Source organism: Alloalcanivorax xenomutans (assembly GCF_900217905.1).
Taxonomy (GTDB): Bacteria; Pseudomonadota; Gammaproteobacteria; order Pseudomonadales; family Alcanivoracaceae; genus Alloalcanivorax; species Alloalcanivorax xenomutans.
On sequence record NZ_OBMO01000001.1, the window covers coordinates 1 to 57,449 of the forward strand.

Below are 57,449 nucleotides of genomic sequence, written 5' to 3' on the forward strand. Positions count from 1 at the left end.
CCACAGTCTGTACCCTAGGGTCAGAAGCTTGCCTGGTCCCTCCACCCCGACAAGTCTCTTCTTTCTAAGACTTGCCGGGTAACCATACAAGCTTGCCTGCAAGCGAATGGGGCTCGCTCGGGCGGTTTGTAATATTCGCTTGCAGGCAAGCTCCCACAGCGGGTCTGTACGGAGGCCTTCCGGACCCCGGTTGTCCCGCGATGAATCAAAAAAAGCCCGCCATTGAGGCGGGCTTTTTCGGGGTTACAGCGAGTCCGAAATCAGAACGCGAAGTGCTCGGCGTCCAGATCCATCATGCTGTCCACGCCGCCTTCGATGGCGCCTTTGTGACCGGCGGTGCGCGGCAGGATGCGCTTGAAGTAGAAACGCGCGGTCTTGATCTTGGCGTTGTAGAACGCCTCGTCACCAGCACCGGCGGCCAGCTGTTCCTGGGCCTTGGCGGCCATCAGCGCCCACAGGTAGGCCAGGGTCACATAGCCGGAGTACATCAGGTAGTCGACAGCGGCGCCGCCGGCGTATTCCGGGTTCTGCATGGCCTGCAGGCCAATCGCCTGGGTCAGCTCGCCCCACTCTCGGTTATAACCGGCCAGCGGTTCGATGAACTCCTTCAGATCAGCGTTATCGGCGTTGGCTTCACAGAACTTGTGCACGATCTTGGTGAAGTTACGCAGCGCCTTGCCCTGGGTCATCAGCACTTTACGGCCCAGCAGGTCGAGCGCCTGGATACCGGTGGTGCCTTCGTACAGGGTGGAGATGCGCGCGTCACGCACGTTCTGCTCCATGCCCCATTCGCGGATGAAACCGTGACCACCGTAGATCTGCACGCCGTGGTTGGCCGCTTCCAGACCCGCTTCGGTAACGAACGCCTTGGCGATCGGGGTGAGCAGCGCCATCAGTTCGTGGGCTTCCTCCCGCTCTTCCTCGGTTTTGCCCAGTTTCACGCTGTCGCCCAATTGCGCGCACAGGTACACCAGGGCACGGCCGCCTTCGGCGAACGCCTTGCTGGTCAGCAGCATACGGCGCACGTCCGGATGCACGATGATCGGGTCCGCCGGACCGTCCGGGTTTTTCGGCCCGCTCAGGCTGCGCATGGCGAGGCGGTCCTTGGCGTAGGTCAGACCGCCCTGGAAGCCCAGCTCGGCGTGGGCCACGCCCTGAATGGCGGTACCCAGACGGGCGAAGTTCATAAAGGTGAACATGCAGTTCAGGCCTTTGTTCTCCGGACCGATCAGATAGCCGGTGGCGCCGTCGAAGTTCATCACACAGGTGGCGGACGCCTTGATGCCCATCTTGTGCTCGATGGAGCCGCAGGCCACCGCGTTACGCTCGCCCACACCGCCATTACCGTCGGTAAGGAACTTCGGCACGATGAACAGGGAAATGCCCTTGGTGCCTTTCGGCGCGTCCGGCAGGCGGGCCAGCACGATGTGGACGATGTTCTCGGCCATGTCGTGTTCGCCGGCGGAGATGAAGATCTTGGTGCCGGTGATTTTGTAGGAGCCATCGGCCTGGGGCTCGGCCTTGCTTTTCAGGATACCCAGGTCGGAACCGCAGTGCGGCTCGGTCAGACACATGGTGCCGGTCCATTCACCGCTGGTCAGCTTCGGCAGATAGGCCTGCTTCTGCTCGTCGGTGCCATGGGCCTCGATGGTGGCCACGGCGCCGTGGGACAGGCCCGGGTACATGCTCCAGGACCAGTTGGCGGTGCCGGTCATTTCAGAGATGGCGATACTGGCGGAACCGGGCAGGCCCTGACCACCGAATTCCGGATCACCGCCCATGGCCGGCCAGCCGCCTTCCACGTACTTGGCGTAGGCTTCCTTGAAGCCTTGCGGGGTGGTGACCACGCCGTCCTCGAAGTGGCAGCCTTCCTCGTCACCGGAACGGTTCAGCGGTGCCAGTTCGTTTTCCGCGAACTTGGCCCCTTCCTCCAGGAAGGCGTTGAGCAGTTCGCTATTCACTTCTTCCAGGCCCAGCTTGGCGTAGTGGGCATCCAGGTCCAGCACCTCGTTGAGAACGAAGCGCATGTCGCGCAAAGGGACTTTATACTCAGGCATGTCAGGTCTCCCTGAAAACGGTCTGTCTGGGGTTCCGAGCGGGCACGCCCAAGGGCGCCGCCGTCATTGAAGGGCCACAATCTTAGGTGAGGGTGTCATCAGTGCCCACCTCTATTTGTGACCCATAAGTCAAACGACTGTTTGAATTCGCGCACGGGACCCCGAGGGCTGGTATAGTCGGCCCCGGACCATCATGACGATGAGGTATCAAGGCGATGATCGATCCCAATCTGCTCGACATTCTGGTGTGCCCGGTCAGCAAGGCTCCGCTGATCCTGGATGAGAAGGCCGGCGAGCTGAAATGCAAGGCCAGCGGTCTGGCCTACCCGATACGGGATGGCATCCCGGTGATGCTGGAAGAAGAAGCCCGCACCATGAGCAACGAGGAATTGAAAGGTCTTTGAGTTTGGCCATCACCACCAACGAGGATGGGGTATGAAGCGCATTTTGCTGGCTTGTCTGCTGTGTGGCCCGCTGATGGCCCAGGCGCAGGAAAGCACGGAAGCCACCGAGGCCGCCGCCCGGGCCGAGGCGAAGCGTAATGAGTGTTTGTTGCGCGGTGTTCAGCAAGGCGACCGCGCCGTCACCCTGGAAGAGCTGCGCCGCTGGTGCGATCCGGAGCAGCAGCAACGTAGTGCCCATGAGGACGCGCTGCGCGGCCGGCTGGCGCTGGAGCGTTCTTCCCTGAACAATCCCTTCGCCATCACGCCGCATCGCCGTAACTACCTGATGCCCTACTCCTATTGGTCAAATCCCCAGTGGAACGATCCGGACCGGGAAGACGACGACCTGGACTCCGAGGAAATCAAATTCCAGCTGTCCCTGAAGGCACCGCTGTACGACGACTTCTGGAACGGCAGCACGCTGTACATGGCCTTCACCGGCACCTTTTTCTGGCAGGCCTACAACAGCAATCAATCCAGTCCGTTCCGGGAAATCAACTACGCGCCGGAGATTTTTCTGGCCAAACCCATGGACTGGAAACTGGGGCCGGTTCGTACCGAGCTGATGGCCTTTGGCTTCATTCATGAATCCAACGGCCGCGACGTGCCCGCTTCCCGCAGTTGGAACCGCGTTTACCTGCGGCACATTTCCCAGATTGGCTCCTATTACGTCTCGGTGATGCCCTGGTACCGGATTCCCGAAGACAAGAAAAAGGATCCGCTGCAAACCAGTGGCGACGACAATCCGGACATCGAAAAATACATGGGGCATTTCCAGTTGGAAGTGGCGCGCCCGTTCGGCAACCACGTGCTGGAACTGATGGTCCGCAACAACCTGCGCTCCGACAATAAAGGCGCCGGCGAAATCTCTTATTCCTTCCCGATCAACAAGCGCTTCAAAGGGCTGGTGCAGGTGTTTTCCGGCTACGGCGATTCGCTGATCAACTATGACGACTACGAGAACCGTTTCAGCCTCGGCATTTTGCTGACCGATACGCTGTGACGCGGCCGCGCGAACGCACGGTGGGCGGATCGCAATCCGCCCAGCGCCGTTTCACTCCGCCAGCCGCGCCAGAGTATCCCGGCGCAGGGTTTCCAGAGACTCGCTAAAACGTACCGGATAAGGGGCGTGCGGTGTCAAACCGCGCAGCGCCGTCGGCAGGGATTGTCGCTCCCGGCTCAATCGTTCTCGGGCCTGATCCGGATCCGGCGACGGCAACACCGGCCGGCCATCACGGATCACTTCCCGCAACAACGGCTCGCCATCGCGTGCCTCATCGATACCGGTGATCTCGTCACCGGCCAGCATGCCGCTCGCATCGTGATGGCGCCATACCTGTTTGGCGCCGGGATAGACCGGCTTGCCCGGTGCGTTCTTGAGCCGGGGCTCGCCGCCGTACTCGGTGAGCTTGTAGGCGAAATCCAGAGAGGGCGCGTCGGCCACCGAACCCATTTCCGTGCCCACCCCGAAGCCGTCCATGGGGGCGCCATCAGCCACCAGCTTCGCCACTTTCCATTCGTCCAGGCCACCGCTGACGACAATACGTATGCCGCTCAGTCCGGCGTCATCCAGCCGCCGGCGCGCCGCTTTCGCCAAGGCACCCAGGTCTCCGGAATCGATTCGAATGGCGCCGACCTCGATGCCTTCCTCCCGTACCAGGCCGATCACCTTGTCCACCGCGGCCAGAGTGTCGTAGGTGTCCACCAGCAGCGTGGTTCCCGGATACAGCCGCGCGTATTCGAGAAAGGCCTGCCGTTCGTCCCCCACCGCCTGAATGTAAGAATGCGCCATGGTGCCCTGGGCCGGCAGATCAAAGTCCCGCGACGCCAGCACATTGCTGGTGCCACTGATGCCCGCTACACGGTAGGCGCGCACACCGCGCCAGGCCGCTTCCAGGCCATGCATGCGACGCATGCCGAAATCCATCACCGGCCGTCCGCCGGCGGCATCCACTACCCGGGAAGCCTTGGAGGCCAGCAGTGTCTCCAGGTTGATGTAATTCATCAGCAGGCTTTCCAGCAGCTGCCCCTGGATCACTGGCGCCCGCACCTCCAGTACCGGTTCGTGGGGAAAGACGAGGGTGCCCTCCGGCACCGTGCGGATCTCCCCGGTAAAGCGAAAACCGGCCAACCAGTCCAGAAATTCCGGTTGGAATTGCTTCAATTCCGCCAGGCGGGCCACTTGCTCCGCGGGAAAGCGCAGTTCACTGACCAGGTGGGCGGCGTACTCCTGACCACAGGCCACGGCATACTGGCGTTGCTCGGGCAGTACACGGAAAAACAGGCTGAAAATGGCTTCGTCGTTGCGCTGCTGACGCCAGTAAGCCTGCGCCATGGTCAGTTCATAGAGATCCGTGAGCAGACACAACGCGTCTCGGTCCGGCCAAATGGCGGTCATCAGACTTCCTCATGCAGTATGCAGTGCTGTAGCCAGGCAGATTGGTCACTGTCCGGCGATTAGTATCACCCCGGCTTCCCGCAATGCCCGGTGGCACTCCTGCTGCCGATCGGCGAATACCGGCCGGGTGGCGGCCAGTAGCAAATGAGTGACCAAACCGTGGCGGCGGGCATCCAGAGCGGTATGGTAAACACAAACGTCTTCCGCCAGACCACCCAGCCACAAGCGGCGCACCCGGCGGCGGCGCAACCAGTGGGCCAGGCCGGTACCGTCAAAGGCGGAATAGGCATCCCGTTCGAAATGGCTCCCTTTGCTTACCCGCACCGCCTTATCCGGAATCCGCAGTTCCGGGTGAAAGGCGGCGCCCCAGCTGTCCTGCACGCAGTGTACCGGCCACGGCCCACCACGAGTATGAAACGAAACATGGTCCACCGGATGCCAGTCCCGCGACAGAATCACCGGCAGATTGGCGTCGGTGGCCGTGCCGATCCAGTGATTAAGGACCGGCACCACCGCGTGGCCGTCATCCACCGGCAGAGCGCCGCCGGGGCAGAAGTCGTTCTGCACATCCACCACCAGCAGGGCGTCTCCGGCGCGCATTGATGTGCCTGTCATGACTTACCTCCTTTTCCGGCTAACACGGACGCCAGGATCAGCCGGCCTCCAGCTCATCCAGCACCCGCCGATGCACTTCGCCCGCGGACGGATCAAACAATACGAAACGCACCAGTTGCAGCGATGATCGCTGCCCGGTCACCGCCCGTACCGTTCGCAGCGCCACCCGGGCGGCCTCTTCCATCGGATAGCCGAAGACCCCGGTGGAGATGGCCGGGAACGCCACCGAGGCCAGCTCACGGGACGCCGCCAGTTCCAGGGCATTACGGTAGCAGTCGGCCAGTAATCGGGCGGACGGCTGGTCCAGTTGGTAAACCGGTCCCAGGCAATGGATCACATACCGATTGGGAAGGTCAAACCCTCCGGTAATCACCGCCTCTCCGGGGCGGATCGGGGCCAGAGGCGCGCAGGCCCGGGCCAGTTCCGGCCCGGCGGCGCGGTGAATGGCACCGGCCACACCTCCACCGGGTTTCAACTCCCGATTGGCGGCGTTGACGATAGCGTCCATGTCCGCTTGTCGGGTAATGTCTCCCACGGTAATTTCCAAGGAAGTCATGGTGACGTCCTCCCGATCGGTGTTTGATGTCCTCATGCTGCTGCTCATCAGGGAGCCTGTAAATGCGTTTTGCCGTTGTTATTTTCGCCCTGCTGCTGTCCGCCTGCCAGACCCTGAGCGGTCTGGAAAAACCGGAAGTGTCGTTGTCCTCGGTACAACTGGAACAAGTCAGTGTGTTCGAGCAGCAATGGCATCTGGTGTTGCGAGTACGCAATCCCAATGACCGGGAACTGACCCTCAACAGCCTCGACTATGAAGTGTTTTTCAACGGCGAGCGCTTCGCTCGCGGCCTGACGGGAGAACGCGTCACCTTGCCGGCCATGGGCGATGCCCTGGTCAGCACCCGCATCACCACCACCCTGCTGGGGACGTTACAGCAACTGCAAGGCCTGCAGCGGCTGGACGAGCCGCTGGACTATGAGATCAAGGGCAAAGCCCGGGTGGCCGGTGTCGGCTTCCCGTTGCATTTCGACCGCAAAGGCCAGTTCACCCTGCCCGATACCTTGCCACGGGCACGCTGATCATGGCCGGCACGTTGTTTCACCGCAGTCCGCCAGGAGGCCGGGATGGGATTACGACGTGAACTGCTGGGTGGCCAGGCCACGCCCTTTCAGGCGGCGTTGGCCATGGCTCTGCGGGGGCTGTTGCGCTTCGGAGTACGCCCCGCTTTTCGCCCTGGCATGCGCCTGGGAGTGCAGCGTTTCTGGCTGAACACCGCCAGCCGCGCCAGTCTGGTCGCCGGTGGCGTACCACGCCACCGGGCCCGCTTCGGCTCGGTGCCGGCGGAGATATTGGGCCGCCCCCAGGGGCCGGTCTTGTTGTATCTGCACGGCGGCGGCTACGTCTCCGGCTCGCCCGCCACGCGCCGGTCGCTGACGTCCCATTTGGCGCGCCGTCTCAACGCCACCGTGGTGGTGCCGGCTTATCGACTGGCGCCGGAGCACCCCTGCCCGGCGGCGCTGGACGACGCCCTGATGGTGTATCAACGCTTGCTGGACAAAGGCCATGACGCCAGCCACATCGCGGTGGGGGGCGATGCCGCCGGTGGCGGGCTGACGTTGGCGCTGCTGCAACGGATCCGGGATTCGGCGCTGCCGGCGCCGGCGGCGGGCGTGCTGTTGTCACCGTGGCTGGATCTGACGGTGAATCAGGAGCAGCGCTCGGACATTGGTGAAACCCTGCTGAACGTGCCGTGGCTGGCCCAGGCGGCACGGCTCTACGCCGGCGACGACCTCGCCCGGCCGCAGGCGTCACCGCTGTATGGCGATCTCAATGGTCTGCCGCCACTGCTGATTCAGAGCGGCGGTGATGAGTTGCTGCGCGTGGACAGCGAACGGCTGGCGGATCGGCTGCGCGCCACCGACACGCCGAGCCGCTATCAGTTGTTTCCACGCCGCTGGCACGTCTTCCAGACCCACGCCGGCCTCCTCGCCGACGCCGACCTGGCCGTGGCGGAGATCGGGGATTTTCTGCACCAGAAATGGGAAAAAGCAGTGAATAATGAACAGTTAACAGGGAATAGTGAATAGTGAAGGAAAGTGGGGAGGTTGCGGATGCGCAAGTGTTCTGTGCTAATTCGCAATATCTGGTTGCGTCTTTTTTCAACTGTTCACTGTTAACTGTTCATTATTCACTGCTTTTTCTGGCGTCGATAACGCGCCGGCGTCTGTCCGGTCCAGCGTTTGAAGGCGTGAATGAAGTTGGAGACTTCGGAGAAGCCGAGGCGCGCGCTGATTTCCTCCTGCCTCAGCCCGCCACCCAAAAGCCATTGTTCCGCCAGCAGCCGACGCACCTCGTCCAGCAATTCCCGATATCGGGTGTCTTCGGCCAGCAGCCGCCGGCGCAGGGTGCGGCTGGTGACGCCAATCTCGTCGGCCAGTTGCTCCATGGTCGGGAAATGGCCGGGCCTGGCCAGCAGTAGCTCACGAACCCGTGCCGCCATGCCCACCCGCCGCCGGCGCTGCGCCAGCAATTGCTGGCACTGTTGCTCGCACAAGCGGGCGGTGACCGGGTTGGCCTGCGGCAAGGGCCGCTCCAGCAAGCCGGCGGCGAAGCCGATCCGGTTCACTGGCTGGTCGAATTCCGGCGCCAGCCCGAACACCGCCTCGAAAGGGGCCGTGGCACGGGCCGGCAGACGCAATTGCAGACGCGATAGCGGCATCCGGCTGGCAAACAACTCCTGCTGGATCATCATGATGGCGCTGGCATCGCGGGCCAGCAGATAATCGCGCACCCCTTCCGGCAGGTCACCGTCATCAATAACAAGCGCGGCCTGTCCGCTCTGTTCTTCCAGCGTCACCCGATTAAAGGCGAACGTCAGATCCAGGTAACGCTGCCCCAGCGCCACCGCTTCGCGGAAAGTGCCACTGCTGAGCAGAGCGAATCCCCAAACACCATAACTGCTCAGGTGATAACGCTGGCCCATGGCCAGCCCCAACTCGGCGCTGTCACCCAGTTCGGCGCACAGATTAGCAACCACCGCCAGCTCCTGCTCCGCTTCGATCTGCACGTCATTGCGCGTCAACCACCGCGGCTCGATGCCCGACCCGGGCAGCAGACTCGCCACGGGCACACCGTGCTCCGCGGCGAACTCCACCTGCATGCGTACGCTGGTCAAACTCCGGCTGGATGCGCTCATGGCTGTCCGTTTTCCACAACTTTTTGTCCTAGCATGCCATAAACAGCCTGCCCCCGCCCCGCTACAGTGGATCGATATCAATAAACAAAGTGGATACCACCATGGATGCGACTCACCAGGTCATCATTATCGGCGCCGGTTTCGGCGGCCTGGGCATGGCGATTCAACTCAAGACCCAGGGCCAGCACGATCTGTTGCTGATCGAGAAAGGCGATGATGTGGGCGGCTGCTGGCGTGACAATACCTATCCCGGCGCCGCCTGCGACGTGCCCTCGCATTTGTATTCGTTCTCCTTCGAGCGCCATTACCCCTGGAGCCGCCGTTTCGCGCCCCAGGCGGAGATCCTGGACTACCTGCGCCATTGCACGGACAAATACGGTATCCGGGAGCATATTCGCTTCGGCACCGAAGTCACCGAGGCCCGTTACCTGGACGCCCACGGTCTCTGGCAGCTAACGCTGAGCGATGGGGGGACCGTTACCACACGAGCTCTAATTACCGCCACCGGACAGCTCAATCAACCGGCCTACCCGCCGCTGTCCGGCATCGAGGACTTCCAGGGTCCGCATTTTCACAGCGCCCGCTGGGACCACGACGTGGATCTGACCGGCAAAACCGTGGCGGTGGTGGGCACCGGTGCCAGCGCCATCCAGTTCGTGCCGGAAGTGGCCCGCAAGGCGGGCAGATTGCTGCTGTTCCAACGCTCGGCGGCCTATGTGCTGGGCAAGCCGGATCGCCGTTACCGCCGCTGGGAACACCGCCTGCTGAAAACACTGCCGATAACCCAGACACTGGATCGTCTGCGTATCTACGCCGCCAATGAGTCCCGGGTACTGGGTTTTACTTCGTTGCAAAAAGCCATGACGGTGTATCAGAGGCTGTTCCGGCGGCACCTGGAAAAACACATCGCCGACCCGTCGTTGCGGGCAAAGCTGATCCCGGATTACCCGATGGGCTGCAAACGTATCCTGATGTCGAACCACTACTATCCGGCACTGGCCCGGGACAACGTGGAAGTGATCAACCACGGCATTCAGTCGGTGGATCACAGCGGCCTCACCGACAGCACCGGCGCCCATCATCGGGCCGACGCGATCATTTACGGCACCGGCTTCAGAGCCACCGATTTCCTCACCCCCATGACCATCATCGGGCGCCATGGCCTGACGCTCAATCAGGTCTGGCGGGACGGGGCCGAAGCGTATCTGGGCATCACCGTGCACGGTTTCCCGAACCTGTTCATGCTCTACGGCCCCAACACCAATCTCGGCCACAACTCCATCATCTACATGCTGGAAAGCCAGATTCACTATATCCAGCAGGCGCTGGCGCACTTGCCTGCCACTGGCGCGCTGGAAGTGCGCTCACGCACACAGAACGATTTCAACCGGCGCTTGCAGAAACGCATCCGCGACACGGTTTGGGATAAGGGCTGCGACAGCTGGTACAAAACCGAAAGCGGCAAGAACACCAACAACTGGCCGGGCTTCACCTTCGATTACCGGCGCCAGACCCGGGTACTGGACCTGAGCGACTATGACTACCCTCACTGATGCACTGCGGCGACGGCGCCGCCCCGACCAGCGTCTGTTGGCCGCCACTTTACGCCGTGCCTTGCAGTTGCTGTTCAAACCCGTGGCCCACCCTCGCGTCGGTATTGCCGCGCAGCGACGCTGGCAGGAAGCCCTGGCGCGCACCAACCCGGGGGCCAGTGGTATGCCCCATCACAACATGGAAGCGGGCGGAGTCCGCTGCCGCGTCTATCAGCCGGAGGGCGCCGACACCACCGTGTTGTACCTGCACGGCGGCGCCTATATCACGGGGTCGCCATCCACTCATCACGGTCTGACCTCTCATCTGGCCAGACACAGCCAGGCCCGGGTGGTGGTGCCGGACTATCGGCTGGCTCCGGAACATCCCTGTCCGGCCGCTATCGAGGATGCGGTGGCGGTATACCAGACCTTGCTTGACCAGGGCACCGATACAGCCCGGCTGGCACTGGCCGGGGATTCCGCCGGCGGCGGGCTGGCGGTGGCGACGCTGCTGGCCTTGAAACAGGCACGCCTGCCGCTGCCGGCGTCGCTGTTCCTGATTTCTCCGTGGGTGGATCTGACCCTGACCCGGCTGTTCGATACCGACCGGGACGTAATGTTGAGTCAGGCCTGGCTGGCGGACGCCGCTCGCGCCTATGGCGGCGATCATCCCGAGCGGCCGCAATGCTCACCGATCAATGGCGATCTGGCCGGACTGCCTCCGGTTCTGATTCAGGCCGGCGCTGACGAAATCCTGCTCAACGACAGCCACCGGCTGGCGCGAGCGGTCCGTGATGCCGGCGGCCAGGTCCGCGTTCAGGTGCACCCGCAACGCTGGCATGACTTTCAATTGCACGCCGGGTTGCTGGCCGACGCCGATCTGGCCCTGCGCGGCGGCGCCGGTTTTCTTCGGCACCATTTCCGGCAATCCGACCACCCGGCAGCGGAGCAGACACGGCCATGATCCCGTCCACCACGAAAAGTATCCTGATCACCGGCGCCGCCAGCGGCATCGGCCTGGCCACCGCGCGCCACTTCCATCAACGCGGCTGGCGGGTAGGCCTGCTGGACGTCAACGAGGCCGCCCTGGCCGGGCTGGCGCGGGACCTGGATAGCGCCTGGTTTCATCCTCTCGACGTCACCGACGCGGAGGCGTGCGCACGGGCGGTTTCCGCTTTCGCCGGCGACGGTGTGCTGGACGCGCTGTTCAATTGCGCCGGAATCCTGCGCATGGGGCGTTTCGAAGCGATCAGCGCGGAGCAGCACAAACGCATCATCGATATCAATGTCACCGGCCTGGTCAACATGAGTCTGGCGGCCCTGCCGGCCCTGCGGCGGGCGGACGCTCCGGTGGTCATCAACATGAGTTCCGCGTCGGCGCTTTATGGCGTGCCGCACCTGGCCAGCTATTCGGCCAGCAAGTTCGCCGTGCGCGGCCTCACCGAAGCGCTCAACATCGAATGGAAACGACTCGGCATACGAGTGGTGGATGTGATGCCGCCCTTCGTGAAGACACCCATGGTGGAGGATGCCGACTATCAGGCGCCGGTGGTAAGCCGTCTGGGCGTGAAGCTGAAGGCGGAGGACATCGCCGCCAAGGTCTGGGACGCGGCGGCGCGGGAGGTGCCGGTGCACAACCCGGTGGGGAGTGTATTCAAGATGATCAAGCTGCTCGACAAACTGCTGCCCAGTGCCTCGACACGCCTGACCATGACCTTTCTGAGTCGCGAGTAGCGGTTGGCTGGAGTGAAGGAAAGGGCCGTTTGGAGGCCGAGCCTGCGGGAGACGCGGACTCAAGTCTAGCGGTTCGCCGTCCGCACGTCCTGGGAAAGGGGCTCGAAACGGATCTTGACCTTGCGTTTCCCCCAGCGAAGCGCCGCGCCGCGATCCTCACCCATATAGATATCGATCTTGTTACGCCAGCGGCGGTGCATTTTGTCGCGCACGTACCAGATACCGTCCAGCCCTTCGATGGAGACCGGAGTACCGTAATCCAGACCGGCATCCAGCAGATCACGGGACACGGCGATAACCTTCATGCCCGGTTCCAGTTGATCGCCCCAGGCAGCCAGGCTGTGATCCTCTCCCGCGCCCTGCCCCGGCAACGAATTGTAGGCTGTGGCGGTAACGGTGCGGCGCTCGGAGAAGGTGGCCTCACCGTGTACCGGTATGCTGGCGGCGGCCAGCAGCAACGCCAGCACCCTTATGACGGCTCTCATCGGCGCCCTCGGACTCAAGTCGGATGATTTGGCGGCCGATTATACCTTAACAAGGCGGCGAAGCGGGCCATGCAACAATCTGCGTTCTACCCGCAACGCCCGATCCGGCGGCGCGACAGCCATAATCCGGCCGGCGCGTGCTACTTATCATGGCGACGGTTACCAAACTCCAACGAACCGCAAATGTCCCCGGCGGTCCCAATTTGTAAGTCTCGAAGCCTGCTCGAGGTCGCCGGGCAGAGCGCCCTGGCACAGGGCATCGGCGAGCCCGCCGTCTTCGAGCCCGCCGTCTTCGAGCACAGCGTCTTCGAGCACAGGGAGGAGCAATGAAGAAAACCGTACTCATTACCGGGGGGAATTCCGGGCTGGGATTGCACAGCGCCGAACAAATGGCCGCGCGCGGCGCCGAGGTGCTGATCGGCTGCCGGGACCGGACCCGCGGCCAGGCCGCCGTCGCGCACATCAAGAATCACCACCCGCAGGCGCGCGTGCGGCTGTTCGCGCTGGATCTGAGTGATCTTGCTCAAGTCCGCAGCGCCGCCCGGAGGCTGCGGGACGAAATCGGCGAGTTGGATGTACTGATCAACAATGCCGGAACGGTCCCCACCCGGCAGCAGTTCACCGCCGACGGCTATGAAATGCAGTTCGGCGTCAATTACCTCGCCCCGGTGTTGTTCACTCATTTGCTGCTGCCCCTGCTGCGGCAGGCCCCATCCGCCCGTATCCTGCATGTGGCCTCCGTGGCGCACTGGCTCGGGCGCATCAATTCCCGTACCTGGCGGGGCCGCTTCCCGTATCTGGTGATGGACGCCTACGGCCAGTCGAAGCTGGGCAACATCCTGTTCAGCAATGTGCTGGCCCAACGGTTGGCGCGTGAGGGCATCACCAGCAATGCCCTGCATCCCGGCGGGGTCGACACCGGCATCTTCCGCCATGTGCCCGGCCCGCTGCGGACGCTGATCCGACCCACTCTGATCACACCGGAAAAGGCGGCCCTGCTACCGGTTTCCATGGCTCTGGACGAGGACTTCGTCGGCGTTACCGGCGGCTATTTTGACGCCCGCGGGCGTGCTCGCCGCTCCCCCAGCGCACGCAACGGCGCGCTGGCGGCACGGCTCTACGAAGAGACCACGGCGTTATTGGAACTGACGCCACTGACAGCGGCTCAACCGGCGCGCGTGCCCGGCTGAACCGGGCGCTCCAGGGCGGCGTCCGCCACATGGGCACGCAATTCGGGATAGAAACTCAGAAAGGTGTCTTCCAGCGCCCCATAGTGGGCGCGAATATCCTCGATGCTGCCGGCAAAGGCATTGGCGAAGCGTAGTCGCCCGGCGATACGGTCCAACGCCACGCCTACCGTGTCCAGATCGGCGTAATGCCCGAACCAGTCGTGGCTCACCAGGCGCCGGGTGGTCTCGCGCATGGGCCCGGGCATCAACGGCTGACCGTATTGCAGATGGCGATAATCGGCACGGATCACTTGCGCCAGATCCTCATCATGGAAGCGGGACCAGTGGCGAATGAGAAAATGGTCGAACAAAACATCCAGCGCCACGCCCGAAAAGCGCCGCCGCTGCGGCGAGAAAAGCTGGCGCGCGGCACGCACCCGCGGATGATGATCGGTAAAGCGGTCCACCAGACGGTGATTACGCAAGCCCGCCCGAACCGGCTCCGATAGCGCCTCCTCCCGGATCCCACGCATAAAATCCCCCATCAGGTTGCCGACCTTGGAGGTCACCGTGGGCTGAGCCAGTACCAAATGAGCAAAATAATTCATTGTTTTATTGCGACGCGGAAGCGCCATCCACTTTTGTCTTATTGTAAAAATCATTGATTAATACAATAAGATGAGACATATATAACCATAAAAGATTAGAACGCGGATCAGCGCGAACCTTAAAACCCGTCGCTTTTGCGATTTCATGCCCGCCCGGTGCCGGATTCGGCGCTGCTTGGGCATTATTGGCGAGGATACCCATGAAAACTGGCCTGGTGGTGGATTCCGGTTGCGACTTGCCCTCTGACTTTATCAAAGAAAACGGCATCCTGGTGCTGCCGGCGTCGATCCGCATCGGCGACGAGATCATCGCCGATGACCGTTCTCCCCAACGTACCCGCTCCTTTTACGACCGCCAGCTACTGGACAAAGTCCATGACGCGCAGTCCCTGCCCGCCACCGTGGCGCAAATCAAACAGCTTTTTCTCGAACAGGTGGTAACCCACTGCGACTACGCCCTGGTGGAAACCGTACTGCAAAGCCGCAGCCCGATCTTCCACAACGCCACCGAAGCGGCCCACGGCATCCTGTCCGAGTACCGGGCGGTGCGTGACCGGGCCGGCCTGCAGGGTCCGTTCGCGGTGCGGGTGATCGACAGCCAGACCCTGTTCGCCGGTCAGGGCGCGCTGGCGGCGGAAACCGTGCGGCTGATGGCCACCGGCATTCGCGGCGCCGAATTGCGCGCCCGGGTCAGCGCCCTGGCCGGCAAAGCCACCGGCTACGCGGTGGTGCCCGATCTCTACTATCTGCGGCAGAGAGCCCGCAAAAAAGGCGACAACAGCGTCGGGCTGGTGGGCGCGCTATTGGGCTCGGCCCTGGATATCAAACCGATTCTTTGCGCGCGCGGCGGCGAGACTTTCCCGGTGGCCAAGATTCGCGGCTTCGCCCAAGGCGTGGCGCGCTTGTTTGAACACGGCACGCGCTGTATCGAAAAGGGGCTGTTGTCACCGGTACTGTGCGTGAGCTACGCCGGCGATCCCCAGGCGGTGTATCAAATGCCGGGCTTCGAGGCGCTGAAAAGCTGCGCCGACCGCCATCAGGTCAGGCTGCTGGTCAGCAGTATGGGGCTCACCGGCAGCGTCAATATAGGCCCCGGCGCCCTCAGTATCGGTCTGCTGACCGAACAGCAGGATTTCCGCTAGCTCTCCACTAATCGGGGCCAGGTACGTCCAGCAGAAAATCCAGATTCCGCCGCACCGCCGGCCATTCCAGATTGATGATGGAGAACACCACGGTATCGCGGTATAGGCCATCCTCACCCACCTGATGATTGCGCAGCACGCCATCCTGCTTGGCGCCGAGGCGCGCGATCGCTGTCCTGGAGGCGCGGTTGTGCCAATGGGTGCGAAACTCCACCGCGATGGCGTCCAGCGCTTCGAAAGCATGGCCCAGCAGCAGCCGCTTGCATTCCGTGTTCAGGCCACTGCGCTGGAAGCGGCGGGCATACCAGGTATAGCCCACCTCCAGCCGATGGTTGTCCTCGTCCACATGGCAAAAACGGGTGGAACCGATCACCTTGCCGCTGTCGCGATGGCGCACCGCGAACGGCATTTCACCGTGCTGATCACGACGCGCGAGGGCAGCGCTCACGTACTCCGCCACCGCGTCCGGCGCTGGCACGAAGGTGTACCAGAGCCGCCACAGCTCACCGTCCCGGGTCGCCTCGGTCAGATCGTCCACGTGCGCGTCCCGCAACGGCTCCAGCACCACTTGCCTGCCTTCCAGCGTGACCGGCTCTATCCATCGACTCATGGTCGCCTATCCTTTTTTCTGGGCATGGCCCCCGAGGATAGCCAATCCGCTACCGCAAAAGCACCACGTGTCCTTCCCGGGGCAGTCCGCCGTGATCGTTCAATGCACGGATCACCGGCCCCGCCGCCTCGAACCCCCGATGCTCACACAAGCTCATCCAGCCCGATACCGGGTCACTGACCGCCTGCAGAAAACGCCGCTGCGCCGCGCCAAAGCGCTCGCTCAGCACCGCCGGGCCCCAGTCCTGATTGCGCTTGCGAATCTGCACCGGCGCGAAGAAAAAGCGGGGCTCCGGTGTCAGTGTGGCGTCGGCCTTGAGGAATTCCGTGTTGGTGGCGGAACCGGCGTAGCAGTCGTACACCAGGGCCGGACCGAAATGGTCGTGGACGGCGTGCCGCAACGCCTCATCGCCGGAGAAGTCCACGTACAGAGTCGGTTGCCCGGCATCCAGCGACGCCAGTTGATCGTAGTCCACCACCTGCTGGTAGAGTCCCAGGCCCTCGACGTAGTCCCGATTCGATGGCGACGTCAGCGCGATGCGTACCGGGTCGCCCATTTCCCGCAACGCGAAGGCGGCGCCATAAGCGGTCTTGCTCGAGGCGCTGGAGACCACCAGCTGCCGCGCGCCGAAGAATTCATTGTCGGAGAGGAAGTCCGCCAGCATATAGGAAGTGAAGAACAGCGGCCGCAATAGCATTTGGTAATCTTCCAGTGCCTTCACATAGGCGCCGTCGGTGCTGCACCGGGTGTACTGGTTATAGGGCGAGGGCAATCCCTGGCGGTAGTCGGTGGCGTCATAGAAGCCGCGCTCACTGATCCGCTCCGGCCGTACCTTCAGCGCCGTGGCGATGGGGAAGTAACCATAGAAACGCTCCCCGGGGTCCACGCCCGGCACCCGCGAGTCGGTCACGGTGGCGAATCCCCACACCGGCATGTGGCCCCACCCTTCCTGCCCGGTGGGGAAGAAGGACCAGTAGTTCATGGCGTCACCGAAGGCGGCGTAGGTAATGTTGTTGGTGGTCAGGGCGAACCGGTCCACGGTGAGGATCACCTCGCCGTCACCGGCTTCCGGCAGTGTCTGGCTGTTAGAGCCTGTTCATAGTCTTTACGCCGCCGCGTTGCTGCTGGAAAAGCCGCCAGAGGGCGTTGGGGACTGCAGGCTCTGGTGGTTCCAAAGTCAAAGGCCACAGCGTCCTCTGGCGGCTTTTCCAGCGCAACCCGAAGGGCCGGGCCCCTTTTTCCGTCAGGCCGCGATTACGCTTGTTTATGTAGAATGACTACACGGCACAATCGGAATCACAACCTGACGAAAAAATGAACTCCGGCGCGGCGGCGTAAAGACTATGAACAGGCTCTTATCCAGCCGGGTATGGCCCAGGTCGGTCTTGTCGGTCAGCAGTCGCAAATTCGGGGTGCGCATGGTCGCTCCGTTGGTGATGATTAACGTGGCATCATGCTAACAATGCCCCTTCGCCAACGGGTTCGGATTCCCCATGACCAGGAAAACACCATCGAAGCCCCTGCCCCAACCGCATAAGCGGCCCTCCCAGGCGCGCGCGGTGTTCACCGTGCAGGCCCTTTACGACGGCTTTGTTCGGATTTGGCGCCGCGACGGACCGGCCGCCGCCACCACCCGCGCCATTGCCGAAGAGAGCGGCTACGCCGTGGGCACGCTGTACGACTATTTCCCCAACCGCACTGCGCTGTTATCCGGTTACGTGCGCCATTGCATGGATGTGCTTTGCCAGCGGCTGAGCGAGGAAGACACCGCAATGGACCGGCATTGCTGGGAGGAGCGTCTGCGGCGAGCGGTGTCACTGACGCTGGACGAGGACGGGCAAGCTCCCTACTTCGATCGGGAGATGTTGATGATGGAGGGGAAAATCGCCACCGCCGCCCACCACCAGCGTGCCTTCCGGCAGCTGGTGGACGCCTGGGGCGCGCTGGTGGCGGGCTGGCCGGACCGGCCCGGGCCAGCGGTGACCGCCGACACTCTGGAAACCCTGGTCCTGGCCCTTTGGGGGGCGCGGCGCTATACGCTGTTGCTGGACACCGACACGCCCCCGATCCCGCAACAGGTGGATCGGCTGGCCGTCATGGCCCGGGCTCTGCTGACCTCCTGAGCGGACACTGGGGTCAGGACTTGTCCTCCCCCGCGGCCTGGCGTTTGGCGTAGTCCTCCATGCGCTTCATCTGGTCCCTGGCACGTTCCAGGGAGGCGGAAGCGCCGTCACAGGCGGTTACCGTGCCCAGACAGTCCACGCATTGCACCAGGTCATTGGCGGCCATGCTCAAATGCACCTTGAAAGCCAGGGTTTGCAACGCGGCGGCCTCGCCGCGCAGGTTACGGGCCTGCTCCGGCAAGTCAGGGAAATCCGCCTTGCAGGCCTTTTGCGCCTCAGCGGTTTTGCTGTCAGGGTATTTTTCGTGCAACTCGCGGCCGGTCTGTTCCAGGGCGGCGATGCGCATCATCAGACTGTCGATGACTTTGCGCTCGGCGTCGTCGGGCAATTGCGCGAAAGCAGGCACACAGACGGCCACCGCCAGCAGGCCGATGATCCAGGCTTTACCATTCATCTTATTATCTCCTTTTGTTTTTAGGTGACGTTCGGGACCGTCACCTTTTATTAAGGTCCGGCGAAGCCGGTACCGGGGCTGCCCCCTGGAATTACGGGCTCAGCCCGGCGGCCAGTTGAACGGACGTCCCCCCATGACATGAACGTGCAGATGGAACACCGCCTGACTGGCACTGGCGCCATTATTCACGTTGACGCGGAAGTCCTCCAGCCCCTCCCGGGCGGCGACCTGGTTGCCGACCAGCAACAGGTGCCCAAGCAATGCCTGATCTTCCTCGGTGGCGTCGGAGAGCTTGGGGATGGGTTTCTTGGGAATCACCAGGAAATGCACCGGGGCCTGAGGGTTGATATCCCGGAACGCCAGGCATTGCTCATCCTCATAGATGATGTCCGCCGGGATCTCCCGGTCGATGATCTTGGAAAACAGGGTCTCGCTCATCTTTCAACGGTATCCAATGGCTTTACTGGGTTTTTGCGTCGCCGGCGCCGGGTATCCGCGCACGGGTGTTTTACCGGCGGGCAGAGCCAACCATAGAACAACAGGGCGGCACACGCCAGACAGCCGGTCACCGCTGGCCACCGCTTGCGTTTACCACCACCACCGGGCAGGATGCGCGCCACATCGCCGGGACGTGGTGCCGTTCACATCCCGTCCAATTCATCGCCACCGATCGCCTTCGGTGGGGTGAGCCGCACCGCCCGGGCCGCGTATACTATGGCCCTGGCATCGCCGGCGGCGATGATATCCGTGAACTCTGCTTTTGCTGATCGGAACGATATGGCCACTCTGTTCGTAGACAACCTGACCGTACTGGATTTCTCCTACCTGCACCCCAAGCGGGGCATGATCGGGGAATCCTGGATCGTGGACCTGGAACTGTCCGGTGATCTGGACGGCCAAGGCATGGTGTTTGATTTCGGCCAGGTCAAACGGCGGCTCAAACGCCTGATCGATGATCAGGTCGACCATCGTCTGCTGTTCCCCGGTGCCCATGAGGCACTGAGTCTGAATCAGCGCGAAGATCAGCAACTGAGTCTCACCTGGCAGTATGCTGCCGGGGAAATCCGGCTGGTGGCGCCCTCCGAAAGCCTGCTGGAAATCGCCGGCACCGAGGTGTCCAAGGCCTCCGTTACCCTGTTCCTGATGGAGCTGCTGGAGCCATCCCTGCCGGACAACGTCAATGAAGCGCGCATCCTGCTCCGTGAGGAGGACACCGGTACCGCGCCGTTCTACCATTACTCCCATGGCCTGAAGAAACACGACGGCAACTGTCAGCGCATCGCCCACGGCCACCGTTCCACCATTCAGATCTTCGAGAACGGCCGCCGCAGCCGTTACTGGGAGAAGCTGTGGGCGGACCGCTGGGAAGACATCTACATTGGCACCCGGGAAGATCTGGAAGGCACCTACTTCGTCGAGGAAGTGCCCCACCACCGGTTCCGCTACGACGCGCCCCAGGGCCACTTCGAACTGGTGATCCCGGAAGACCATTGCTATCTGATCGACACCGACACCACGGTGGAATACCTGGCCGACCACATCGCCCGGCAACTGGCCGAGGAAGCCCCCGGCAAGCACTTCCGCGTCCGCGCCTTCGAGGGCGTCGGCAAGGGGGCGATAGCTGAAGGGCAGTTAACAGTTAAGGGTGAATAGTTAATAGCGACGCGGAAGACGCCGGCAGACTCAGAAAGCAAAGAGGCCGCGCCCTCAACCAGGATGCGGCCTCTTTGTCTTTAAAGACACAGATCAGAGCGTCAGGCTTGCATACACACAAATCACCTTTGCACTATCGCAACCCTCTGTTTTTCGCTATTAACTATTCACCCTTAACTATTAACTGCCTTTTTCACGGGTCCTCCGCCAGTATCCGCTCGGCCTCCTCCTGGATCAGCTTGCGCAGCCAGCGGTGGGCGGCGTTGTGGTGCAGCAGGGGGGACCAGGCCATTTTCAGTTCGAACTCGGGAATGTCGAACGGTGGCGATTTGATCACCAGGCGGGGGTTTTGCGCCTGCATGCGTGCCACCCGGGACGGCAGAGTCGCCACCAGGTCGTTGTTCATGGCCAGCAGGGCGGGCATTTGATAGTGGCGGGTGAAGATACTGATCTTTCGGGTCCGTCCCATCTGTTGCAAAGCGTGGTCGATCCAGCCCAGCCCGCCCAGTTTTTCCGGGTTCATGCCAAAGCCCACGCCAAAACCGGTCTTGGACACCCAGATATGCTGGGCGGACAGGTAGCTGTCCAGATCGAAATGCTTGGCGATCGGGTTATCGCGGTTGAGCAGACAGGAGAAGGCGTCCTTCCACAGGGTGACCTGGTAGAAGGACCCCGGGATTTCGTTGAACCGGTTCACCGCCATGTCCACCCGTCCTTGTTCCATATCAGGATAACTGACATCCGACGGCGTCAGGAAGTCCAGAACCACATGGGGCGCCTCTTCACGCAGACGGCGCACGATGTGCGGCACCAGCGTGCCCTCGGCGTAATCGCTGGTCATGATACGAAAAACCCGGCGGCTTTCCTCGGGACGAAACACTTCCTCCGGATTGAACAGAGATTCCGCCTGTGCCATCAACTGACGAACCAGGGGCTGCAGCTCCAGAGCCCGGTCGGTGGCGGTCATGCCCTCGCTGGTGCGGATCAGCAGCGGATCATTGAACATCTGCCGCAGCCGTTTGAGGCTGTTGCTCATGGCCGGCTGGGTAATGCCCAGTTGTTCCGCCGCCCGGGTCACGTTTTTTTCCCGCAGCAACACATCCAGGTATTTCAATAAATTCAGGTCGGCGCCGGCGACATTCATGGCAGTGTGCTCTCTCTCCTGACAAAGCGATCATAACAGACGCCGCGACGCCACCCCGCATGCTCTTTCGCACTCGGCCTTGACCCGGGTCAAGGCCGATTAATAGCACCGTGCCATCATCGCGTGAAGTTGAAAAAGTGCGTAAGGTAACCGTTTTCTCGGGGCATATGACAGACACTATGAAGCAGGACGAGACCACGCGGGCCGAGAAGTTCGTGGTTCGTTTCCCTCCCGGCATGCGTGATCGCATCGCCCAGGCCGCCACTCACAGTCACCGAAGCATGAACGCGGAGATCGTGGCGCGGCTGCAACGCAGCATGGTTGAATGGCCCGGGGACCTGCCACGAGCTGAAGGCTGTGTTCCCCAGGGGCTGGAGGAAGGGCTGTTGCTGGACTGCTTTCGCCGCCTGCCCGCTGAAAAACGCCAGGCCCTGTTGGCTTTGCTGGTGTAGCGAGCCTTGCTGGTAAAACGGGCTCTGTTGATATTGATATAGTTGCGGGATATCTGGTGCGTCAGGCGCTATGCTGGGAACCTGAATGAATCTTTGGGGACGCTCTTCTCCCCGAACAGACTCTAAGGATCCAAGGTGACCCAAGACCCGCAACGGACGAGTACGCTTCCGTCCGGCAGCGATATACGGCTGCCCTGGCATTTGCGTCTTCCGGCGCCGCTGGAACGCGAATTCGTTGATTATTTCCGCGGCAACGTGGCCCGCATCACGCCCTGGGCCACCATTACCCTGGTCTCCATTCTGGCTCTGGCGGTGATTCTGGAGCTGAGCGTGGAACCGGATCTGGTCGCCCTTACCTGGCGCCCGCGCTTGTTCTGTATCATGCTGGCCGGCGCCACCGCGGTGGTCGCCCATCGCCCCGATTTGCGCCGCTGGCTGCATCCAATGATCATCCTGCTGGCGTTCGCGGTAGCCATCACCGGGATGTGGATGGGCCTGTCCATCGATCACCCGCAAGCGTTCTTGCTGTTCCTGCAAACCCCTCTGGCGATCCTGGTACTCGGCGTGCTGCTGCGCGTGCCGTTCCTGGCTTCCGCCCTGAGCACTTCGGCGATACTGGCGCTCCAGGCCCTTTGCACCCTGGCCCCCAATACTCTGCCACTGTCCCAGGCGTTGACGCTGCTGCTGTTCTCCCTGGCAACCGGCACCATGAGCTTGTTTGGCCAATATATTTATGAACGCCTGCTGCGCAGCCACTTTCTGTCCGAGCACGTGCTGTATCAGCACCGGGCGGAGCTGCATTCGGCCAACCGGGTGCTCGAGAGCCAGGCCACCGGGGACGGCCTGACCGGTTGCCTGAACCGGCGCGGCATGGAGTCCCGCCTCAATGACGCTTTGCATGGCCGTAGCCGGCACGCCATCGATAACGTCACCGTGCTGCTGTTCGATATCGATTTCTTCAAGCAATACAACGATACCTACGGCCACCTGGCCGGCGACGAATGCCTCAAGTCCGTGGCCGGCATTCCCCGTGGCATGGCCCAGGGCGAAGCCGATTTCGTCGCCCGTTACGGCGGCGAGGAATTCCTGGTGGCGCTGGCCAACACCAGCCTCAAGGACGCCCTGGTGTTCGCCGAACGGATGCGCACCCGGATCGAGCAACTGGGCCTGCCCCACGCCGGCTCCAGGGTCAGCCAGGTGGTCACCATCAGCGTCGGCGTGGCCAGCTCCTTGCCCGGAGAAAAGGACGTTCTCGCTCTGATCAAACGGGCCGACGAGGCGCTCTACCAGGCCAAGGGCGCCGGCCGCAATTGCGTGGCGTTCATGGATGAGCTGCAGCGGGTGCAGGCGCTGTAAGGGGCAGGGAATAGTTAATAGTGAATAGTTAACAGCGAAAAAAAGCACATTGCAGTACTGCAAAGGCTGTTTGCGTACCCGCAACTTCGGCTTATGTTAAAGGACAATCAGGCCCTGCCCAAGCGATGGCGCGGCCTCCTCGTTTCCCGATTCCCCGGCCTATTTCGCGCAACTGTTAACTATTCACTATTAACTATTCCCTGCTTTTCAGCGGTATTTGCTCACTTCCTCCACATCCCGCTGTTCCGGGTCCAGGGCTTCCAGGGCGTATTGGCGCCAGACGCCGGCGTCGAGGAACAGGCGGTAGAGGTCCGGGTCCAGGTGGTGGTCGTCGCGCATCTGGCGCATGATTTCCAACGCTTCCGATAACTTCAGTGGCGGTTTGTAGGGCCGCTCCCGGGAGGTCAGCGCCTCGAAGATATCGGCGATGGCCATGATCCGCGCCGGGATCGACATTTGTTCGCGGGTCAGGCCACGGGGGAACCCGGTGCCGTCCATGCGTTCGTGGTGACCGCCGGCGTATTCCGGCACCCGCCGCAGCTTGCGCGGAAACGGCAGCGACTCCAGCATCGCCAGGGTCACGTCCATATGCCCGTTAATGACCGCCCGCTCGTCCTCGGTCAGCGTGCCTTTGGGGATACACAGATTGCTTACCTCGTCTTCACTCAACAGCGGCTGTAACCGCCCCTGCGCATCGGTCCAGGTGCGCCCGGCCATCCCCCGGACCCGTTCCTGATCCTCCCGAGCCATGGTTTCCCCGCCCAGGTTGACTCGCTGCAACAGCGCCAGATCCGCTTCCAGCTCCGCCAGCGCCCGCTCTCTTTCCGCCGCCAGCGCCGAGGCCCGTTCCGGCTCCGTCCGTTCACGCTCGGCGAAGTCCGCCACCAATTCCGCCCGCAGCACCGCGAAACGGGCGGCGATCATGTCGATGCGGTCGTGCAGGGCATGCAACTTGGTGGATTTCTCCAGCACCGAGTCCGGTGTCGCCAGCTTGCCGCAGTCGTGCAGCCAGGCCGCCACTCTCAGCTCGTACCAGCCGTCCTCGTCCAGATCGAAGTCGGCGAAGGTGCCACGATCCTGGCAGGCAGCCCGGGCCAATAATTCGGTCAGCAGGGGCACCCGCTGGCAATGGGCGCTGGTGTGCGGGCTCTTGGCGTCGATGGCCTGGGCGATGACTTTGACGAAGGCGTCCAGCAGGTCCTTCATCTCCGCCACCACCAGCAGATTATTCAAAGCGATGCCCGCGTAGCCGGCCAAGGCCTCCGCCACCACCCGCTGGCGCCGGGAGAACGCCAGCCGGTGGCCCTGGTCGTCACGGGCATTGATCAGCTGCACCACACCGACCACCTCACCATCATGGTTGGGCAGCGGCACCAGCAGTTGCGCGGACACCTCCGTCACCAGATCCGGTACCCACAGCGCCCGGTCCTCTTCCGCCAGCCCCTGTCCCGACGCCAGCAACAGGGTTTCGCCTTCTTTCGCCACCCGCGCCACCGGGCACCCGGATCGCGCCAGAGGCACTTCGACCCCGTCCGTCACGCCGGTGCCACCTTCTCCCTGCCGAATCATGCAGACCAGGCGTTCATCACCGCCACCACCCCGGTACAGCCAGAGCGCACCGGCCTCCGCGCGGCACAGGGCGCGCGCCTCGGCGACGATGGTTTGCGCCAGTGTGGCCACGTCTCTTTGCTCATTGATACGCCGTGCCACCCGCAGCAGCGGCATCAACTGATCTCCGATCCTGTGCAGTTGGGGCATGCCGTTTCCTCGTCGTTATGGGTCAAGCAAACCACGTCATAAGGCCGCTGTCATGGCTTGGCGCTTGAAGCCACCGCGGCGATTGCCTACCATCCGTCGGTTCCGGGACGCAAACCCGTGCCCCCGCACCGGGCCTGCTTTCCACATCTGCCTGCTTCATTTGCTTTGGATTCCGTGTCACCCATGAGTGTGAGCTATCGACTGCCCGACGGGGCAACCCTGGAGTTTGATCAACCGGCCTCCGCCCTGGAGATCGCCGGGCGGATCAGCAAGAAACTCGCCAAACAGGCGCTGGCGGTGAAGGCCAACGGCCATCTCACCGACGTCTATCTGCCTCTCACCGACGGCACGGAAGTGGAAATCATCACCCGCGACCATGAGGACGCTCTGGAGCTGATCCGTCACGATGCCGCCCATGTCATGGCCGAAGCCGTGCAGGAGCTGTTTCCGGAAACCCAGGTCACCATCGGGCCGACCATCGAAAACGGCTTTTACTACGACTTCCACCGGGAGACCGCGTTCACCCCGGAAGACCTGGTCGCCATCGAAAAGCGCATGCAGGAGATCGTGCGGCGCAACGAAGAGATCCGCCGCGAGGTTTGGGACCGGGACGAGGCGATCCGCTTCTTCCTGGATCAGGGCGAGGAATTCAAGGCGGAGATCATCCGCGATCTGCCCGAGGGCGAGGAAGTCTCGCTGTATCGCCAGGGCGAGTTCATCGACCTGTGCCGGGGCCCGCATTTGCCCTCCACCAGCAAGCTCGGCGACGGCTTCAAGCTGATGAAAGTGGCCGGCGCCTACTGGCGCGGCAATGCCGACAACGCCCAGTTGCAGCGGATCTATGGCACCGCCTGGCGCGACAAGAAAGAGCTCAACGCCTACCTCAAACAGTTGGAAGAGGCGGAAAAGCGCGACCACCGCAAACTGGCCCGGGAAATGGACTTGTTCCATATCCAGCAGGAAGCCGTGGGCAGCATGTTCTGGCACCCGCGCGGCTGGCGCCTGCGCAAGAACCTGGAAAACTACATCCGCGCCAAGATGGAGAAGTACGACTACTCCGAGGTGTCCACGCCGCAGATGATGGACCGCGTGCTCTGGGAACAGTCCGGACACTGGGACAAATACAGCGACGACATGTTTACCGTCTGTACCCATGATCACCGGGAAATGGCGATCAAGCCGATGAACTGCCCCGGCCACGTGCAGATCTTCAACCAGGGCATCAAGAGCTATCGGGATCTGCCGATCCGCATGGGCGAATTCACCGCTCTGTTCCGTAACGAGGCCCATGGCGCCCTGCACGGTCTGATGCGGGCCCGCTCCTTCAGCCAGGATGACGCCCACATCTTCTGTACCGAAGGCCAGATCAACGAGGAAACCGCCGCCTTCATCACCATGTTGCGCGAGGTTTACCAGGATTTCGGTTTCGACAGCTTCCGCATCAAGTTCTCCGATCGGCCGGACAACCGCGCCGGTTCCGATGAAACCTGGGACCGCGCCGAGGGCGCGCTGCGCGAGGCGGTGGAGTCGCTGGGACTGGAATGTGAGCTGAACCCCGGCGAAGGCGCCTTCTACGGCCCGAAACTGGAGTTCGTGCTGCGCGACGCCATCGGTCGTGACTGGCAGTGCGGCACCCTGCAGGTGGATTTCGTGCTGCCCGAGCGTCTGGATGCCGAATATGTGGCCGAGGACGGCAGCCGCCAGCGTCCGGTGATGTTGCACCGGGCCGTGCTGGGATCGCTGGAGCGCTTCCTGGGCATTCTGATCGAATCCACCGCCGGCCATCTGCCCTTATGGATGGCGCCGGTACCGGTGGTGGTGGCCACCATCACCAACGCGGTGGATGACTACGCCGCCGGGGTGGTCGAGCAACTCAAGGCGCGCGGCATTCCCGCGGAGCTGGATACCCGCAACGAGAAGATCGGCTTCAAGGTGCGCGAGCATTCCCGTGCCAAGGTGCCGGTGATCTGGGTAGTCGGCGAGAAGGAAGCGGAGCAGAATCAGGTGGCGGTGCGGCGCCTGGGCTCCCAGGCCACGGATACCCTGGCCCTGGACGAAGCACTGGCGGCGCTGGCCGAGGCGACACGTCAGCCTATTTAAGTAAGTGCAACCACGCTTGCACGCACCATGCAACACGCTCGGCCTCCCGCGTGTCGGCGTGTTGCGTGTTAGCGTGAATGCCCAGCAGCGGAGCTGCTTATGTTCAAAGCCAACGAACAACAGCCGGAAGGTTTCAGCGTCGCCCTCTCCGAAGCGCTGGATAACCTGGCCTTCAACGACCAGGGCCTGGTGCCGGTGATCGCCCAACAGCACGACAGTGGCGAAGTGCTGATGTTCGCCTGGATGAACCGGGAGGCGATCGAGGAAACCGTACGTACCGGCCGGGTCTGCTACTACTCCCGTTCCCGCGGCAAGCTGTGGCGCAAGGGCGAAAGCTCCGGACAGGTACAGTATCTCAAGGAACTGCGGCTGGACTGCGACGGTGACGTTCTGCTGGCCAAAGTGGAACAGACCGGGCCGGCCTGTCATACCGGCCGCCGCGCCTGTTTTTACTGGAAAGTGGAGGGCGATCGGGTGGTGATCGACCGCGCCCCGATCATCGATCCCAACGAGCTATATAACTGAGCCATGCTGAAACTGCACAACACCCTGACCGGCCGCAAGGACGATTTCATCCCGCTGGACCCGGACCGTATCACCCTCTACGTGTGCGGGCCCACGGTGTACAACTACGTCCACATCGGCAATGCCCGTCCGGTGGTGGTGTTCGATGTGCTCTACCGGCTTCTGCGGCGGCTCTATCCCCAGGTGGTCTACGCTCGCAACATCACCGATATCGACGACAAGATCATCAAGGCGGCGGCGGATAACGGCGAGGAAATCAGCGCCCTCACCGCCCGTTTCACCACGGCCTTCGAAGAAGACATGGGGCGGCTCAACGCCCTTCCTCCCACCGTGGTGCCCAAGGCCACCGATCACATCGGTGACATGCTCACCATGATCGAAACGCTGATCGCCAAGGGGCATGCCTACCAGGCCGATGGCCATGTGCTGTTCGCGGTGGAATCCATGCCCGATTACGGCAAGCTTTCCGGGCGTAATCTGGAAGACATGCTCGCCGGCGCACGGGTGGAAGTGGCGGATTATAAACGCCACCCCGGCGACTTCGTGTTGTGGAAGCCGTCCAGTGACGACCAGCCCGGCTGGGAATCGCCCTGGGGACGCGGCCGGCCGGGCTGGCACATCGAATGCTCGGCGATGATTCACAAGCATCTGGGCGACGTCATCGACATCCATGGCGGCGGCCAGGACCTGATCTTCCCGCACCATGAAAACGAGATCGCCCAGGGCTGCTGCGCCCACGGCACAGACTACGTCCGTTACTGGATGCACAACGGCTACATCAACATCGATGGCGAGAAAATGTCCAAATCCCTGGGCAATTTCCGTCTGGTCCGCGAGTTGTTGAAGGAATACCCCGGCGAGGTGCTGCGTTTCGCGCTGCTCTCCAGCCACTACCGCTCACCGCTGAACTTCTCCGCCGAAGTGCTGGATCAGGCCGGCAAGAGCCTGGACGGCCTCTATTACGCCCTGCTGGGACGCGGCGAACAGGTCGAGCCCGATGCCGGCTACCGTCTGCCGGAGGACCACCCGGTGCTGCTGGCTCTGCGCGACGATCTCAATACCGCCGAGGCGATCAGCGCCCTGCACGCGGTGGCGGCGAAGCTGAACAAGGCGGAGCTGCCGGAAAAACCGGCGATCAAAGCCGAGTTGCTGGCCGGCGCCGAACTGTTGGGGCTACTTGAATCCGATCCGGTGGCCTGGTTCCAGAACCAGGGCAGCGCCGATGACGGTCTCGCCAACGACGAGATCGACGCCCTGGTGGCGGAGCGCACCGCGGCCAAGAAAGCCCGCGATTTCGCCCGTGCCGACCAGATCCGCGACCAGCTCAAGGACGCCGGCATCCAACTGGAGGATACCCGCGAGGGCACCCGCTGGAGCCGGGACTAGGTCCATCGCGATCCATGTAAGCAGGTCAGCAGATCCGCACGTCCATTCGCTGGCAAGCCAGCGAATACGATGGAAATTCAAGTCTCCCAACAGATAACCAAAATGCGCGACATGCCCGTACTTTTAGTTCGGGCTCCACAGGGCATTCTTGAGATAGGCTGGCTTCACCAGCTCAGGGTCCATCAGCTTTAGCTTGCGACTGGAGCCCCCTTTCAAGCTGTTTACCAGCCGGGACAGCACCACCTTTGGCGGGTATACGTGGCCGGAAAACGCAGTGTCTTCCTGTTCTGTGTGATTGTTGAGCATCCATAGACCAAGTATGCTCGAGCCCATGATACAGACCAAGACCCTCAAGGTTCGCGTGAAGGACAAGCATGCCGCCGAGCTCAACCGCATGGCGCATAGCGTGAACTTCGCCTGGAACTACGTGAACGAACTAAGTTCGCGGTCGATCCACGAGCGCGGGGTCTTCCTGTCCGCCTACGACATCCAGAAATACACCAACGGGGCCGCTAAGGAACTCGGCCTTCACAGTCATACCGTTCAAGAGGTCGGCCGGGAATACACCATCCGTCGCCAACAGTTTCGCAAGACCCGACTGGCGTGGCGCAAGTCCCGTGGTGTACGCCGCTCACTCGGCTGGGTGCCCTTCAAGTCGGGCGCGGCTAAGTGGAAGAACGGGCAGGTCACCTTCAATGGCCAGCACTTCAAGGTCTGGGATAGCTTTGGCCTGAGCCAGTACACGTTTCGCGCAGGCAACTTCAACGAGGATGCCCGAGGCCGCTGGTACTTCAACGTGGTGGTCGAGGTGGAGGTTCAGCCATCCAGTGGCCAAGGCGCCGTTGGCATCGATCTGGGGCTGAAGGACGTGGCCATCTGTTCCAACGGTGAGAAGTTGGAGAACGGTCGCTTCTACCGCAGTCTCGAGAACAAGCTGGCCGCAGCGCAGCGCGCCCGTAACAAGCGCCGCGTGAAGGCAATCCACGCCAAAATCAAGAACCGGCGCAAGGATGCGCTGCACAAGTTCTGTCGCCGGCTGGTGAACCAGCACGGCGGAATCTATGTGGGGGATGTCTCGTCCACCAAACTGGCGAAGACTCGCATGGCCAAGAGCGTCTACGACGCCGGCTGGTCACAACTGAAGACGATGTTGGAATACAAATGCGATCACGCAGGCATCGTCTTCCGAGAAGTCCGAGAATCCAACACCAGCCGTACCTGTTCGTCGTGTGGCTCGCTTAGCGGACCACAAGGCGTAAACGGGCTACGAGTGAGAGACTGGGAGTGCGTGGAGTGTGGTGTTCTCCACGACCGGGACGTGAACGCAGCCCGGAATATACTCAGTCTCGGGGCAGGACGTTGCCCTCCAGGAGTGGGAATCTCCGTCCTTTAGGGCGGAGAGGACGTCAAAGACAAATGTCATCTTCCTCGGGTATGCTGGCGGGGTTCTGATTGGGAGTCGCAACATGAAACGGGTTTTACTGGCCAGCCTGCGTTTCTACCAGGGCTATTTAAGCCCCTGGCTGGGCAATCAGTGCCGTTTCTATCCCACTTGCTCCGAGTACGCGCGCCAGGCGGTGGAGCACCATGGTGCCTTGCGCGGCAGCGCCCTGGCGGCGCGCCGCCTGTGTAAATGCCATCCCTGGCATCCCGGTGGCTTCGATCCGGTGCCGGGCCAGCCGCACCCGCTGCATGGCGACGCGCAGCATGATATCCCCCAGCAAAATGGCCCCAACACTCATGGCCCCAAAACCCACGGAAAGGACCATGCGTCCCCGTAGCTACAGGGCCTTCCCGGTTCGCCTCCTGCTACTTTCCCTGCTGTTGATCGCCGGGCAGTGGCAGATGGCGTGGCACAGCACCGAGCATTTGCCGACCGCCACGTCCCTGGCCGGCGGCACCCCCGACAATGACGGCACCGCCGTCGCCCCCCATTGCCAGCACTGCGCGCCGGTACAGATTGCCGTGCCGCCCGCCACGCTGGTTCAGCATAACCCTCCGGCGGAGCCATTCTGGCGCCCGCTGGCGCAAAACCGTGGCCATACCCAGGCCGGTCTGCGCGCCTACCTTTCCCGCGCCCCACCTCTGTCCGCCTGATCTCCGATTTCGCCGCCGCCTCAAGCGGTTCGGGTTTCGATAGCGCTTTTGTTATGATATAACATTCGCAGCTTGCCAAGGCATGCTCCACGTGCCTGTTCGATAGAGGAAAAGAGTCCATGAGACGCAAAGCTTTACCCCTGCCGCTGGCCCTGGGGTTGATGGCCGGTGCCACCCTGGCCGCCCTGCCAGCCTCGGCGCAACAGAACGACAACACCGACGACCAAGCGCCCCGGCAACCCTCCCATCAGTTGGATGCGGTCCAGGTGTCCGCACTGCCTTTTGACGAGGACGCCGCCAGCGGCGCCTCATCGTTCGGATTGCTGGAGGACAGTCTGCTGTTCCAACGCAGCAACGCCACCCTCGGCAACACGCTGGAAGGATTGCCAGGGGTTCATTCCGACACCTTCGGCGGTGGCTCCAGCCGCCCGGTGATCCGCGGCCAGGGGGCGCCACGGGTAAGCGTGCTCTCCGATGGCGCCCGTCTGTTCGACGCCTCCGATATCTCCCCGGACCACGCCACCACGGTGGAGCCCATGCTCGCCCGCAAGGTGGAGGTACTGCGCGGCCCGTCCACCCTGCTCTATGGCGGAGGCGCCATCGGCGGCGTGGTCAACGTCCTGGACGACAAGATCCCCACCCGCATGCCGGACCGTCCGGTGGAGGGCTTTGTAGCCGTCCGCGGCAATACGGTGGCTAACGAGAAGGCCGGTGCCGCCGGCATCACCGCCCGCGCCGGCGACCATTTCGCGGTGCACGTGGAAGGCTCACGGCGCCGCGCTGACGACTATGAAGTGAATGGCTTCACCGTGCCCGACATCGATGGCACCTACGCCGACAGTGACAATGTCAGTGTCGGCGCTTCCTGGATCGGCGAGCGTGGCTACCTGGGCATGGCGTATTCCTACCGCAGCGACATCTACGGTCTGCCCGGCCACAGCCATGAATTCGAGGGCTGCGAAGCCGATGGTGATCAATTGTCCTGTGATGGCGATGGTCACGACCATGACCACGACCACGGCGAAGGCGAGCACACGCCGCCTTATGTGGACCTGGACGCCCGCCGCATCGATCTGCGCGGTGAATACCGGCAGCCGCTGCCCGGTATCGAGAAGGTCAAGGTGCGCTCCAGCCACACCGACTATCGCCACCACGAAATCGAGGAAGGGGAAGTGGGCACCACTTTCCGTCACAAAGGCTATGAAACCCGGGTAGAGGCGGAACACGCGCCGATTGGCGGCTGGCATGGCGTGGTCGGTTTCCAGTACGCCGATCACCAGTTCAACACCCAGGGCACCGAGGCCCTGATGCCGAAGACCGACACCGAAACCCTCGGCGTATTCGCGGTGGAACACTACCGCTTCTCCGAACAGTGGCACCTGGAAGTGGGCGCCCGTCACGAGCATCAGCGCCTGGACCCGGTGGAGGATCCGCTGGACCGGCCTTCCTACAGCGACTCCGCCAATTCATTGTCGGCGGCGCTGACCTGGGCGTTTCTGCCGGACTACAACGTGTCGCTGTCCGCCACCCGCGCCCAGCGCATGCCTCATGCCCAGGAGATGTATGCCCGGGGGGTTCACCTGGCCACCAACACCTATGAGTGCGGCCTGGTCTCCAGCAGCTACACCTGCGGCGCGCCGGATGACGATTCCGCCATTCATAAGGAAACCTCGCGCAACATCGGCTTGAATCTGCGCAAGGTTCGCGGTGATCTGACCTTCGATGTGGGCCTGTTCCACAACCAGGTGGACAACTACATCTACGCCCGCACCCTGGATCAGATCGAGGAATTCCGCCTGATCAAGTACAGCCAGGACGATGTGGAGTTCACTGGCGCGGAAGCGGAGATGCGCTATCAGTGGACCCCACGCTGGTCCACCACGGTGTTCGGCGACATCGTCAAGGCCCAGTTCAGTCGCGGCGGCAATGAACTGCCACGAATCCCAGCGAAGCGCCTGGGCGGCCGCGTCAACACCTATTGGCGGGCGTTCGACGGTGAGCTGGAGTTCTATCGGATGTTCCCGCAGAACGACATCGCCGGCTACGAAAGCCGTACTCCCGGCTACGACATGCTCAACGCCACCCTCAGCTACACCCTGGAAGGCGCCCAGCGCTACAGCGTTTATCTGCGCGGCAGCAACCTGCTGGGCGAGGAAGTGTGGAACCACACCTCCTTCCTGGCCCGCACCGTGCCGGAGCCGGGCCGCAATCTGACCGTCGGCATGCGCATGGAATTCTGAGACCGGCCGGGCCCTCAAAGGGCCCGGAGCGCCCCATTACCGAAACGCTATAACGTCATAAAATCGCAACGAATTCAGGAACGACACATGAACAGCTCATTGCACTCCGCCCTGCCCCGCCTCGGCGCCTTGACCCTGGCCCTACTGCTGGCCGCCTGTAACAACGACACCGGCAGCACCACCCTGCCCGGTGGCGACGATGATCACGACCATGACCACGAGGAAAGCGCTGGCCGCCTGGTATTCACACAAGCCGCCGGCACCAACTCCCGCGTTTACGTGTACGATCTGGAACAACAGGCCACCATCGCCGACTTCGCTCTGACCTATCCGGCCACGGCACTGCATACCAGCCCCGGCGGCCGCTACGCCGTGATCATGCAACGTGACAATGATCAGGTGCAGATTCTGGATGGCGGTATCTGGCTGCACGAAGACCATGTCGACACCGGCACTCCCGGGCTCAGCGCCTTGACACTGCTTGGCGTTAAGCCCACCCATTACCGCGGCAACGACGGCCTCGGCACGGTGTTTTTCGACGGAGACGCCGCCACCGGTTCCCAGTTCCAGCTATTCAGTGACAGCAGCCTGGAAAATGACGACGTCATCGCCTCTCACACTCTTGAGCAAGCGCACCACGGCATCGCCGAACCGCGCGGCGAGTGGGTACTGAGCAGTAACGTCAGCGACGGAGCGAGCGCTGCCGACGGCATCGCGCTGTATCACCTGCACGGCGATCACTTCCATGCCGAGGGCACCCTGGCCACCGCCTGCCCGGGACTTCATGGCGGCGCCTCCAATACCACCCATTCCGTATTCGGTTGCGAGGATGGTGCACTGGTGGCGGAGCTGCACGGTGACCATTTTCACGATCACAAGGTCACCGCACCGGAACGTCTGGCGACAATCCTGGGCAGTCCCGATCTGACCGATTTCGCCGCCCTCTCCTACCCTGGCTATAACCTCTATCGGATAGCGCCGGATGCCACCGAAGCCGAGCAGGTGACGTGGCGCGAGAACACCGCCGCCGACGCCAAACCGCTCGCCTACGGCCTGGACCCGCACGGAGAGCATCTGGTGCTGCTCGACGATGCCGGCACCCTGCATGTGATGGATACCGCCGAGTGGCACCACCATGGGCAAATCACCGTATTGGATCAGCCCCCGGCCGACGGCGCCCCGGCACCGGCTTTGGCCTTCAGCGGCGACGGCCACGAGGTGTTCGTCTCCGACCCGCGGGCCCAGGCCATCCACCGTGTGGAACTGGAGTCCCTGACCGTGACCACTGAAGTGGCGGATCTCGGTTTCGCGCCGTTGGGGCTCGCCTGGACCGGTGCCGCCGGAGATCATGATGATCATGGCGAAGGGGAAGAGGAAGAAGGCGAGCACGACCACGAGCATTAAACGGTAAGCTGCGCGGGACATCCGACGTCCCGCGCTTTTGAATTTATGGGAAGCCCCAGCGCCCGTTCGCGAGCAAGCTCGCTTCCCGCGGAGGCCACGGAGCCGCCGTGGGAAGCCGCCTCGGCGGCGAATCGGCGTGTTGCGTGTCCAGCCTTTCTTGCGCAGCAAACTTCATTACAATGGCGGCACTCTATCGTGGTTGTGATGAAAGGATTGTTGTAATGAAGAAAACATGGCTTCTGGCCGTCTGCCTTGTCCTGCCGATGATCGCCAATGCCAGCGGCTTCGCCGGGTTGGACTACGTGAGCAGCAAAGTGGAACCGGATCGCGGCGGCAGCGCCAAACCCTCGGCGCTGCAGTTCAAGCTGGGCACCTGGATCAACCGCACCGAAACCCTGGGCGGCGAAGTACGCATTGGTCTGGGGCTGGATGACGACAGCCTGGGCAATGGCACCAAGGTGGAAATCGACCGCCAATACGGCGCCTATTTTCGCGGGCAGTTCCCTAACTCCATGCCGATCCGTCCCTACGGTCTGGTCGGTGTCACCCGGGTGGAAACCACCCATGACTATCGCGCCGGCGGCTCCAGTAGCAAGAACTACAGCGATCTATCTCTCGGCTTGGGCGTGGACTTTACCGTCAGCCCCAAGGTGTTTCTGAGTGTGGAGTATCTGCGCGCCGTGGACAGCAGTGGCGACGAGGTGAACAACCTGGCGTTCGGCGTCAACGGCCGATTCTGAGGGAATTCGCAGGAAAAACAACGGCGGCCGGTGAGGCTTGCTCCCACCGGCCGCGTTTCTTGTCAGAAAATCAGCGTCACGGAATCGGCAGGTAGCCGCCTTCCACTTCCTTGGTGACGATCGCCACCGCATTGTGGGCGTGCAGGCTTTCCAGGTGATTCACCCGCAACCAGAAATCGCGGTAGCAGGGTTGAGGATCCAGCGCATGCTTGAGACGGCGCGCCGCGTCTTCACAGAACATCAGATTCTGGCCATTCAGCAGCGCGAATTCCTGCTCGTCGATACGCTTCACCGCCGTCTGCACCGGCGTCTTCAGCGCGTCTTCGATGGAGTCGATCAACGCCGTGATCGGGAAGGATTCAGCAGCCTTATCGAGCAGCACCCGAACCTGCGCGATACTGCGCTGGCTATGCGGCGTGGCACGAATGCCTTCCTCGGTGCCGAGCCACTCGAACACTTCGTCCACATCCACCTTGCCGGACTGAAAGTCCTCGCGGAATTTTTCCTGAATCAACTGACGAGCCAGCGCCGCGGAACAGGGGCAGGTGGAAGAGTACGGCACTTCCACGTACATCTCGGTGCACAGCCCTTCTTCACCCAGTGACGCCTTGATGCTCACGGTATAGCTCTTCCAGCCGGCGTAACTGCTCTTGAGCGCCGGGCGGCGCATGGAGTACTCGAAATCGAACTGCACGAAACCACGGGTGCTGAGCCCCTCATGGGTTTCCAGGAAATTGCCGAGCAGCTGTTCGATGGAAGCCGGGCTCACCGAGTGATCCCCGAAGGTTTCTTCCAGCATCAAATACAGGCGCGACATGTGAATGCCCTTGGCATCCGGATTGGCCAGATTGACGTAGGCCTGAATGGAGGTACTCACCGGGCGCTCGCCGACCCGGGTATCACTGACCCGTGCGGGCAGGTGAATTTCACTCATGCCGACCCAGTCGAGGGTGCCGCCGATATGGTCGACCATGGAGTTGGATGCCACATCAGGCATCGCCTTGGTGTTGTCCGCACCGCTTTCGCGCTTCATGGAAATCTCCGATAAGGACGGAACGCGGGATGGCGCTAATCGGATGCCGGGACACAGAATGGCGCCCAACGAATCAGCACTGATGGCAATCCGACTGTCATCGTCCAATCATTCAGGGGCGCAGAGTGTAGCAGAAACCTTCAGCCAAATAGACCTATTGCTGTTGTGGAAATAGCCGTGAAAAGCCCTGATTACGGGCCCATGGCCGCACCAGCGCACGGTGGATTACGACACCGATTGGCACCTGAACGGTTATCTCATTGAAATATAAAGGGAAAAATACAGACATACTGTTGGCCCGAGCGCCGCCCTCACCCCGGCCAACAGCTTTCTCTCATGGCACTGACAGCATCGACCTATGGGTCAAGAAGCTCCTCGCCACCGACCACCGCCTGGAACCGGGGCAGGTCCCGCAACGGCTGGAACATCTCCTCCGCCCGGGCATGCTGGCGCAGCGCATCCGACTGATTCACCGCCTGCTCCAGATCACGCAGGGCGTTATCGGTTTCACCCAGCCCGGCCCAGGCACAGGCGCGCTGGTAGAGCGCATGGGAGTTTTCTTCGTCCACTTCAAGCACCCGGTCGCACAGACTCAGTGCCCAACGCTGCTCACCCAGCTCAAGCGCGGCGTCCGCCTTCCATGCCAGCGCTTCCGGATCGTCCGGACGCAGTTCCAGGATGCGGTCGTACAGCTCGATTTTCTCCTTGTAGCTGGGCTCCTTGGAGGCTTTCAACCACAGGCTGTGAATCTCGTTGGTACGCTCGATCTCTTCCTGGTTCTCGGCAATGGTGCGGGATTTCTTGCGCAGTTCCTTCTCCAGGTCCGCCAGCCGGGACTCGTACTCCACGGTCAGCCGGGACATCTCCTTCTCGGCGTAAACGCGGATGTTGTCCTTGAGATCCCGGATCGTGGACCAGCCCACCAGCGCCAGAATCGAGGCGGCGCCGGCGATCAAATAAAAGAAGTACGTCACCGTGTTGGTGGCGTAGCCCATGGCCTTGTCCGCCACCTCCAGTTCCCGGTCGGTGACCAGCTTGGTCATCTCGTTGCGATATTCCATCATGTCCTGACGAAGGGAACGCAACTCACCGAGAATCCAGTTCTCACGGAACTGGGAAATCACCGGCCCCTTTTCAATCTCGCTTTGCGCCTCGGGCCGGGGCCCCCCCTGTGAGTCTTCCGGAACCTGTGAGGTTTGGGCCTGGACCGCCAGCGGCAACATCAGACAACCGATCAACACACCCACTTTTCCGCCAACACGGCTGAGCCGCTGAAGCAGCGCTTTGCGGAACACGATTCACCTCTTCCTCTTGCTGATTACTGCCCCTGGGAACCTTCCAATGGGCGACGTTCACCCGAGCCGGTGAGGTGCCCCATGGCAAATACCAGCCAGGCGGCGACCATCGCCGGAAAAACCTCCGACATGGTCGCATTAAGCCCCGCCAGGCGCCAGCCAACCGCCACCACGGTGGCGGCGACGACCATACTTACCGCCACCGGCTCACCGGGACGGCCACCCAATGCATAAACCACCAGCAGACTGCCGAACGAAGCACCGAGAATCCCCCAGGCGAACAACACCAGATCAAACACATTCTCATTGGCGAACAGAGCGATCCCCAGGGATGCCACCACCACCAGCAGAGTGATGACACGGGCGGTCCCGTAACCGTGCCAACGGCTCGGCATCAGGTCCCGGGACAGACAGGCACTGCAACTGAGAATCAGAGAATCCACGGTGGAGATGGTGGCCGCGAACAGCCCCGCCAGCACCAGCCCGGTGGCCACATCCGGCAACAGTTCCTGGGCCATTACCGGCAATGCCAGTTCCGCGTCCAGCTTGCCGGCGTTCATCACCAGCGACGGGTCAACAACGCCTTGATCCATCAACAGCCGGGCCATCATCCCGACGCCCACCGCCAGCGTGTAAAAGGCGATGAACCAGGCGTAGTAATAACAACGGGCCCGGCGCACCGAACGGGGGTTCGCCACCGCCATGAAGCGCACCATGACATGGGGCTGACCGATCACCGCGGCACCGGCGAACGTCCAGCCCACCAGAAACAGCACCGGCCCTTGCCACCCCAGCGCCAGGCTCGCCTCGGAAAAGAAACGGAAGAAGTGATCGGAGACGCCATGCAACCCGGTCCACGCCGCCTCCCAGCCACCCACCATATGCACCGCGGTCCACAGCATCACCGTCATGGCCACGATCATCACCACCGATTGCGCCGCATCGGTCCAGATCGAAGCACGCAACCCGCCGGAAAAGCCATAGAACAACACCATCACCGCGCCAATGATCGCGCCGGTACGGGTATCCCAGTCGAACAGGGCATGCAGCGCCTTGCCACCGGCCTTGAACTGAGCCGCCGCATAAACCCCCAGCAGCACCACGGCGATAACCGCCGCCACCGTCTTCAATACTTTGAATTCCGTACCATTCCAGTTGGCCAGCAGTTCCGGAAAAGTAAGGCTGTCCCGCTTCTCCGCGGTCTCACGGATACGGCGGGCCACCAGGGTGGAGGCCATCCAGTCGCCCAGAATCCAACCCACCATCATGGTGAACGCCGGCAAACCCGTGGCGTAGGTGTAGCCGATCACACCGATGAACATGAAACCTGAATTATTGGTGGCGACAGCGGAAAGTCCGGTCAGGGACGGTGCCACGCCGGAGCCGGCGAGCAGGTAATCGGCCTGGCTTCGGGAACGCACCAGCACCGAAGCGAAACCGATCAGAAGAAACAACAACATGAAGCCAATGAAGCTCGCCAGAACCATCAGGCGCCTCCCCGAACAGCCAATTACTTTGACATCTAAATATTATATCTCTAAACTAGCCTACCACTTTGAGCCACGGAGGTCCCGGCCTTGCCGCCTGGTTAGCCGAAACCGATCGAAAAAATCCCTTTCAACTCGAAATTGCGTTTTTCTTTTTTCAGTCATATTGATTCGCTATCAAGGCAATAAACGGACATGGCCAGACACGACGAAGTGTTGATCGCGTTACGACAGATTATTCGCGCCACCGATTTGTACTCCCGGAAGTTGAGCAAGGTCGCCGGTCTTACCGCGCCTCAACTGCTGGTATTGCAGGCGATCGAACCCCATGGGGAATTGACCATGGGCGATATCGCCAATGAGGTATCAGTGAGCCAGGCCACGGTCACCACCATTCTTGACCGCCTGGAGAAACGGGGGCTGATCGAACGCAAACGTGGCGAACAGGACAAACGCCGCGTTTACGCCTCGCTCACCGGCGAGGGCGTCGCTATTCTAGAGCGAGCCCCCACCCCTCTTCAGGAGGAGTTCATGGCCCGTTTCGAGCAGCTTCAGGACTGGGAGCAGACGTTGATTCTCAGTTCACTGCAACGGGTCGCCGCGATGATGAACGCAGGCGACATCGACGCTTCACCGGTACTGGATCTGGGCGCCATCGATCGCGCTCAGCCGGTAACCGAGGAACGCCGGAGCCGCCATCGCACCCCTTCCCAAACCGACCAGAAGTGACACCATGCCTGCAGACGACACGACCGACAAAAAACACCAGGACGACGACCTGACCCTGCGCAAGCCGGAAAGCCAGGACGGCCCCCGGGTGCATCAGTTGATCGCGGAGTGCAAACCCCTGGATGAGAACTCCGTCTACTGCAACCTGCTGCAATGCACCCATTTCGCCGATACCTCGGTGGCGGCGGAGCTGGATGGCGACCTGGTCGGCTTCATCTCCGGCTACCTTCCGCCCAAGCAACAGGACACCCTGTTCGTATGGCAAGTAGCGGTGCATGAGAAAGCGCGGGGCCGGGGTCTGGCCAAGCGTATGCTGGCCGCCCTGCTGGAGCGCGACGAAGCCACGGATGTGCGCTACATCGAAACCACCATCACCCCGGACAATGAAGCTTCCTGGGGCATGTTCCGCAGCTTCGCCTACGAGCGCCGCATGCCCACCGAGGAATTCATCCTGTTCGATTCGCGCCTGCATTTCGCCGGCCAGCACCAGGATGAGCATTTGTTGCGCATCGGCCCGTTCAATCGGGACGACGCCTGAAAACGAATTCAGAGAGGACGACGGAACCATGGATACCGACATTTTTGAAAGCCACGAATCGGAAGTAATGAGCTATGCCCGCAGCTTCCCGGTGGTCTTCGACCAGGCCAAGGGCAGCTACCTGTACGACGAAACCGGTGCGGAGTACATCGACTTTCTGGCGGGGGCCGGCACCCTCAACTACGGCCACAACAACCCGATCCTGAAAGAAAAGCTGCTCGAATACGTCCAGCGCGACGGCATCGTCCATGGCCTGGACATGCACACCGCCGCCAAACGGGAATTCATGGACACCTTCTATGAGGTGATCCTCAAACCCCGCGACATGGACCATGTCATGCAGTTCACCGGTCCCACCGGCACCAACGCGGTGGAAGCGGCACTGAAAATCGCCCGCAACATCAAGGGCCGTCACAATATCATCGCGTTCACCAATGGCTTCCATGGCGTCACCCTGGGCGCCCTGGCCGCCACCGGGAACAGCCACCACCGTGGCGTGGCCGGCGTTACCCTGGGCGGCGTCAACCGCATGCCCTACGACGGCTATCTGGGCGACGCCTTCGATACCACCGAGTACCTGGACAAGGTGCTGGGCGATTCTTCCAGTGGCGTGGACTTCCCCGCCGCCGTGATCGTGGAAACCGTACAGGGCGAGGGCGGCATCAACGCAGCCAGCTTCGAATGGCTGCGCAATCTGGAAAAGGTGTGCCGCAAACACGACATGCTGCTGATCCTGGACGACATCCAGGCCGGCTGCGGCCGTACCGGCAGCTTCTTCAGCTTCGACGAAGTGGGTATCAACCCGGACATCATCACTTTGTCCAAGTCTCTCAGCGGCTATGGCCTGCCGTTCGCCATGGTGTTGCTGAAACCGGAACTGGACCAGTGGAAACCCGGCGAGCACAACGGCACGTTCCGGGGCCACAACCTGGCGTTTGTGACCGCCACCGCCGCTCTGAATCACTACTGGCGCGACGACAAGTTCGCCCAGGAAGTTCAGAAGAAGGCCGACATCATCACCGAGCGTTTCCGCGATATCGCCCGCAGTTACGATGATCATTGGTTCTACCTGAACGGGCGCGGCATGATGCAAGGCCTGGTCTGCCGCGACGGCGAGCTGGCCGAGGAAATCACCAAGGCCTGCTTCAAACGCAAACTGGTGATCGAGACCTCCGGCGCCGACGGCCAGGTGATCAAAACCCTGTGCCCGCTGATCATCAGCGAGGAAGATCTGAACCGCGCCATGGAGATTCTCAAGGACAGCGTGACCGAGGTCATGACCGATCGGGTCAAGCGCGGTGAAGCACACTCCGTAGGCTGATCCCACTCGCGCTCCCCCGCCCGGGGGAGCGCCTTTCTCCCCTGCCATACTCTGGAGCTACTTTAATGATCGTACGTACTCTGGCGGAAGCCGAGAAAACCGAACGCCGCGTGGTCGCGGAAAATGGTAACTGGCAGTCCGTGCGGCTGTCCCTGAAGGAAGATGGCATGGGCCACTCCTTCAACATCACCACCATCTTCAAGGGTACCAAGACCCACATCAAATACGCCAACCACTGGGAATCGGTGTATGTGATCTCCGGTAAGGGCAAAATCGAGATGGTCGAAAGCGGTGACGTCCACGAGCTGACCCCGGGCACCATCTACTTGCTCGACCAACACGACGAGCACTACCTGTACGGTGGCGAAAACGAAGACATGGTCGTGGCCTGCGCTTTCACTCCGCCGCTGAGCGGCAAGGAAGTCCACGACGAAAACGGTGTTTACCCCGCCGACCTGGACTGACTTTCCCGCCAGCCCCGATCCGGCGCGCGGTTCCGCGCGCCAATCATGGCATTGCCCCTCACCATGCGTATAATCGGGGCATGACCCGGATACTGATCGCCGACGACCACCCTCTGTTTCGCGCCGCGTTGCGCCAGGCGGTGGCAAGCAGCTTTGCCGATGCCCGTATTATCGAAGCGGATTCCCTGGCGGCGCTGGAGCGCCTGGGCCAGGACGAGGCCGTGTTCGATCTGATCCTGCTGGATCTGCACATGCCGGGCACGCACGGTTTTTCCGGGCTCGTCTATCTGCGTGACATCTATCAACGGGTGCCCCTGGCAGTGATTTCCGCCAACGAAGAGGTCGCCGTGATTCAACGGGCCCTGCACTTCGGCGCGGACGGCTTCATTCCCAAATCCGCCTCGGTGGACGCCATGACCGAAGCGCTGGAAAGAATCATGAACGGCGAACGCTGGGTACCGGAAAAAGCCCGCGGCCCCCGCCCTCCTGACCTCGCCGACTACACCGCCATGCGCGAGCGCATCACCAGCCTGACACCGCAACAATTCCGCGTCATGGGCATGTTACTGGAAGGCATGCAGAATAAAGTGATCGCTTACGAACTGGATGTCTCCGAAGCCACGGTCAAGGCACACATGACCGCCATCTTCCGCAAACTCGGGGTCCGCAACCGGACCCAGGCGGTGCTGGCATTGAAAGACCTTGCCATCGAGCCCCCCGGCGATCTCTGATTCACAGCGCCCGCAGCACCGCCAGCAAGGCGTCCTGATTCACCGGCTTCTGCAGAAACTGCACGCCCATCTCTTCCGCCATGGTGCGGATCTCCGGCCGCCGGTCCGCGGTAATCAAAACCGCCGGCACCACATCGTCCCAATAGCCGTCCAGCGCCTCGATAACCTGAAAACCGGTCTCGCCATGGTCCAGTTGATAATCCACCACCAGCAAATCCGGCGCCGGCTGATTTTTCGCCTTTTCTATCGCCTCGCCTACGGAGCCCGCCACCACCGGTTCACACCCCAGTGCGCGGAATAACGCTTCCAGACTGGCCAGCAAGGCGGCGTCATTATCAACGCAGAACACCCGCATGCCCTGAATATCCCTCTGCGGCTCCTCGATGACGTCCACCGGAGCGGCCATCGGCGTTTGCGACCGGATTCGTGGCACCGAGACACTGAACACGGTGCCCTTGTCCGGCCAGGAGCGTACCGTCAATGGATGCTCCAGCAGCCGGCAAATGCGGTCCGCGATCGCCAGCCCCAGCCCCAGCCCCTTCACCTGCCGTCGCCCCTGCTGCGGCAAGCGCAGAAACTCCCGGAACACCTGGGTCAGTTGGTCCTCGGGAATACCCGGCCCGGTATCCCAGATCTCGATACGGACCCAGTCGCCATCGCGGCGGCAACCAAACAACACCTTGCCTCGATCGGTATAGCGCACCGCGTTGGATAGCAGATTCTGCAGCACTCGCCGCAGCAAAGTGGGATCGGTGCGCACCTCCACGTCCGGCGCCACAAGATGCAGGCTCAGCGCCTGATCCCGCGCCAACACGCCAAATTCCTGTCCCAACTGCGACATCAGGGGCCGTAAACTCACCGGCGCCGGATGGGAAGGCATGGTGCCGGTGTCCAGCCGGCTGATCTCAAGCAAGGCGGAGATGATTTGCTCGGCGGCCTGCAACGAGCTGTCGATATGCCCCAGCACTTCTGTTTCGTAGGCAAAATCCTCTTCCTTGCGGCTCAGCCGTTGCCCCAGGGAAGAAACAAACAAGTGCGCCGCGTTGAGCGGTTGCATCAGGTCATGGCCGGCAGCGGCCAGAAACCGTGTCTTGCCTTCATTGGCCTGCTCCAGCTTGGCGTTCAATTCCGATAGCCGGCGGGTCCGTTCGGACACCATCTGTTCCAGATTCTCGTTGATCTGCCGCAGCGCTATTTCGTCACGCTTTCGTTCGGTCACATCCATATAGGTACTGACGAAACCGCCCCCTTCCATGGGGTTGCCACGCACTTCCACCACCACACCATTGGGCAACTCCCGCTCGAAGCGATGAGCATGCCCCTCCCGCAGCAACTGCACCCTTTTATTGACGTCCTCTTCCAGATCATCGCCATCGTAAAAGCCACGCCCGGCGTTATAGCGGTATACCTCTTCGATCGGCCTACCGAGACGAATCAGCCCCTCCGGGTACTCGAACATACGCACATAAGCCTGATTCCAGGCCACCACGTTCAGGTCCCGGTCCACCACGCAAATACCCTGACTGATGGTCTCGATGGTGGTGCGCAGCAGTTGATGATTGAACTGAATCAACTGGGACGCCTCGTCCATGATCCGCACCATCTCATCATGGCGCACATTTTGTTTGCTCAGCAGAGAGCCCATCACGATACGCGCGGTGGACGCTCCCATGGCGCCGGCCAGCAACCGCTCCACATAACGCACCAGATGCAACGGCGCCGGCAATTGCAGGTCCGCCGGCACCTGACGCCGCTCCAGATAATCGAAGAACAAGGTCCGCGCGCGCGGGTGCCCCAACCCTCTCTCACACACCTGCAGCAGCTCCGCCGTGGAGATCAGCGGATGCCCCATCTTCTCCCGCCACCAATCCGTGGGAGTATCGACAAACCGGGTAGCCTGGGTTTCATCCAGCGCCTCACGAAACGAGCGCCGGGAAAAATAGATATAGGCGGCCAGATTCAGACTGAGACTCCAGAACACGCCATGGGTCAACGGATCCAGCCCCTCGATACCAAACAGGGCGTGAGGCCGCAGCACACCAAGACCGAGCAGCCCATGAAGGTTGAGCCAGTCCACCGCCGGATCCGGCAGCATCAGCGGCAACAACAGACAGTACAGCCAGATCACGAAACCAACGATCATGCCGATAAAGGCACCGGCGCGGTGTCCTTTGTGCCAATACAACCCACCCAGCAGCGCCGGCGCGAACTGCGCCACCGCGGCGAAGGAAATCAGCCCCAGGTGGGCCAGCCCCTGAATGCGATCGATGATGGTGTGGAACAGAAACGCCAGGATCAGCAACAGCACGATGCTGAGACGGCGGAGAAAACGCAGCTGCCCGCTCAGATCGGACAGTTCTTCCTTGCCCTGGATGCGGTATTGCACCCAGGCCGGCAGCAGAATTTCGTTGGTCAACATGATCGCCAAAGCGATGGTCGAGACAATCACCATACCCGTGGCGGCGGCGATACCGCCGATAAAGGACACCAACAACAGCCCATGGTTGCCAGTGGCCATGGGCAACGACAACATGAACATGTCTTCCTTGGTGCCTGGCGGCAGCATCTGCAACCCCGCCGCCACGATCGGCAGCACGAACACCGCGAACAGCAGAAGATACAACGGCAATACCCAGCGGCTGCTGCGCAGATGACGAAGATCGTTGTTCTCCACCACTCCCACATGGAACTGCCGGGGCAGGCAAATGATGGCCAGCATCGACAACAACAACGCGGTAACGAATCCCTGGGAGAACAGGGTGGGTTCGAACAGCCCCCGAATGGTGGCGTCAGTGGTGACCCGATTCCACAGATCGAAAGGGCCACTGTAGATACCGAACAGGCAAAACAATCCGACAATGACGAAGGACACCAGCTTGACGAAGGATTCGAAGCTGACCGCCAGCATCAGTCCGGATTGGTGCTCGGTGGCGTCGATGTGACGGGTACCGAACAACAAGGTGAACAATGCCATCAGTGCGGTGACCACTAAAGCGGTATCCAGCGGTGGCGACACATCCGCCCCCAGCACGTGCTCGAACGACAAGGTCACCGCCTTCAACTGCAAGGCGATGTAGGGCAGGACGCCGATGATGGCCACCAACGTGACCAGCACCGCCAACTGGCGTGACTTGCCGTAACGGGCGGCCAGGAAGTCGGCAATGGAAGTAATGTGGTGCTGTTTGCCCACCGACACCAGCTTGTAGACCAGCGCGGCGCCGAACAGCACGGTGATGATGGGGCCCAGGTAAATAGGCAGGTAGGTCCAGCCGCGCTGGGCGGCTTCCCCCACGGCGCCATAAAAGGTCCATGAGGTGCAGTACACCCCCAGAGCCAGACTGTAACTCCAGGGATTGTTGACCACCCGCAGGCCGCGCCGCTCGGCACGGTCTCCCCACCAGGCGATGACAAACAGAATCAGAACATACAGCAGCGCCAGGCCGCCCAACTGCCACAGAGAAACCACCTTGCCTCCGACTACACCAACCACACGCGGCCAACCTGCCGACGTCTCTCAGCGTGGGCACGAAGCCGCTGTACGAGCTTGGTCCGGGCGGCGGGCCACTGCCAAACATCACCACAGCATCAAGGCACGCGCGAAGCGAATCACCACCGCCAGCAATAATAACAATACACCCGCGCGCTGCGCCTTGAACTCCGCCACCGACAGCGCCATGCCACGGGCCCAGAAGCGTGCCACGCCGCGCCAATCCCCGGTGCGACGCCAATAGTGCGCATAGGCACCCAGGACAATCAACAGCCCCAGGGTCAACAATGTGGTTTCCAAATACACCATGGTTTACCCCTCCTTACTAGCGCCGCTCAGCTCTTTTCCATCAATCTGGTGTACATCAGCGCGGCCGTGGTGGCATCACCGCGAGCGCTGTGTCTGCCCATAACCGGAACCCCCAAGTCCGCCGCCACCTGCTCAAAACGCAAATCCGCCACCTGCTCGGGCTGACGATGGCGCAGACGCTTCTGGTACAGATTGCTCAACTCGATACGGCGATTGGGGATCTCAAAACCAAACAGGGTTTTCGTATAACGATTGAGAATGGCCATATCGAAGCTCAGACACCAGCCCACCAGCGGCCGGTTATCAATAAAGGCGAGTAGTTGCTCCAGGACCCGGCGAACCTCACCGCCCTCACGTAAATCCACCGGCCGCAAACGATGAATACGAATCGACGTGGCATCCAGAGAGGCCGGCGCCTGAAGATGCAGGTTCAACGCAGCGCCCGCCCTCACTCGCCCGTGACTGATGGGCACCGCCGCCACCGATACCAGTTCCGCGCGGCGAACATCCAGCCCGGTGGTTTCGCAATCGATCGCCACCAGCTCATCCGCATCCGCCGGCAATTCGAACATATGAGAGAAGGGACCGTCGCCGTGCCGGTGGCGTTGCCAGATGCGCTTCAATGTATGCATGGTTCAGTACTCCGGATTCGGTGCTCTGGATTCAGTATTCAAGATTCAGGACTCAAGCGTCAGTACTCAAGATGGAAACGGCGACTCAGACTTTTCTTGAAATCATTGACCACATGCAAGGCGTCGCGCAGCATATCCCGCTCCAGGGACGACAAGCCGGCGACGTTGACCTGATTGCCGGAATCCAACGTGGCTCCAGGCTCGGACATGAATCTCATCTGCTGCCGCAGCCGCAACTCGGAAAACACCGACAACGCGCCGCCGAGATCATCGGCCATTTCCGCTTCCAGATGACCGGCATCGGCCAGGCGCGTCAGCCGGGCCAGGGTATTGGTTTCCCGTATGCGATAACGCAGGCTCAATGCCCGCACTCCGTGAACCAGCGGGAAAACACCGCCCTTCTTGATATCCAGGGTCCGGTCGCGGGTCTTGAGAGTACCGAACAAGGTCAGAGGCGTGGCGAAATGCAGAACCGGACGGGCAAATTGGGACAGCAGAATTTCGTCGTGACTGCAGTGCTCGAATAACAGGTCCCGCAGTCGTTCCACCAAACGCACCTGCCCCGCCACCGAATGAGCATCGGCCAGAATCGCCAGCCGCATCATAGCGGCGTCATCGCCTTGCCCCACCCAGCGCCGGATACGCCGGCGCCAATCGGTCAACGTACCCACCCACTCCGGATTCGACGCCATAATGCCACCAGGACAACGGGGGTAACCCAGACGCACCAGCGTATCGGTAAAAGCACGGGAAAGATCGCGTAGTTCCGGCCAGTTCAGATCCTCTTCCAGAATCAGGCCATTATCCTGATCGGTTTTCAGTATCTGCTCGCCACGTCCTTCGCTGCCAAAGACCATAAGACAACACTGCATCGCCCGCGTCCGAGGCATCAGAAACTCAAAGGCACGGGCAATAATGCGGCCGTTGAGCGCCGCCATCAGTTCCATGGCGAAACGCATGCGCACGCCCTGAGCCATCAGCGCCTGTACTAACTCAGGCAGACGGGCACTGGCCAATACCAGGGCATCCATATCCTCCGCCCGCTCCACTTCCAGCCCCACCACATAGGAGCGACTGGAAAAGAAACTGAGCACATCCGGCAATTCCACCACGCCCAAGGCGCGGCCCTCCGCCATCACCACCACCCGGGTCACCTGATGCCGGGTCATGCGTACCAGAGCGGCGAACAGGAATTCATCCGGATCAACGGTTACCAGGGCAAACGACGCCAATCCCAACGCCGGGCTTCGCGGAGTCAGCTCTTCCTCCACCAGTCCACGCAGCAAATCGGTTTTGGTGATCACCCCAACCTGGGCGCCCGCTTCCAATAACAAGCTGTCGACACCATGCTGGGTCAGTTCCGTGGCCGCATCGCCAATAGTCCCGTCCGCGGCCAGCAATACCGGCTCGCGCATGCACTCACTGACGCGCGCCAACATGAAACCGGCCAAGGTGACACCGCCTTCACGCCGCTCCGCCAGCAGCTGACTCTTTGCCGCCAACCTCGCCTGGAAGTAATCCGCGAAGGTGGGTTCTTCATTACACAGAGCCTGAAACAGCTCCGCCGGAATCAAATAGCAAAGCGCTTCTTCCTCCACCTTGAACCGGTAACGGCTGGTGCCGTTGAAGACGGTGATGGCGCCGAACAGATCATCATCGGTATAGACCGCAATCCGTGCCGACGCCTCCGGAGCACGGGGGTCCATCTCCACCACCACGCCTTTGTGGACCACATAGACATAGTCGGTGGCATCACCGGCGTCGAGAATCACGGTTCCGGCGGACAGAAACGTCATTTCCACCGCCTGGCGCAAACGGTCACGGCCCTGTTTTCCCAACAGGGAGAACGGCAATTGCTCGAAGTTCAGATCCACCTTTGCCCTGTCCTCCCGGAATCCCCTTCCTCCACGGAACGGGCCTACCGGATAAGCCATCCGGATAAACCAACCCTTGGATTGGCTTATCACGATGACCTGACTTTATAACAGTGCCCTGTTAGACGAAGAAGGGCGGAGCGCATCGCACCCCGCCCCCCGGTTTTCGTTCCTGATCCCGTGATCAGTGTTGTACCGCCGCGCCCGCGCCACGAGGTACCCGAATATCCTCCACAATATGTTGGATATGCTCTGGCGGTGCCTGGGTAACCCGGGAAACCACGAAAGCCACCACGAAGTTAAGAATCATGCCAACCGTGCCAATCCCTTCCGGAGAGACACCAAACAACCAGTTATCGGCGGTGTTCAGCTCCGGAGAGATGAATTTGAAGTAGACGATATAGCCAAAGGTGAAGGCCAGCCCCACCAGCATGCCGGCAATCGCCCCTTCCTTGTTCATGCGGCGATAGAAAATACCCATCAGAATCACCGGGAAGAAACTGGCCGCCGCCAGACCGAAGGCAAAGGCCACCACCTGAGCCACGAAACCGGGTGGATTGATACCGAAGTACCCAGCGATAACGATAGCGACGATGGCCGCAAGCCGCGCTGCTAGCAATTCCTGCTTCTCACTGATCCCGGGCATCAGGGTTTTCTTCAAAAGGTCGTGGGAAATCGCCGACGATATCACCAGTAACAATCCGGCCGCCGTCGACAAGGCCGCGGCCACGCCGCCGGCCGCCACCAGAGCGATTACCCAGGCCGGCAAATTACCGATTTCCGGGTTGGCCAGAACGATAATGTCTCGGTCAATGTAAACTTCGGAGGCATTATCAGTGGGAGTATTGGTCAGCACACGCTCCCCTTGTGCACCGGAGGCCTCCTCGCGGGAGCCGGAGAAAGTCGGCTTGCCCTCGAACGGAGCGCCCGCGGCCATCTGTACACGTCCGTCGTTGTTCTTGTCCATCCAGCCGATCAAACCGGAGTTCTCCCAGTTATAGAACCAGCCGGGCAGCTCTTTGTATTCCGTGCCGTTCACGGTTTCGATCAGATTGGTACGCGCGAAGGCCCCTACCGCCGGAGCGGAGGTGTACAACAGGGCGATGAAGAACAGGGCCCAGCCGGCACTGATCCGGGCATCACGTACACGCGGTACAGTGAAGAAACGCACGATAACGTGAGGCAGGCCGGCGGTCCCGCACATCAGGGCGGCGGTGATGAAGAACACGTCGATGGTGGATTTGCTGCCGTCGGTATAGGCGCCGAAGCCAAGCTCCTGAACCACCTGATCCAGGCGTTCCAGAAGATAGACGCCAGTGTCGTTACCGGAGGCATCCAACACCGTGGCGCCAAAGCCGGTTTGTGGCAGTACGTGTCCGGTCATCATGATGGACAGGAATACCGCCGGCACCAGGAAAGCGAAAATCAGCACGCAATACTGAGCGACCTGAGTGTAGGTAATGCCTTTCATGCCACCCAGTACGGCGTAGAAGAACACGATGGCCATGCCGATGATCACGCCGATGTTCACATCCACTTCCAGGAAGCGGGCGAACACGATGCCAACGCCGCGCATCTGCCCGGCCACATAGGTAAACGATACGAATATCACACAAATCACCGCCACCGTCCGGGCCACGTTGGAGTAGTAACGGTCACCGATGAAATCAGGCACGGTAAACTTGCCGAACTTGCGCAGGTAAGGCGCCAGAAGCATCGCCAGGAGGACATAACCACCAGTCCATCCCATCAGGTATACGGAGGCGTCATAGCCGGCGTAGGCGATAATCCCAGCCATGGAAATAAAGGACGCGGCGGACATCCAGTCCGCGGCCGTGGCGGCACCATTGGCCACCGGGGAAACCCCACCGCCGGCCACGTAGAACTCCTTGGTGGAACCGGCCCGCGACCAGATCGCGATACCAATATAGAGCGCGAACGACGCGCCCACGAAAATATATGTCAGAAGTTGGACATCCATACTCTTATCCTCATTGTTATCGAGCTGGTTTACTGCTCGTCCACGTCGAATTTCTTATCCAGCTTGTTCATGGAATGGGCATACATGACGATCAGTACCAGGAACACATAGATCGATCCCTGTTGCGCAAACCAGAAGCCGAGTTTGAAACCGAAGAACTGGATAGCATTCAGTTGATCCACGAGCAGGATGCCGAAGCCGTAGGAGACGACAAACCAGACAACGAGATAGGAGAAGATCAATCTCAGGTTGGCGGCCCAATAGTCGCGGGCGTTTTTTTCTCTCATTAGTTAACCCCTTTCCCAGTGACGATTCCCAGTGACGATGACGGCACTGACAGCGAACCCTTTCCGCAATACACAGCCAAGCTTTCACCGGACAGGCACGAACGGTCCGCATCTAAGATGCCTAAACAAAGCCGAATGGCGCGACAGTATGACTTTAGTCGAAGGGCGGAGCCGGCGGCGCTAGGGCCTGTTCACCCTATTTCCACCGCGCCTGTTGCGGCTAAAACGTCACCAATCCAGGCACGAGGAGAGAAGTTTGGTCATTCCAAATGAACGACGAGTAACGCACAGTGGTGACGTTTTAGCCGCAACCCGAAGGGCTGGAGGCCAAAAGGGCATCCAGCAGGCGCGATGGAAATAGGGTGAACAGGCCCTAGTCGCCGGCGTCCGCATAGGCGGGAAAGTTCAGGGTAAATGCGGAGCCCTGGCGCACCACGCTCCGGCACTGGATTTCGCCATTATGCTTGTCCATCACCGTTTTCACGAAGGCCAGCCCCAACCCCAGGCCGGTGGCCATGTTGTCGGCATCGAAGCGGCGATAGCTCTCAAACAGATAGGGAATATCATGGCTGGCAATGCCGACCCCCTGGTCGCTGACCTGGCAAATGACCCTGTCGCCGCTTTGCAGAACCGACAGTGTCACCACGCTTCGGGGCGGGCTGTACTTGATCGCGTTCTCAAGCAGGTTGAACACGGCCCGCACCAGAAAGCCCTGGTCGCCCCAAATAGGCCCGCCGTCATCGTCAAGGTTATCGCTTTCCAAGCGGATACCCTTGGCCTGAGCCAGAGGCCAGGCCCGGTCCAACGCATCCATGGCGATATTGGCCAGCAACACCTCTCGAAAATCCAGTGCGCCAAACTCCACCTTGGCCAGCTGCATGAAGTCCTCGATCATATCCAGAGCGGATCGCACCTGACGCTCCAGGCGCGCATGGAACTCCCGCGCCGGCAACGCCGCGGTACCGTTCTGCATATCGAGCAGGGCCAGCATACTGGCCTGCGGCGCCTTCATATCGTGGGACAAAAACCGCAACATGTGCGCACGCTGTTCCGCCGCGCGCCGTTCACCGGTCATATCCACCAGACTGATCAGCCAGCCGGCATCCAGCGTAATCGCCGTCCACAGTGGCGCCACTTCGATACGATAGTGATTTCCCCAACGGTCAAAAAACGCCTGACCATGCCAGTGACGCACATCGGCGAAACGCCCTCCCTCGGAGAGGAATACCGGCACGGCATCCGCCGGCACCACCGTCAGTAATGCATCCCGCAACTTCCAACTCTCCACCCCCGCGGGATTTCCCACCAGCCAGCGGGCTTTTCGATTGGCGGCCTTCACCTTGGCCTCGCCATCCACCAGAAACGTCACCACTGGCAGAGAGTCCAGCATGTCGGTGACGAACCGGCGGGAAGCACGCAGCTGTTGCACACCGGCTTCCAGGGCCATGACCCGGCGATGCAGCGTACTGCCCCAATGCATGCGGGAAGCACTGCCCGCCTCCGGCACCATGTTCGGCTCACTGCTCAGCGACTCGATCTCACTGCTGAACCAACGCAGGATCACACTCTGACTGCGCCATTGCCATAGCAGATAGAACAATACCAGTCCGGTTAAGGATGCCGCCGGAGGCCACCAGACTCCCAACCGCAAAGCCAGAGCACATGCCACCATGGTCAGTGTCGCCATCAACGCCATCAGGACGTGGACATAACGCAAGCGCGACACCAGCAAGGCGATCATCAAGGCCAGCACCGGCACCATGGACAGCAATATCCTCGTGGCTTTATCCAGCTCGGTAATAACATAGCCATCCATCAGGCCATTGAGCAGATTAGCCTGGATCTCCACCCCTGCCATGGTGCCCATACGGCCCGATACCGGTACCGCATAGCGATCTCCCAGACCGGCGGCCGTGGCGCCAACCAGCACGACCCTGTCTTTAAGCAGCTCGTCCGGAACCTCGCCGAGCAACACACTGCTGTAGGACACTCGCGGGAACGCCCCGGGCGTCCCCCGAAACGGCACCCGGACCAGATGATCCCGATGCCAGGAAGGAGTGTTGTGTATCGACTGGGTTTCCTCGCCCGGCATCGCCATTCCCGTGGCCAACCCCTTGCTCGCCAGGGAATCGAACAGCGCCCAGGTAAGATGCGGTACCACCTGATCAATAACGCCCTCGCACAGATACAGGCGCCGCACCTTGCCATCCATATCCGCTTCCACATTAATGTGTCCGATGCCGGCGGCATTGTCAGCGATGTCAGGCAAAGGCGGATAAACAACGGGGGGCGCCCCCGGCGTCGACATCGGAGCCCGCGCCAGGGGCACATAGACATTACCGGCACGGGCCATGGAGGCGCCCAGGCGCTGGTCCGCCTTGCCGTCACCTTCCGCTTCCAGAAAAAGGATATCCATCATCACGGCCTGGGCACCGGCTTCATGCAAGCGGTCCACCAACGCCGCGTGCACCAGCCGGCTCCAGGGCCAGCGCCCGATCTCACGAAGGCTACGGTCGTCCACGGCGACAATGAGAATGTCGTCGTTCACCGGCTGATCCGCCCAGGCAATCATACGGTCATAGACCGACGCATTGAGTTGTACGAAGTCACGGCTCGCCATCCAGCCGGTGGCGGCCAGAGCGATCAGTAACAGCACGCCCCACTGGAAAAACAGGCGGCGAAATAATGCTTCGCTGGTCAATATGGACATCAGGACAGCTTGCTGGCAAGGAGAATCGAAAAGCAAGGGGGCCTAGCGGTGGGCACCCACCCCGCGCAGGAAAAACACATGATGGGCTTCGCGCCCTTCAATGCCATTGGCATCGACCGCCGACAAGCGGACATGGTACGCCCCCGCGGGCACATCCTCGACGTTAAACTCACCATCATCCGATACCGCTTCACGTACCAGCTCGATGAAATCACTGTCCCTGGACATTTGCAGCCGATACAGGACAGCTCCCGGTAACGATTCAACCCGGGCGTGCAGAACCCCGCCCGCGCCACGCCAGTCGGGCAGCAAGGTGGGCGCGGGCAACAACGCGACACGCATCAACCGGCCATCGCTGTCCAGGCGCCCGCCCTCACCTTCACGCACCTGCTGCTGAGCGTGGCCATCGTGACTGATCGCCACCGCTCCGCGCAGCACGCTGGTGGTGGCGGCACCGGTCTGTTCCCGTACACGAAAATGGGTACCACGCACGCCGATAATACCCACCGGGGTTTCCACCTGATAGTGCTCTTCGCCGGGACGCGAGGTGACTTTGGACTCCACCGCGCCGCTCTCCAGGCGGACGCGGACAATACCCCGATCACGCTCCTTGGCGAATCGAACCCGGCTGCTGGATGGCAAAACCACCTTGGAACCGTCTTCCAGGCGCAAGGATACAAAGGCGAAAGGACCAGTCACCACGGTTTCGGTTGTATCCAGTCGCATGCCCGTCAACAGCTGTTGACGCTCACCATCCACGCCCTCGGCCCAGACCTCACCTTCCAAGTGAAGCACATCCATACTTAGAGGGCTGTTCTCCTCCAGTATCAGCTTGGTATCGGGTTGCAAACGGTAAGGGTCGGACAGGTGATTGAGGTCACGAACACGGCGCCAGGCCCGAGCGTCCCCCAGATAGTCTTCGGCGATATCCCAAAGCGTATCGCCGGGACGCACGATATGGTATCCCGGCGAGGATGGGGACTGTGGATTGGCCGGCGGCGGCGCGGCCATCGCGGTGCCGGCGAGCAGCAGTCCGCCAAGCAGACCTCCGATCACGCCTTGTGTCATGGCCACGATCCGTGGCGGCCACCCTCCGGGCCGTCGCCGAAGCGATGCCGGAAATTGCTTCCGGCAATTTTTTGTCACGCCTTGCATGGTCCACCCTCTTCTGCAGGCCCCGTCCACGGGTTGAGTCGGCGCGTTCCCTCGCTGTTGGCGTTGGAGTCAGTTGTATTCGATGGTGAAAGTAGCGATCGCGCGGGTTTCACCGCCATTGACAGTGGGCGCGGTCTGGTAATAACGGGCCTTCAGCGGCAGTTGGAATTGATGGTTCCCAGGCGTCACCGTACCCAGTTCGACACGATCGCCATTGGCGATGGGCGTGGAGGTACGGTTGTCCAGCAGCTGGATGCCCACGCCACTGGCGGCTTCGGTGCCACCATCAATCTTGATTACTCCGGCGGCGCCACTGGGATCCGGGGTGTACCCGAAAGACAGCTTCACCGTGTCCTGCCCATGACTGGGGCCAACGCAGGACAACCCCACCTGAAATTCCCTTTCCGTGTTGGTGCTGCCGACGCCGGCGAAAACAGAGCGGGATACCGTGCCGAAGTCCACGGCGATATTGCGGGAGCCCATATCCACCTCACAGGCGGAGGAGACGATGGTGATGGCGCTGGCATCCAGCGTGGAGGTCAGAATCGGGCGCCCGGCCCCGGTGCCGTCGGCGTAGTAGCGGGTGTACTGCCCCGATACCAGTGTTCCCGACCCGGTTTGTTCGGCGATCTTGATGATCTCCACCCGGAAGTACCCTTCACTGAGATTCAGGTTGGTGTTCCTGAAAGGGCCTAATTGATGGGGATAGACCACGGTCTGGCTCAGCCCTTCGATACGCCGGGAAAGCCGGATGCCGATGCCCTGAACATTAGTGGTATAAATCTGCGGATCATAGGTACTCGGATTGCCAATCAGAGTCTGACCAATCATGTAGCCCGATCCCCAGGTACAATTGGCGTAGTTCGTGACCGGAAAGATTGGAAATTCCTGCATGGCCAGCACCGTTCCCACCGGCACATTGGGCGTCAGAGTCACCTGCCCCATGGTCATCTTGATGTCCTGAGGCACGATATACGAGCGGACGTTACACGAAGCCCAACCCAGGGAGGGCAATAAAGCCGCCATCAGTACCAGAGCAATTCGCCGCGCGGACGGGAGCAGAAGTTTATTCACAACGGGCCTCCAGATGATGGTAGGCGCGGGCCGCGCTTGCGTCCTCGTCGGACTCCGGCACGCGATAGTCGATGTCGCAGCTCTGGTTCGCTTCCTCGCCCCACTTGACGCTCAGACGGCCGCTCTCTTTTTCCGTACGCAGATAGACCCGGCCGCTCTGGCCCACCAGCCCCACCGGCTGACCGGCCTCGTCGTACACTTCGGCGCCGAATGGAACCGGTTCACCATCCGGTCCTTTAGCCTTGATCAGCAGCGCCTGACCGCTGACGGTATCGAAGGTGAGCTTGGCCACGGCCCCGGCGTAGGGCGCCACTTGCTGGCTGCTGGTCTTCAGTTCCACTTCGGTGGACATGTCGTTGGGATCCAGCGTCACCGAGTTCAAGCGGTAAGGCGAAACGTACGGCACCACCGCGTAGCCGCGTTTATCGATGCGCACACCGGACATGTTGGTCACGCGAGCCCCAGCGGCCGCTGGCGCTTCCACCAACACCATGGTTTCACCGCGCTGAGGCGTCAGCGTCACGCCGCCGCTGTGCGCCACCATGCTGCCGCTGACACCGGCCCCCATCTGCGTAAAGTTGTCGTTATGGCTGTAAGAGGCCCGCAGCGTGGCATAGGGCGCCCGGTATTCACCGCTGAGTTCACCGGTGGCGCCGCTCTGATCCTGGTGGCTGACCGCCACGTTATAAGTCATGTTGCCGTCCACGCCGGCACTGCCGGAGACGCCCAAACGGCTGCTCTCGTAGGCGCTGTCACGCATGGTCCCGGAGCCGATCAGGCTGGCGTTGCCAGCCACGTTGTCCAATGGCACCGAGAAGTTGAAGTTGTACTGAGTGTCGTCGTAGCCGAATTCGTCCTCGGTCTTCAGCGCCGAGAAACCGTAATGGAAAGGCCCATAGTTGTTGTTGTACCCCACCTGGTAT

Annotated in this window: 54 protein-coding genes and 1 pseudogene (1 of these 55 running past the window's edge); 27 read left to right on the forward strand and 28 right to left on the reverse strand. The window is 61.6% G+C overall.

What is annotated here, in order from left to right:
* Positions 1-260: 260 nt before the first annotated feature.
* Positions 261-2,057, reverse strand: a complete 1,797-nt coding sequence (locus tag CRO06_RS00005; protein WP_080530514.1) for an acyl-CoA dehydrogenase C-terminal domain-containing protein — start codon at positions 2,055-2,057, stop codon at positions 261-263.
* Between the two features lie 215 nt (positions 2,058-2,272).
* Between CRO06_RS00005 and CRO06_RS00010 the strand changes: the two genes are divergently transcribed.
* Both CRO06_RS00010 and CRO06_RS00015 read left to right on the forward strand, forming a co-directional pair.
* Positions 2,273-2,461 (forward strand): Trm112 family protein, encoded by a 189-nt coding sequence (locus tag CRO06_RS00010; RefSeq protein ID WP_022993715.1) that lies wholly within the window; start codon positions 2,273-2,275, stop codon positions 2,459-2,461.
* 31 nt (positions 2,462-2,492) lie between these two features.
* Positions 2,493-3,503, forward strand: a complete 1,011-nt coding sequence (locus tag CRO06_RS00015) for a phospholipase A (RefSeq protein WP_022993716.1) — start codon at positions 2,493-2,495, stop codon at positions 3,501-3,503.
* Positions 3,504-3,554: 51 nt separating this feature from the next.
* Here the strand turns inward: CRO06_RS00015 and CRO06_RS00020 are convergent, their stop codons facing one another.
* The 3 genes from CRO06_RS00020 to CRO06_RS00030 are packed head-to-tail and all read right to left on the reverse strand — an operon-like array spanning position 3,555 to position 6,069.
* Positions 3,555-4,898: a nicotinate phosphoribosyltransferase gene (locus CRO06_RS00020; protein WP_055099723.1), complete on the reverse strand. Its 1,344-nt coding sequence runs from the start codon at positions 4,896-4,898 to the stop codon at positions 3,555-3,557.
* Between the two features lie 45 nt (positions 4,899-4,943).
* A complete protein-coding gene (locus CRO06_RS00025; protein ID WP_097057420.1) occupies positions 4,944-5,513 on the reverse strand; it encodes an isochorismatase family protein in 570 nt (189 codons plus the stop codon).
* 37 nt (positions 5,514-5,550) lie between these two features.
* Complete coding sequence (locus CRO06_RS00030; protein WP_097057421.1) at positions 5,551-6,069, reverse strand: macro domain-containing protein; 519 nt, start codon at positions 6,067-6,069, stop codon at positions 5,551-5,553.
* Between the two features lie 62 nt (positions 6,070-6,131).
* Between CRO06_RS00030 and CRO06_RS00035 the strand changes: the two genes are divergently transcribed.
* Together CRO06_RS00035 and CRO06_RS00040 are read left to right on the forward strand one after the other, a co-directional pair.
* Entirely contained in the window at positions 6,132-6,590 is a 459-nt protein-coding gene (locus CRO06_RS00035) for an LEA/WHy family protein (RefSeq protein ID WP_014993283.1), read from the forward strand.
* A gap of 45 nt (positions 6,591-6,635) precedes the next feature.
* Complete coding sequence (locus CRO06_RS00040) at positions 6,636-7,598, forward strand: alpha/beta hydrolase (protein WP_080530512.1); 963 nt, start codon at positions 6,636-6,638, stop codon at positions 7,596-7,598.
* Between the two features lie 101 nt (positions 7,599-7,699).
* On the opposite strand, the gene CRO06_RS00045 is transcribed toward CRO06_RS00040, so the two are convergent.
* Positions 7,700-8,707, reverse strand: coding sequence for an AraC family transcriptional regulator (locus tag CRO06_RS00045; RefSeq protein ID WP_179746407.1), 1,008 nt, complete (start codon positions 8,705-8,707; stop codon positions 7,700-7,702).
* Between the two features lie 101 nt (positions 8,708-8,808).
* Between CRO06_RS00045 and CRO06_RS00050 the strand changes: the two genes are divergently transcribed.
* Genes CRO06_RS00050 through CRO06_RS00060 form a run of 3 tightly spaced genes read left to right on the forward strand, consistent with a single transcriptional unit; the run spans position 8,809 to position 11,973 of the window.
* Positions 8,809-10,260 carry a flavin-containing monooxygenase gene (locus CRO06_RS00050; RefSeq protein ID WP_097057422.1) on the forward strand — a complete coding sequence of 484 codons (1,452 nt, stop codon included), beginning with the start codon at positions 8,809-8,811 and terminating at the stop codon, positions 10,258-10,260.
* The gene (locus tag CRO06_RS00055) at positions 10,244-11,203 is read left to right on the forward strand and encodes an alpha/beta hydrolase (protein WP_097057423.1); all 960 of its coding nucleotides are present in this window, start codon (positions 10,244-10,246) and stop codon (positions 11,201-11,203) included. The genes CRO06_RS00050 and CRO06_RS00055 overlap by 17 nt, the downstream gene beginning before the upstream one ends.
* Entirely contained in the window at positions 11,200-11,973 is a 774-nt protein-coding gene (locus CRO06_RS00060; protein WP_097057424.1) for an SDR family oxidoreductase, read from the forward strand. Before CRO06_RS00055 ends, CRO06_RS00060 begins: the two co-directional genes overlap by 4 nt.
* Before the next feature lie 65 nt (positions 11,974-12,038).
* Here the strand turns inward: CRO06_RS00060 and CRO06_RS00065 are convergent, their stop codons facing one another.
* Positions 12,039-12,458, reverse strand: a complete 420-nt coding sequence (locus CRO06_RS00065) for a 3D domain-containing protein (RefSeq protein WP_031228060.1) — start codon at positions 12,456-12,458, stop codon at positions 12,039-12,041.
* A gap of 326 nt (positions 12,459-12,784) precedes the next feature.
* Between CRO06_RS00065 and CRO06_RS00070 the strand changes: the two genes are divergently transcribed.
* A complete protein-coding gene (locus tag CRO06_RS00070) occupies positions 12,785-13,648 on the forward strand; it encodes an SDR family NAD(P)-dependent oxidoreductase (RefSeq protein WP_022993728.1) in 864 nt (287 codons plus the stop codon).
* Here the strand turns inward: CRO06_RS00070 and CRO06_RS00075 are convergent.
* Entirely contained in the window at positions 13,624-14,235 is a 612-nt protein-coding gene (locus tag CRO06_RS00075; RefSeq protein ID WP_097057425.1) for an acyl carrier protein phosphodiesterase, read from the reverse strand. The genes CRO06_RS00070 and CRO06_RS00075 overlap by 25 nt on opposite strands.
* A gap of 4 nt (positions 14,236-14,239) precedes the next feature.
* Complete coding sequence (locus CRO06_RS19835) at positions 14,240-14,437, reverse strand: hypothetical protein (protein ID WP_143247692.1); 198 nt, start codon at positions 14,435-14,437, stop codon at positions 14,240-14,242.
* Here CRO06_RS19835 and CRO06_RS00080 point away from each other — a divergent pair.
* Positions 14,436-15,377 carry a DegV family protein gene (locus tag CRO06_RS00080; protein WP_097057426.1) on the forward strand — a complete coding sequence of 314 codons (942 nt, stop codon included), beginning with the start codon at positions 14,436-14,438 and terminating at the stop codon, positions 15,375-15,377. The two genes, CRO06_RS19835 and CRO06_RS00080, sit on opposite strands and share 2 nt — an antisense overlap.
* A 7-nt stretch (positions 15,378-15,384) precedes the next feature.
* Here the strand turns inward: CRO06_RS00080 and CRO06_RS00085 are convergent, their stop codons facing one another.
* Together CRO06_RS00085 and CRO06_RS00090 are read right to left on the reverse strand one after the other, a co-directional pair.
* Positions 15,385-15,987, reverse strand: coding sequence for a GNAT family N-acetyltransferase (locus tag CRO06_RS00085; RefSeq protein ID WP_022993731.1), 603 nt, complete (start codon positions 15,985-15,987; stop codon positions 15,385-15,387).
* A gap of 49 nt (positions 15,988-16,036) precedes the next feature.
* Positions 16,037-17,026: a DUF2855 family protein gene (locus tag CRO06_RS00090; RefSeq protein WP_233924591.1), complete on the reverse strand. Its 990-nt coding sequence runs from the start codon at positions 17,024-17,026 to the stop codon at positions 16,037-16,039.
* A 454-nt stretch (positions 17,027-17,480) separates the two neighbouring features.
* Here CRO06_RS00090 and CRO06_RS00095 point away from each other — a divergent pair, with 454 nt between their 5' ends.
* Positions 17,481-18,110, forward strand: coding sequence for a TetR/AcrR family transcriptional regulator (locus CRO06_RS00095; RefSeq protein WP_081744320.1), 630 nt, complete (start codon positions 17,481-17,483; stop codon positions 18,108-18,110).
* Between the two features lie 13 nt (positions 18,111-18,123).
* Here CRO06_RS00095 and CRO06_RS00100 read toward each other — a convergent pair whose 3' ends face one another.
* Positions 18,124-18,564, reverse strand: coding sequence for a hypothetical protein (locus tag CRO06_RS00100; protein WP_026949813.1), 441 nt, complete (start codon positions 18,562-18,564; stop codon positions 18,124-18,126).
* 99 nt (positions 18,565-18,663) lie between these two features.
* Positions 18,664-19,002 (reverse strand): histidine triad nucleotide-binding protein, encoded by a 339-nt coding sequence (locus CRO06_RS00105; protein WP_014993269.1) that lies wholly within the window; start codon positions 19,000-19,002, stop codon positions 18,664-18,666.
* Between the two features lie 339 nt (positions 19,003-19,341).
* On the opposite strand from CRO06_RS00105, the gene CRO06_RS00110 reads away from it, so the two are divergent.
* Positions 19,342-20,217, forward strand: coding sequence for a 6-carboxytetrahydropterin synthase (locus CRO06_RS00110; RefSeq protein ID WP_026949814.1), 876 nt, complete (start codon positions 19,342-19,344; stop codon positions 20,215-20,217).
* A gap of 193 nt (positions 20,218-20,410) precedes the next feature.
* Here the strand turns inward: CRO06_RS00110 and CRO06_RS00115 are convergent, their stop codons facing one another.
* Complete coding sequence (locus CRO06_RS00115; protein WP_022993737.1) at positions 20,411-21,361, reverse strand: LysR family transcriptional regulator; 951 nt, start codon at positions 21,359-21,361, stop codon at positions 20,411-20,413.
* Positions 21,362-21,540: 179 nt separating this feature from the next.
* On the opposite strand from CRO06_RS00115, the gene CRO06_RS00120 reads away from it, so the two are divergent.
* Positions 21,541-21,813, forward strand: coding sequence for an Arc family DNA-binding protein (locus CRO06_RS00120; RefSeq protein ID WP_080530504.1), 273 nt, complete (start codon positions 21,541-21,543; stop codon positions 21,811-21,813).
* A 135-nt stretch (positions 21,814-21,948) separates the two neighbouring features.
* Positions 21,949-23,169: a GGDEF domain-containing protein gene (locus CRO06_RS00125; protein WP_097057427.1), complete on the forward strand. Its 1,221-nt coding sequence runs from the start codon at positions 21,949-21,951 to the stop codon at positions 23,167-23,169.
* Between the two features lie 207 nt (positions 23,170-23,376).
* Here CRO06_RS00125 and CRO06_RS00130 read toward each other — a convergent pair whose 3' ends face one another.
* Entirely contained in the window at positions 23,377-24,927 is a 1,551-nt protein-coding gene (locus CRO06_RS00130; protein ID WP_097057428.1) for an HD-GYP domain-containing protein, read from the reverse strand.
* A 183-nt stretch (positions 24,928-25,110) separates the two neighbouring features.
* On the opposite strand from CRO06_RS00130, the gene thrS reads away from it, so the two are divergent.
* From thrS to cysS, 3 genes are all read left to right on the forward strand, one after another.
* Entirely contained in the window at positions 25,111-27,027 is a 1,917-nt protein-coding gene (gene thrS, locus CRO06_RS00135) for a threonine--tRNA ligase (protein WP_097057429.1), read from the forward strand.
* Positions 27,028-27,126: 99 nt separating this feature from the next.
* Complete coding sequence (hisI, locus tag CRO06_RS00140; protein ID WP_097057430.1) at positions 27,127-27,552, forward strand: phosphoribosyl-AMP cyclohydrolase; 426 nt, start codon at positions 27,127-27,129, stop codon at positions 27,550-27,552.
* Between the two features lie 3 nt (positions 27,553-27,555).
* A complete protein-coding gene (cysS, locus tag CRO06_RS00145; protein ID WP_097057431.1) occupies positions 27,556-28,938 on the forward strand; it encodes a cysteine--tRNA ligase in 1,383 nt (460 codons plus the stop codon).
* A gap of 126 nt (positions 28,939-29,064) precedes the next feature.
* Here the strand turns inward: cysS and CRO06_RS20355 are convergent.
* Positions 29,065-29,193, reverse strand: a pseudogene (locus CRO06_RS20355) (transposase); the annotation flags it as partial.
* Between the two features lie 76 nt (positions 29,194-29,269).
* On the opposite strand from CRO06_RS20355, the gene CRO06_RS20170 reads away from it, so the two are divergent.
* From CRO06_RS20170 to CRO06_RS00180, 6 genes are all read left to right on the forward strand, one after another.
* Positions 29,270-30,331: an RNA-guided endonuclease InsQ/TnpB family protein gene (locus CRO06_RS20170; protein WP_097057573.1), complete on the forward strand. Its 1,062-nt coding sequence runs from the start codon at positions 29,270-29,272 to the stop codon at positions 30,329-30,331.
* Positions 30,332-30,404: 73 nt separating this feature from the next.
* Positions 30,405-30,719 (forward strand): membrane protein insertion efficiency factor YidD, encoded by a 315-nt coding sequence (gene yidD / locus CRO06_RS00160; RefSeq protein WP_097057432.1) that lies wholly within the window; start codon positions 30,405-30,407, stop codon positions 30,717-30,719.
* Positions 30,706-31,035, forward strand: a complete 330-nt coding sequence (locus tag CRO06_RS00165) for a hypothetical protein (RefSeq protein ID WP_026949816.1) — start codon at positions 30,706-30,708, stop codon at positions 31,033-31,035. The genes yidD and CRO06_RS00165 overlap by 14 nt, the downstream gene beginning before the upstream one ends.
* A gap of 119 nt (positions 31,036-31,154) precedes the next feature.
* Entirely contained in the window at positions 31,155-33,275 is a 2,121-nt protein-coding gene (locus tag CRO06_RS00170; protein ID WP_097057433.1) for a TonB-dependent receptor domain-containing protein, read from the forward strand.
* 87 nt (positions 33,276-33,362) lie between these two features.
* Complete coding sequence (locus CRO06_RS00175) at positions 33,363-34,679, forward strand: hypothetical protein (RefSeq protein ID WP_097057434.1); 1,317 nt, start codon at positions 33,363-33,365, stop codon at positions 34,677-34,679.
* A 221-nt stretch (positions 34,680-34,900) separates the two neighbouring features.
* Positions 34,901-35,419 carry a porin family protein gene (locus tag CRO06_RS00180; RefSeq protein ID WP_022993748.1) on the forward strand — a complete coding sequence of 173 codons (519 nt, stop codon included), beginning with the start codon at positions 34,901-34,903 and terminating at the stop codon, positions 35,417-35,419.
* Positions 35,420-35,495: 76 nt separating this feature from the next.
* Here the strand turns inward: CRO06_RS00180 and folE2 are convergent, their stop codons facing one another.
* From folE2 to CRO06_RS00195, 3 genes are all read right to left on the reverse strand, one after another.
* Complete coding sequence (folE2, locus tag CRO06_RS00185; RefSeq protein WP_026949820.1) at positions 35,496-36,452, reverse strand: GTP cyclohydrolase FolE2; 957 nt, start codon at positions 36,450-36,452, stop codon at positions 35,496-35,498.
* A gap of 356 nt (positions 36,453-36,808) precedes the next feature.
* The gene (locus CRO06_RS00190) at positions 36,809-37,747 is read right to left on the reverse strand and encodes a tetratricopeptide repeat protein (protein WP_097057435.1); all 939 of its coding nucleotides are present in this window, start codon (positions 37,745-37,747) and stop codon (positions 36,809-36,811) included.
* A gap of 23 nt (positions 37,748-37,770) precedes the next feature.
* Positions 37,771-39,234, reverse strand: a complete 1,464-nt coding sequence (locus tag CRO06_RS00195) for a sodium/proline symporter (protein WP_026949822.1) — start codon at positions 39,232-39,234, stop codon at positions 37,771-37,773.
* Positions 39,235-39,429: 195 nt separating this feature from the next.
* Between CRO06_RS00195 and CRO06_RS00200 the strand changes: the two genes are divergently transcribed.
* From CRO06_RS00200 to CRO06_RS00220, 5 genes are all read left to right on the forward strand, one after another.
* Complete coding sequence (locus CRO06_RS00200) at positions 39,430-39,963, forward strand: MarR family winged helix-turn-helix transcriptional regulator (RefSeq protein ID WP_022993752.1); 534 nt, start codon at positions 39,430-39,432, stop codon at positions 39,961-39,963.
* 4 nt (positions 39,964-39,967) lie between these two features.
* Positions 39,968-40,501, forward strand: a complete 534-nt coding sequence (gene ectA / locus CRO06_RS00205) for a diaminobutyrate acetyltransferase (RefSeq protein WP_022993753.1) — start codon at positions 39,968-39,970, stop codon at positions 40,499-40,501.
* Between the two features lie 28 nt (positions 40,502-40,529).
* Complete coding sequence (ectB, locus tag CRO06_RS00210) at positions 40,530-41,822, forward strand: diaminobutyrate--2-oxoglutarate transaminase (RefSeq protein ID WP_026949823.1); 1,293 nt, start codon at positions 40,530-40,532, stop codon at positions 41,820-41,822.
* A 65-nt stretch (positions 41,823-41,887) separates the two neighbouring features.
* Entirely contained in the window at positions 41,888-42,286 is a 399-nt protein-coding gene (locus CRO06_RS00215) for an ectoine synthase (RefSeq protein ID WP_014993249.1), read from the forward strand.
* A gap of 80 nt (positions 42,287-42,366) precedes the next feature.
* The gene (locus CRO06_RS00220; RefSeq protein WP_022993755.1) at positions 42,367-43,017 is read left to right on the forward strand and encodes a response regulator; all 651 of its coding nucleotides are present in this window, start codon (positions 42,367-42,369) and stop codon (positions 43,015-43,017) included.
* A gap of 1 nt (position 43,018) precedes the next feature.
* On the opposite strand, the gene CRO06_RS00225 is transcribed toward CRO06_RS00220, so the two are convergent.
* From CRO06_RS00225 to CRO06_RS00270, 10 genes are all read right to left on the reverse strand, one after another.
* Entirely contained in the window at positions 43,019-46,483 is a 3,465-nt protein-coding gene (locus tag CRO06_RS00225; protein WP_097057436.1) for a hybrid sensor histidine kinase/response regulator, read from the reverse strand.
* A 108-nt stretch (positions 46,484-46,591) separates the two neighbouring features.
* On the reverse strand, positions 46,592-46,813 hold the full coding sequence (locus tag CRO06_RS00230; RefSeq protein ID WP_022993757.1) for a hypothetical protein: 222 nt from the start codon (positions 46,811-46,813) through the stop codon (positions 46,592-46,594).
* A 26-nt stretch (positions 46,814-46,839) separates the two neighbouring features.
* Positions 46,840-47,445 carry a 3'-5' exonuclease gene (locus tag CRO06_RS00235; protein WP_097057437.1) on the reverse strand — a complete coding sequence of 202 codons (606 nt, stop codon included), beginning with the start codon at positions 47,443-47,445 and terminating at the stop codon, positions 46,840-46,842.
* A gap of 59 nt (positions 47,446-47,504) precedes the next feature.
* Complete coding sequence (locus tag CRO06_RS00240) at positions 47,505-49,319, reverse strand: DUF294 nucleotidyltransferase-like domain-containing protein (RefSeq protein ID WP_097057438.1); 1,815 nt, start codon at positions 49,317-49,319, stop codon at positions 47,505-47,507.
* Between the two features lie 184 nt (positions 49,320-49,503).
* Complete coding sequence (locus CRO06_RS00245) at positions 49,504-51,300, reverse strand: sodium:solute symporter family protein (protein WP_026949828.1); 1,797 nt, start codon at positions 51,298-51,300, stop codon at positions 49,504-49,506.
* Between the two features lie 29 nt (positions 51,301-51,329).
* A complete protein-coding gene (locus tag CRO06_RS00250) occupies positions 51,330-51,587 on the reverse strand; it encodes a DUF4212 domain-containing protein (protein ID WP_022993761.1) in 258 nt (85 codons plus the stop codon).
* A 373-nt stretch (positions 51,588-51,960) separates the two neighbouring features.
* Positions 51,961-54,297, reverse strand: coding sequence for a CHASE2 domain-containing protein (locus CRO06_RS00255; protein WP_097057439.1), 2,337 nt, complete (start codon positions 54,295-54,297; stop codon positions 51,961-51,963).
* 42 nt (positions 54,298-54,339) lie between these two features.
* Entirely contained in the window at positions 54,340-55,365 is a 1,026-nt protein-coding gene (locus CRO06_RS00260; RefSeq protein WP_179746410.1) for a FecR domain-containing protein, read from the reverse strand.
* A 156-nt stretch (positions 55,366-55,521) separates the two neighbouring features.
* Positions 55,522-56,526: a fimbrial protein gene (locus tag CRO06_RS00265; protein WP_097057441.1), complete on the reverse strand. Its 1,005-nt coding sequence runs from the start codon at positions 56,524-56,526 to the stop codon at positions 55,522-55,524.
* Positions 56,519-57,449, reverse strand: the 3' end of a protein-coding gene (locus CRO06_RS00270; RefSeq protein WP_244902744.1) for a fimbria/pilus outer membrane usher protein. Its footprint extends 1,580 nt past the window's final position; only the last 931 of its 2,511 coding nucleotides appear in the window; the start codon falls outside the window, past its right edge; the stop codon is at positions 56,519-56,521. The genes CRO06_RS00265 and CRO06_RS00270 overlap by 8 nt, the downstream gene beginning before the upstream one ends.

Coding starts and splice junctions, on each gene's coding strand:
- CRO06_RS00075 (WP_097057425.1), bottom strand. CDS start 14,235: ATGAATTATTTTGCTCATTTGGTACTGGCTCAGCCCACGGTGACCTCC.
- CRO06_RS00060 (WP_097057424.1), top strand. CDS start 11,200: ATGATCCCGTCCACCACGAAAAGTATCCTGATCACCGGCGCCGCCAGC.
- folE2 (WP_026949820.1), bottom strand. CDS start 36,452: ATGAAGCGCGAAAGCGGTGCGGACAACACCAAGGCGATGCCTGATGTG.
- CRO06_RS00170 (WP_097057433.1), top strand. CDS start 31,155: ATGAGACGCAAAGCTTTACCCCTGCCGCTGGCCCTGGGGTTGATGGCC.
- CRO06_RS00100 (WP_026949813.1), bottom strand. CDS start 18,564: ATGAATGGTAAAGCCTGGATCATCGGCCTGCTGGCGGTGGCCGTCTGT.
- CRO06_RS00195 (WP_026949822.1), bottom strand. CDS start 39,234: ATGGTTCTGGCGAGCTTCATTGGCTTCATGTTGTTGTTTCTTCTGATC.
- CRO06_RS00080 (WP_097057426.1), top strand. CDS start 14,436: ATGAAAACTGGCCTGGTGGTGGATTCCGGTTGCGACTTGCCCTCTGAC.
- CRO06_RS00045 (WP_179746407.1), bottom strand. CDS start 8,707: ATGAGCGCATCCAGCCGGAGTTTGACCAGCGTACGCATGCAGGTGGAG.
- CRO06_RS00105 (WP_014993269.1), bottom strand. CDS start 19,002: ATGAGCGAGACCCTGTTTTCCAAGATCATCGACCGGGAGATCCCGGCG.
- CRO06_RS00220 (WP_022993755.1), top strand. CDS start 42,367: ATGACCCGGATACTGATCGCCGACGACCACCCTCTGTTTCGCGCCGCG.
- CRO06_RS00250 (WP_022993761.1), bottom strand. CDS start 51,587: ATGAGAGAAAAAAACGCCCGCGACTATTGGGCCGCCAACCTGAGATTG.
- CRO06_RS00230 (WP_022993757.1), bottom strand. CDS start 46,813: ATGGTGTATTTGGAAACCACATTGTTGACCCTGGGGCTGTTGATTGTC.
- CRO06_RS00035 (WP_014993283.1), top strand. CDS start 6,132: ATGCGTTTTGCCGTTGTTATTTTCGCCCTGCTGCTGTCCGCCTGCCAG.
- thrS (WP_097057429.1), top strand. CDS start 25,111: ATGAGTGTGAGCTATCGACTGCCCGACGGGGCAACCCTGGAGTTTGAT.
- CRO06_RS19835 (WP_143247692.1), bottom strand. CDS start 14,437: ATGGGTATCCTCGCCAATAATGCCCAAGCAGCGCCGAATCCGGCACCG.
- CRO06_RS00255 (WP_097057439.1), bottom strand. CDS start 54,297: ATGTCCATATTGACCAGCGAAGCATTATTTCGCCGCCTGTTTTTCCAG.
- ectA (WP_022993753.1), top strand. CDS start 39,968: ATGCCTGCAGACGACACGACCGACAAAAAACACCAGGACGACGACCTG.
- CRO06_RS00005 (WP_080530514.1), bottom strand. CDS start 2,057: ATGCCTGAGTATAAAGTCCCTTTGCGCGACATGCGCTTCGTTCTCAAC.
- CRO06_RS00200 (WP_022993752.1), top strand. CDS start 39,430: ATGGCCAGACACGACGAAGTGTTGATCGCGTTACGACAGATTATTCGC.
- CRO06_RS00015 (WP_022993716.1), top strand. CDS start 2,493: ATGAAGCGCATTTTGCTGGCTTGTCTGCTGTGTGGCCCGCTGATGGCC.
- CRO06_RS00065 (WP_031228060.1), bottom strand. CDS start 12,458: ATGAGAGCCGTCATAAGGGTGCTGGCGTTGCTGCTGGCCGCCGCCAGC.
- CRO06_RS00180 (WP_022993748.1), top strand. CDS start 34,901: ATGAAGAAAACATGGCTTCTGGCCGTCTGCCTTGTCCTGCCGATGATC.
- CRO06_RS00165 (WP_026949816.1), top strand. CDS start 30,706: ATGCGTCCCCGTAGCTACAGGGCCTTCCCGGTTCGCCTCCTGCTACTT.
- CRO06_RS00130 (WP_097057428.1), bottom strand. CDS start 24,927: ATGCCCCAACTGCACAGGATCGGAGATCAGTTGATGCCGCTGCTGCGG.
- CRO06_RS00235 (WP_097057437.1), bottom strand. CDS start 47,445: ATGCATACATTGAAGCGCATCTGGCAACGCCACCGGCACGGCGACGGT.
- CRO06_RS00070 (WP_022993728.1), top strand. CDS start 12,785: ATGAAGAAAACCGTACTCATTACCGGGGGGAATTCCGGGCTGGGATTG.
- CRO06_RS00040 (WP_080530512.1), top strand. CDS start 6,636: ATGGGATTACGACGTGAACTGCTGGGTGGCCAGGCCACGCCCTTTCAG.
- CRO06_RS00175 (WP_097057434.1), top strand. CDS start 33,363: ATGAACAGCTCATTGCACTCCGCCCTGCCCCGCCTCGGCGCCTTGACC.
- CRO06_RS00110 (WP_026949814.1), top strand. CDS start 19,342: ATGGCCACTCTGTTCGTAGACAACCTGACCGTACTGGATTTCTCCTAC.
- CRO06_RS00120 (WP_080530504.1), top strand. CDS start 21,541: ATGAAGCAGGACGAGACCACGCGGGCCGAGAAGTTCGTGGTTCGTTTC.
- CRO06_RS00025 (WP_097057420.1), bottom strand. CDS start 5,513: ATGACAGGCACATCAATGCGCGCCGGAGACGCCCTGCTGGTGGTGGAT.
- CRO06_RS00245 (WP_026949828.1), bottom strand. CDS start 51,300: ATGGATGTCCAACTTCTGACATATATTTTCGTGGGCGCGTCGTTCGCG.
- CRO06_RS00085 (WP_022993731.1), bottom strand. CDS start 15,987: ATGAGTCGATGGATAGAGCCGGTCACGCTGGAAGGCAGGCAAGTGGTG.
- CRO06_RS00055 (WP_097057423.1), top strand. CDS start 10,244: ATGACTACCCTCACTGATGCACTGCGGCGACGGCGCCGCCCCGACCAG.
- CRO06_RS00010 (WP_022993715.1), top strand. CDS start 2,273: ATGATCGATCCCAATCTGCTCGACATTCTGGTGTGCCCGGTCAGCAAG.
- CRO06_RS00020 (WP_055099723.1), bottom strand. CDS start 4,898: ATGACCGCCATTTGGCCGGACCGAGACGCGTTGTGTCTGCTCACGGAT.
- cysS (WP_097057431.1), top strand. CDS start 27,556: ATGCTGAAACTGCACAACACCCTGACCGGCCGCAAGGACGATTTCATC.
- CRO06_RS20170 (WP_097057573.1), top strand. CDS start 29,270: ATGATACAGACCAAGACCCTCAAGGTTCGCGTGAAGGACAAGCATGCC.
- CRO06_RS00095 (WP_081744320.1), top strand. CDS start 17,481: ATGACCAGGAAAACACCATCGAAGCCCCTGCCCCAACCGCATAAGCGG.
- ectB (WP_026949823.1), top strand. CDS start 40,530: ATGGATACCGACATTTTTGAAAGCCACGAATCGGAAGTAATGAGCTAT.
- CRO06_RS00050 (WP_097057422.1), top strand. CDS start 8,809: ATGGATGCGACTCACCAGGTCATCATTATCGGCGCCGGTTTCGGCGGC.
- CRO06_RS00115 (WP_022993737.1), bottom strand. CDS start 21,361: ATGAATGTCGCCGGCGCCGACCTGAATTTATTGAAATACCTGGATGTG.
- CRO06_RS00215 (WP_014993249.1), top strand. CDS start 41,888: ATGATCGTACGTACTCTGGCGGAAGCCGAGAAAACCGAACGCCGCGTG.
- hisI (WP_097057430.1), top strand. CDS start 27,127: ATGTTCAAAGCCAACGAACAACAGCCGGAAGGTTTCAGCGTCGCCCTC.
- CRO06_RS00260 (WP_179746410.1), bottom strand. CDS start 55,365: ATGACACAAGGCGTGATCGGAGGTCTGCTTGGCGGACTGCTGCTCGCC.
- CRO06_RS00030 (WP_097057421.1), bottom strand. CDS start 6,069: ATGACTTCCTTGGAAATTACCGTGGGAGACATTACCCGACAAGCGGAC.
- yidD (WP_097057432.1), top strand. CDS start 30,405: ATGAAACGGGTTTTACTGGCCAGCCTGCGTTTCTACCAGGGCTATTTA.